The sequence below is a fragment of the Enterobacter sp. 725m/11 genome, from assembly GCF_011683705.1.
GTDB classification, from domain to species: Bacteria; Pseudomonadota; Gammaproteobacteria; order Enterobacterales; family Enterobacteriaceae; genus Enterobacter; species Enterobacter bugandensis.
Genome location: NZ_JAAQOK010000004.1, coordinates 57087 through 114757, shown reverse-complemented (window position 1 = coordinate 114757; position 57671 = coordinate 57087). Strand labels below are relative to the sequence as shown.

At 58.1% G+C, this 57671-nt stretch carries 49 protein-coding genes (2 of these 49 cut by a window edge); 39 read left to right on the top strand and 10 right to left on the bottom strand.

Annotated elements, in window-relative coordinates:
* Nucleotides 1-807, top strand: partial view of a 3-phenylpropionate MFS transporter gene (locus HBA26_RS02935; protein ID WP_048960048.1) — the 3' portion only. 333 nt of this gene lie to the left of the window's left edge; 807 of the gene's 1140 nt are visible here — the last part of the coding sequence; the start codon falls outside the window, past its left edge; it ends in the stop codon at nt 805-807.
* On the opposite strand, the gene csiE is transcribed toward HBA26_RS02935, so the two are convergent.
* Entirely contained in the window at nt 808-2085 is a 1278-nt protein-coding gene (gene csiE, locus HBA26_RS02930; protein ID WP_049001532.1) for a stationary phase inducible protein CsiE, read from the bottom strand.
* Between the two features lie 125 nt (nt 2086-2210).
* Here csiE and HBA26_RS02925 point away from each other — a divergent pair, with 125 nt between their 5' ends.
* A complete protein-coding gene (locus HBA26_RS02925) occupies nt 2211-2849 on the top strand; it encodes a DUF1007 family protein (RefSeq protein ID WP_045260176.1) in 639 nt (212 codons plus the stop codon).
* The gene (locus HBA26_RS02920; RefSeq protein WP_126345890.1) at nt 2840-3832 is read left to right on the top strand and encodes a nickel/cobalt transporter; all 993 of its coding nucleotides are present in this window, start codon (nt 2840-2842) and stop codon (nt 3830-3832) included. The genes HBA26_RS02925 and HBA26_RS02920 overlap by 10 nt, the downstream gene beginning before the upstream one ends.
* 5 nt (nt 3833-3837) lie before the next feature.
* On the opposite strand, the gene suhB is transcribed toward HBA26_RS02920, so the two are convergent.
* Nucleotides 3838-4641 carry an inositol-1-monophosphatase gene (gene suhB, locus HBA26_RS02915; protein WP_028014077.1) on the bottom strand — a complete coding sequence of 268 codons (804 nt, stop codon included), beginning with the start codon at nt 4639-4641 and terminating at the stop codon, nt 3838-3840.
* A gap of 132 nt (nt 4642-4773) precedes the next feature.
* Between suhB and trmJ the strand changes: the two genes are divergently transcribed.
* The 11 genes from trmJ (at nt 4774) to sseB (ending at nt 13503) form a co-directional block, all read left to right on the top strand.
* A complete protein-coding gene (trmJ, locus tag HBA26_RS02910) occupies nt 4774-5499 on the top strand; it encodes a tRNA (cytosine(32)/uridine(32)-2'-O)-methyltransferase TrmJ (RefSeq protein WP_028014076.1) in 726 nt (241 codons plus the stop codon).
* Nucleotides 5500-5715: 216 nt separating this feature from the next.
* Nucleotides 5716-6207 carry a Fe-S cluster assembly transcriptional regulator IscR gene (gene iscR / locus HBA26_RS02905; protein WP_008502158.1) on the top strand — a complete coding sequence of 164 codons (492 nt, stop codon included), beginning with the start codon at nt 5716-5718 and terminating at the stop codon, nt 6205-6207.
* 117 nt (nt 6208-6324) lie between these two features.
* Entirely contained in the window at nt 6325-7539 is a 1215-nt protein-coding gene (gene iscS / locus HBA26_RS02900; RefSeq protein ID WP_003860663.1) for a cysteine desulfurase, read from the top strand.
* 24 nt (nt 7540-7563) lie between these two features.
* Nucleotides 7564-7950, top strand: coding sequence for a Fe-S cluster assembly scaffold IscU (iscU, locus tag HBA26_RS02895; protein ID WP_003860661.1), 387 nt, complete (start codon nt 7564-7566; stop codon nt 7948-7950).
* Between the two features lie 13 nt (nt 7951-7963).
* Nucleotides 7964-8287 (top strand): iron-sulfur cluster assembly protein IscA, encoded by a 324-nt coding sequence (gene iscA / locus HBA26_RS02890; protein WP_003860659.1) that lies wholly within the window; start codon nt 7964-7966, stop codon nt 8285-8287.
* 76 nt (nt 8288-8363) lie between these two features.
* On the top strand, nt 8364-8879 hold the full coding sequence (hscB, locus tag HBA26_RS02885) for a co-chaperone HscB (RefSeq protein ID WP_045260178.1): 516 nt from the start codon (nt 8364-8366) through the stop codon (nt 8877-8879).
* A 14-nt stretch (nt 8880-8893) separates the two neighbouring features.
* Nucleotides 8894-10744, top strand: a complete 1851-nt coding sequence (gene hscA / locus HBA26_RS02880) for a Fe-S protein assembly chaperone HscA (RefSeq protein ID WP_045260179.1) — start codon at nt 8894-8896, stop codon at nt 10742-10744.
* A 1-nt stretch (nt 10745) separates the two neighbouring features.
* On the top strand, nt 10746-11081 hold the full coding sequence (gene fdx / locus HBA26_RS02875) for an ISC system 2Fe-2S type ferredoxin (protein WP_003860652.1): 336 nt from the start codon (nt 10746-10748) through the stop codon (nt 11079-11081).
* A 1-nt stretch (nt 11082) separates the two neighbouring features.
* Nucleotides 11083-11283, top strand: coding sequence for a Fe-S cluster assembly protein IscX (gene iscX / locus HBA26_RS02870; RefSeq protein WP_003860650.1), 201 nt, complete (start codon nt 11083-11085; stop codon nt 11281-11283).
* 60 nt (nt 11284-11343) lie between these two features.
* Nucleotides 11344-12630 carry an aminopeptidase PepB gene (pepB, locus tag HBA26_RS02865; protein WP_088204541.1) on the top strand — a complete coding sequence of 429 codons (1287 nt, stop codon included), beginning with the start codon at nt 11344-11346 and terminating at the stop codon, nt 12628-12630.
* 96 nt (nt 12631-12726) lie between these two features.
* Nucleotides 12727-13503 carry an enhanced serine sensitivity protein SseB gene (gene sseB, locus HBA26_RS02860; RefSeq protein WP_126345891.1) on the top strand — a complete coding sequence of 259 codons (777 nt, stop codon included), beginning with the start codon at nt 12727-12729 and terminating at the stop codon, nt 13501-13503.
* 17 nt (nt 13504-13520) lie between these two features.
* On the opposite strand, the gene HBA26_RS02855 is transcribed toward sseB, so the two are convergent.
* From HBA26_RS02855 to HBA26_RS02840, 4 genes are all read right to left on the bottom strand, one after another.
* Complete coding sequence (locus HBA26_RS02855; protein ID WP_063943559.1) at nt 13521-14291, bottom strand: MurR/RpiR family transcriptional regulator; 771 nt, start codon at nt 14289-14291, stop codon at nt 13521-13523.
* Nucleotides 14291-15136, bottom strand: a complete 846-nt coding sequence (gene sseA, locus HBA26_RS02850; RefSeq protein ID WP_126345893.1) for a 3-mercaptopyruvate sulfurtransferase — start codon at nt 15134-15136, stop codon at nt 14291-14293. Before sseA ends, HBA26_RS02855 begins: the two co-directional genes overlap by 1 nt.
* Before the next feature lie 89 nt (nt 15137-15225).
* Complete coding sequence (locus HBA26_RS02845) at nt 15226-16593, bottom strand: 6-phospho-alpha-glucosidase (RefSeq protein WP_063450519.1); 1368 nt, start codon at nt 16591-16593, stop codon at nt 15226-15228.
* Between the two features lie 12 nt (nt 16594-16605).
* Nucleotides 16606-18150: a PTS transporter subunit EIIC gene (locus HBA26_RS02840; RefSeq protein WP_126345895.1), complete on the bottom strand. Its 1545-nt coding sequence runs from the start codon at nt 18148-18150 to the stop codon at nt 16606-16608.
* Between the two features lie 287 nt (nt 18151-18437).
* On the opposite strand from HBA26_RS02840, the gene HBA26_RS02835 reads away from it, so the two are divergent.
* The 17 genes from HBA26_RS02835 to HBA26_RS02755 all read left to right on the top strand — a co-directional run bounded on the left by HBA26_RS02835 (nt 18438) and on the right by HBA26_RS02755 (nt 42753).
* Entirely contained in the window at nt 18438-23390 is a 4953-nt protein-coding gene (locus HBA26_RS02835; RefSeq protein WP_126345896.1) for an alpha-2-macroglobulin, read from the top strand.
* 1 nt (nt 23391) lies between these two features.
* On the top strand, nt 23392-25719 hold the full coding sequence (gene pbpC, locus HBA26_RS02830) for a peptidoglycan glycosyltransferase PbpC (RefSeq protein ID WP_166720755.1): 2328 nt from the start codon (nt 23392-23394) through the stop codon (nt 25717-25719).
* 88 nt (nt 25720-25807) lie between these two features.
* Complete coding sequence (locus HBA26_RS02825; protein WP_126345898.1) at nt 25808-28186, top strand: DMSO/selenate family reductase complex A subunit; 2379 nt, start codon at nt 25808-25810, stop codon at nt 28184-28186.
* On the top strand, nt 28183-28812 hold the full coding sequence (locus HBA26_RS02820; RefSeq protein WP_003860631.1) for a DMSO/selenate family reductase complex B subunit: 630 nt from the start codon (nt 28183-28185) through the stop codon (nt 28810-28812). The genes HBA26_RS02825 and HBA26_RS02820 overlap by 4 nt, the downstream gene beginning before the upstream one ends.
* Nucleotides 28805-29593, top strand: coding sequence for a DmsC/YnfH family molybdoenzyme membrane anchor subunit (locus HBA26_RS02815; protein WP_126345899.1), 789 nt, complete (start codon nt 28805-28807; stop codon nt 29591-29593). Before HBA26_RS02820 ends, HBA26_RS02815 begins: the two co-directional genes overlap by 8 nt.
* Nucleotides 29593-30468 carry a 4Fe-4S dicluster domain-containing protein gene (locus tag HBA26_RS02810; protein ID WP_126345900.1) on the top strand — a complete coding sequence of 292 codons (876 nt, stop codon included), beginning with the start codon at nt 29593-29595 and terminating at the stop codon, nt 30466-30468. The genes HBA26_RS02815 and HBA26_RS02810 overlap by 1 nt, the downstream gene beginning before the upstream one ends.
* 123 nt (nt 30469-30591) lie before the next feature.
* Complete coding sequence (gene ndk / locus HBA26_RS02805) at nt 30592-31023, top strand: nucleoside-diphosphate kinase (protein ID WP_003860625.1); 432 nt, start codon at nt 30592-30594, stop codon at nt 31021-31023.
* A gap of 147 nt (nt 31024-31170) precedes the next feature.
* The gene (locus HBA26_RS02800) at nt 31171-32337 is read left to right on the top strand and encodes a bifunctional tRNA (adenosine(37)-C2)-methyltransferase TrmG/ribosomal RNA large subunit methyltransferase RlmN (protein ID WP_028014062.1); all 1167 of its coding nucleotides are present in this window, start codon (nt 31171-31173) and stop codon (nt 32335-32337) included.
* A 291-nt stretch (nt 32338-32628) separates the two neighbouring features.
* Complete coding sequence (gene rodZ, locus HBA26_RS02795) at nt 32629-33636, top strand: cytoskeleton protein RodZ (RefSeq protein WP_126345901.1); 1008 nt, start codon at nt 32629-32631, stop codon at nt 33634-33636.
* Nucleotides 33637-33662: 26 nt separating this feature from the next.
* Nucleotides 33663-34781, top strand: coding sequence for a flavodoxin-dependent (E)-4-hydroxy-3-methylbut-2-enyl-diphosphate synthase (gene ispG, locus HBA26_RS02790; protein WP_025757688.1), 1119 nt, complete (start codon nt 33663-33665; stop codon nt 34779-34781).
* An 80-nt stretch (nt 34782-34861) separates the two neighbouring features.
* Nucleotides 34862-36136, top strand: coding sequence for a histidine--tRNA ligase (gene hisS, locus HBA26_RS02785; RefSeq protein ID WP_126345902.1), 1275 nt, complete (start codon nt 34862-34864; stop codon nt 36134-36136).
* 13 nt (nt 36137-36149) lie between these two features.
* The gene (locus tag HBA26_RS02780; RefSeq protein WP_028014059.1) at nt 36150-36770 is read left to right on the top strand and encodes a YfgM family protein; all 621 of its coding nucleotides are present in this window, start codon (nt 36150-36152) and stop codon (nt 36768-36770) included.
* A gap of 10 nt (nt 36771-36780) precedes the next feature.
* Nucleotides 36781-37959: an outer membrane protein assembly factor BamB gene (bamB, locus tag HBA26_RS02775; protein WP_028014058.1), complete on the top strand. Its 1179-nt coding sequence runs from the start codon at nt 36781-36783 to the stop codon at nt 37957-37959.
* 112 nt (nt 37960-38071) lie between these two features.
* A complete protein-coding gene (gene der / locus HBA26_RS02770; RefSeq protein WP_028014057.1) occupies nt 38072-39547 on the top strand; it encodes a ribosome biogenesis GTPase Der in 1476 nt (491 codons plus the stop codon).
* 299 nt (nt 39548-39846) lie between these two features.
* Nucleotides 39847-41391, top strand: a complete 1545-nt coding sequence (locus tag HBA26_RS02765; protein ID WP_126345903.1) for a peptide MFS transporter — start codon at nt 39847-39849, stop codon at nt 41389-41391.
* 58 nt (nt 41392-41449) lie between these two features.
* The gene (locus HBA26_RS02760; protein WP_126345904.1) at nt 41450-42484 is read left to right on the top strand and encodes an oxidoreductase; all 1035 of its coding nucleotides are present in this window, start codon (nt 41450-41452) and stop codon (nt 42482-42484) included.
* A gap of 47 nt (nt 42485-42531) precedes the next feature.
* Nucleotides 42532-42753 (top strand): zinc ribbon domain-containing protein, encoded by a 222-nt coding sequence (locus tag HBA26_RS02755; RefSeq protein WP_028014054.1) that lies wholly within the window; start codon nt 42532-42534, stop codon nt 42751-42753.
* Here HBA26_RS02755 and HBA26_RS02750 read toward each other — a convergent pair.
* From HBA26_RS02750 to xseA, 3 genes are read right to left on the bottom strand one after another with little or no spacing between them, the layout of a single operon-like run.
* On the bottom strand, nt 42750-43100 hold the full coding sequence (locus HBA26_RS02750) for a protealysin inhibitor emfourin (RefSeq protein ID WP_126345905.1): 351 nt from the start codon (nt 43098-43100) through the stop codon (nt 42750-42752). The genes HBA26_RS02755 and HBA26_RS02750 overlap by 4 nt on opposite strands.
* On the bottom strand, nt 43101-44120 hold the full coding sequence (locus tag HBA26_RS02745) for a M4 family metallopeptidase (RefSeq protein WP_028014052.1): 1020 nt from the start codon (nt 44118-44120) through the stop codon (nt 43101-43103). It abuts the gene before it with no gap.
* 58 nt (nt 44121-44178) lie between these two features.
* Complete coding sequence (gene xseA / locus HBA26_RS02740) at nt 44179-45552, bottom strand: exodeoxyribonuclease VII large subunit (protein ID WP_126345906.1); 1374 nt, start codon at nt 45550-45552, stop codon at nt 44179-44181.
* A 158-nt stretch (nt 45553-45710) separates the two neighbouring features.
* Here xseA and guaB point away from each other — a divergent pair, with 158 nt between their 5' ends.
* Nucleotides 45711-47177, top strand: a complete 1467-nt coding sequence (gene guaB / locus HBA26_RS02735) for an IMP dehydrogenase (RefSeq protein ID WP_014884799.1) — start codon at nt 45711-45713, stop codon at nt 47175-47177.
* 66 nt (nt 47178-47243) lie between these two features.
* On the top strand, nt 47244-48821 hold the full coding sequence (gene guaA / locus HBA26_RS02730; protein ID WP_119915360.1) for a glutamine-hydrolyzing GMP synthase: 1578 nt from the start codon (nt 47244-47246) through the stop codon (nt 48819-48821).
* 56 nt (nt 48822-48877) lie between these two features.
* Here guaA and HBA26_RS02725 read toward each other — a convergent pair whose 3' ends face one another.
* Nucleotides 48878-49708 (bottom strand): MurR/RpiR family transcriptional regulator, encoded by an 831-nt coding sequence (locus HBA26_RS02725; RefSeq protein ID WP_008502123.1) that lies wholly within the window; start codon nt 49706-49708, stop codon nt 48878-48880.
* A 292-nt stretch (nt 49709-50000) separates the two neighbouring features.
* On the opposite strand from HBA26_RS02725, the gene HBA26_RS02720 reads away from it, so the two are divergent.
* The 6 genes from HBA26_RS02720 to HBA26_RS02695 all read left to right on the top strand — a co-directional run.
* On the top strand, nt 50001-51506 hold the full coding sequence (locus HBA26_RS02720) for a CoA-acylating methylmalonate-semialdehyde dehydrogenase (RefSeq protein ID WP_045630997.1): 1506 nt from the start codon (nt 50001-50003) through the stop codon (nt 51504-51506).
* Between the two features lie 11 nt (nt 51507-51517).
* Entirely contained in the window at nt 51518-53443 is a 1926-nt protein-coding gene (gene iolD / locus HBA26_RS02715) for a 3D-(3,5/4)-trihydroxycyclohexane-1,2-dione acylhydrolase (decyclizing) (protein WP_126345907.1), read from the top strand.
* Between the two features lie 300 nt (nt 53444-53743).
* Entirely contained in the window at nt 53744-54730 is a 987-nt protein-coding gene (gene iolG / locus HBA26_RS02710; protein WP_041908740.1) for an inositol 2-dehydrogenase, read from the top strand.
* A 31-nt stretch (nt 54731-54761) separates the two neighbouring features.
* A complete protein-coding gene (locus HBA26_RS02705) occupies nt 54762-55691 on the top strand; it encodes a sugar ABC transporter substrate-binding protein (protein ID WP_041908742.1) in 930 nt (309 codons plus the stop codon).
* Nucleotides 55692-55739: 48 nt separating this feature from the next.
* Nucleotides 55740-57287: a sugar ABC transporter ATP-binding protein gene (locus tag HBA26_RS02700; protein WP_028014046.1), complete on the top strand. Its 1548-nt coding sequence runs from the start codon at nt 55740-55742 to the stop codon at nt 57285-57287.
* Between the two features lie 11 nt (nt 57288-57298).
* Nucleotides 57299-57671 carry the beginning of an ABC transporter permease gene (locus tag HBA26_RS02695; RefSeq protein ID WP_010433895.1) on the top strand. The gene runs 656 nt beyond the window's last position, so only the first 373 of its 1029 coding nucleotides appear in the window; its start codon is at nt 57299-57301; its stop codon lies off the right edge, out of view.

Genomic DNA, 57671 nt, shown 5'->3' with positions numbered 1-57671 from the left:
CCCCTGACGGATGCGCTGGCGAACACCTGGCAAAAGCAGATCACCATGGACTATGGTCGCGTGCGCCTCTGGGGATCGATTGCCTTCGTGATCGGCTCTGCGCTGGTGGGGAAACTGGTCAGCCTTTACGACTATCGCGCGATTCTGGCGCTGCTGAGTATCGGTATTGCCTCGATGCTGCTGGGCATGCTGCTGCGCCCGTCGGTGATGCCGCAAGGGGAGAGTCGCCATCAGGAGAGCGCCGGCTGGCCCGCCTGGCGGAGCCTGGTGGCCCAGAGCTGGCGTTTTCTGGCGTGCGTCTGTCTGCTTCAGGGGGCGCATGCGGCGTACTATGGCTTCAGCGCCATCTACTGGCAGGGGGCGGGCTACTCGGCCTCTGCTGTTGGTTACCTGTGGTCGCTGGGGGTGGTGGCAGAAGTCATTATTTTCGCCCTGAGCAAAAAGCTGTTCCGCCGCTTCGGCGCGCGCGATCTGCTGCTGCTTTCCGCGGTCTGCGGCGTGGCGCGCTGGGGGATTATGGGCTGGACGACCGAACTGCCGTGGCTGATTGTGGCGCAGATCCTTCACTGCGGCACCTTCACCGTGTGCCACCTGGCGGCGATGCGCTATATCGCGGCGCGCGAGGGCGGGGACGTGATCCGTCTGCAGGCGGTCTACTCTGCGGTGGCGATGGGCGGCAGCATTGCGGTGATGACGGTCTTTGCGGGCTTTCTGTATCAGCATCTGGGACACGGCGTGTTCTGGGTCATGGCGCTGGTGGCGCTCCCGGCGATGTTTGTTCGACCGAAAGTGGCCGCACGGGCGTAGCTACGATTCCAGCATGGCGCGAATATGTTCCTGCTGCTGCGCGTTAAGTGATTCAACCGCGTGGATCAGCGGCGGCGAGAACAGCGGCAGCACGGTAGGATAGGGGGTGATAACCAGCGCGGCTTCGCGCGGTGCCCCCTCTTTCTGGAACGCCTGCAGCGTCAGATAGCGAATGTTGAGCGGCAGCAGGGTTAATTCGCGCAGCTGCTGTTCAATCACCTCCTCACAGGATTTATCCTCCCCGGTCAGCAGCACTACCTGTTTTTCATGCAGATCGGTCTCCTGCATCAGCCAGGCGCCGAAAATAACCGCTACCAGCGCCATCTCTTCATCGGAGAACCGCAGCCCAAATTCGGCTTCCAGCTCAAAGAGTGCCTCTTTCGTGGTGCGTAACAGCCGGGGATAGAGACGGTGAATTTCCTCGGGCAGGCTATTGTCGATACCGATCTCAAACAGCGAGCGGTCCAGCGCCTGAGCCAGATGGATATACAGCTGATCGGTCAGCCCCTGCTCATCGCTGAAGTTCATCCCGGTCTGAGAGCGGAAACGGGCCACCATGCGCACAATGGCGCGGCGCAGGCGCTGATCCTGCTGGTGTTTATCAAGCACCGGATCGGGCGTGCGGAGCATCATAAACAGCAGCGCCAGAAACAGCTGCTCATCCACGTGCGCGCCCTGCGGCACGCGCCGCTTCCAGTGACGAACAATTTCCTGCGCCGTAAAATACTCTCCCCGCGACTGGGTCCAGCTGCGCTGCGCGTGGGAAAACTGCGGCGTATTCCCTAAGTGGTGCTGGATGAGGCAGTATTGCAAGTAGAGCTGTAAGAACTGGACGTCCCGGCATTCAAACTGACGCTGCAGCTTGCGTGAGCAGAAGCCGATCAGCGCCCGCAGGTTAGCATCGTCGTAAAGCGGCCGCGCGATGCCGTGCTGTTTAAGCGCGGTTTTTAAGGCTGGGGTAAACTGGTGCGAGACAAACTGCGGACAAAGGCGGAGCGCCCTGCGCAGCCAGTGCAGCAGACATAAACGCTGATTCAGGGCAGTGCCTTCAATTCGGTAGCTGCCGTCATGGTGCGTGACGATATCCAGCCGGTGATAGCGCTGGATTTCATCGCGCGTCTCGGCTATATCTTGCCGTGCCATGACCTCGTCCACGCCATTGGCAGCGATTATGCTCTGTGCGGTGACGGCAGCATCGGGCAGGTAAAGCATCAAAAGCACCTGGCAGCGGCGCTGCGAACTGGAAAGCACAGATGGAATTTCAAGCGTCGTCATCATCTGTCGGGTATCCAGTGTGAATGTTTGATAAGAATAGCTAAAGGATGGGCGCTGAAAAGCGCGCCGGCAGGCCTTTCACTCAGGATTGCTGGGGAACATCACAGAATTTTTGACGTGAGGAATTGATGCAGACAGTTAAACAAAATGCGATGGCGTTATTTTTGGCGGTTATCACCTTTACCGCCAGCGCACATCCTCACAGTTTTATCAGCCTGAAAACCGAGCTGGTCACCGACGGCACGCAGCTGAGCGGCCTGAAAATGCGCTGGACGATGGATGAAATCACCTCGGCGGATCTGCTTTATGATGCGGGTAACGCGAAGCCCGGCGACGAAATCTGGAAAAAGCTGGCGGCAGAAGTGATGGCCAACGTGCTCGGGCAGCACTACTTCACCGAGTTCTGGCATAACGGACAAAAGGTGAAGTTCCTCAATCGCCCGACAGAATACGGCATGTCCCGCGACGGACATCAGGCGGTGCTGACGTTCGTGCTCCCACTGGCGCACCCGCAGTCGCTGGCAGGACAAACCTATACGTTTTCCACCTTTGACCCAACGTACTACGTCGATATGAGCTACGCCGAGGACAGCGACGTGCAGCTTCCTGCGTCGTTGCAAAAAACCTGCAACATTACGGTTTACACCCCGAAGCCCAGTGAAGAGACGCTGAATTTTGCTGTCTCTCTTGATAAAGAGGATGCCCCACCGGAGGACATGGAACTGGGTAAACAGTTTGCGCAGAAGGTGACGTTACAATGTCAGTGATCTCCTCTCCGGTACGAAAGCCGCGCCGTTGGCTGCACCTCTGGCCGCTGGCGCTTTTTCTACTGCTCGCCGTTTGCGGTTCGCTCTGGCTGTGGCAGGCCTGGCCGCAGGTGATGATGAAAAGCATCATCTGGCAGCGTGAGGTCAACCAGCAGATGAGCGGGCTGCTGAAGGCGGTGGCGGAGAACCCGACCAAAGCGGGCGGTTCCCTGCTGGCGTTCAGCTTTATCTATGGCGTGCTGCACGCGCTGGGGCCGGGGCACGGCAAAATCGTCATCACCACCTGGCTTGCCACCCATCCGTCGAAGCTGAAATCAAGCATTGGCCTGACGCTGGCCTCTTCGCTGCTTCAGGGGGGCGTGGCGATTGCGCTGGTGGTGATTGTGCTTTCGCTATTACAGCTTCCCGCGCGCCAGCTGCACCTGAGCAGCTTCTGGCTGGAGAAGGGCAGCTATGCGCTGGTCGGCGTGCTGGGGCTGATCCTCTGCTGGCGGGCGCTGAAAAAGCTGCGCGCGCTGCTGCAAAAGCCCAAATTCAAAACCTTTACGCCGCACCACGTTCATGATGAACACTGCGGCTGCGGGCATCAGCATCTGCCGACGCAGGAACAATTACAGAGCGGTGACGACTGGCGCGCGCGGCTGATGATAGTTCTCACTATGGGGATGCGCCCGTGCTCGGGGGCAATCATGGTGCTGCTGTTCAGTAAAGTGATTGGCGTGTTCGGCTGGGGCATGCTCTCGGCGCTGGCGATGGCGGCAGGAACCTCTCTCACCATTTCGTCTTTGGCGTTGCTGGTTCACAGCTTCCGTCAGCTTGCGGTAAAACTCAGCGGCAATAAAACGCCGGTACTGTGGCGGCAGGTAGGATTGACAACGCTCGCGCTGGCGGGGGGAGTGATTCTGCTGGTGGCGGCGGTAACGATGTGGATGAGCGCGGCGCCGTTTAGCACCCTCTCCCCTTTGGGGAGAGGGCTGAGATGAGGAGATTAACGCTTCAGCGCATCGCTCAGCTCGTCACGCATGTTGGCCAGCATGGCTTTAACAACGCGTGGGTTACCCGCAACGATGTTGCCGGTGGTCATGTAGTTGTGGCCGCCGGTGAAGTCGCAAACAATCGCGCCTGCTTCACGTGCGATCAGCTCGCCCGCAGCGAAGTCCCACGGCTTCAGTGACAGTTCGAAGTAACCGTCAACGCGGCCGGTTGCCACGTAGGCCAGATCCAGTGCAGCAGAGCCGGTGCGACGGAAGTCCGCGCATTCGGTGAACAGCTTGCCCAGGATATTCATATAGGTAGTTGCGTGCTGCTTCGCCTTGAACGGGAAGCCGGTCGCCAGGATGGTGCCGTCCAGATCGCGTGCATTGCTGCAGCGCAGACGGTAGCCGTTCAGCTGCGCGCCCTGACCGCGGGTCGCGGTGAACAGTTCGTTACGCATTGGATCGTAAACAACGGCGACTTCAGTACGGCCTTTAATGCGTACTGCGATTGACACAGAGAAGTGTGGCAGGCGTTTAACGAAGTTGGTGGTGCCATCCAGTGGATCGATAACCCATTGAACATCCTGATCGGTACCTTCATGTTCACCGCTTTCTTCGGTGATGATGGTGTGCTGCGGGTAAGATTTGCGGATCGTTTCGATAATAATCGCTTCTGCGGCTTTATCGACGTTAGTCACGAAATCATTGCTGCCTTTCTGGCTGGTTTCTACGGAGTCTGGCGTTTCGTAGTGTTTGGCAATTACATTACCCGCCTTGCGCGCTGCGCGCACGGCGATGGTCAGCATCGGATGCATCGGTCTCTCTCACTGGATGTTAAAGAACAGGAAAATCGGCGCAGAGTATAGCAGCGGGATCGGATTATGTCTCCCGTTTATGATAATATGCCCGAATATTCTTCAGACACTGAACCCAGACATCTAAAAATTATGCTGCAAAACATTCGAATCGTGCTGGTCGAAACATCGCACACCGGCAACATGGGCTCTGTGGCCCGCGCTATGAAAACCATGGGCTTAACGAACCTGTGGCTGGTTAATCCGCTGGTGAAACCCGACTCCCAGGCTATCGCCCTGGCGGCCGGGGCCAGCGACGTGATCGGTAATGCGCAGATCGTTGATACCCTCGACGAAGCGCTGGCCGGCTGCAGCCTCGTTGTCGGCACCAGCGCGCGCTCACGCACGCTGCCGTGGCCGATGCTGGATCCGCGCGAATGCGGCCTGAAAAGCGTCTCGGAAGCAGAGCAGGCGCCGGTTGCGCTGGTGTTTGGCCGCGAGCGCGTTGGCCTGACCAACGACGAACTGCAGAAGTGCCACTACCACGTGGCGATTGCCGCCAACCCGGAATACAGCTCGCTGAACCTGGCAATGGCGGTGCAGGTTATCGCTTACGAGGTGCGTATGGCGTGGCTGGCGACGCAGGAGAAGCAGGCAGAACCGAAAGAAGAGACGGCCTACCCGCTGGTGGACGACCTTGAGCGTTTCTACGGTCACCTGGAGCAGACGCTGCTCGCTACCGGCTTCATCCGTGAAGGCCACCCTGGCCAGGTAATGAACAAGCTGCGCCGCATGTTTACCCGCGCGCGTCCGGAAAGCCAGGAGCTGAACATCCTGCGCGGAATTCTGGCGTCGATTGAACAGAAGAATAAAGAGTAGTGCCGATTTCCCCCTCTCCCCGTGGGAGAGGGTTGGGGTGAGGGCATCAGGCCGCACCTATATTATGAAGGCACAGAAGGTTAAATACCTGACTAAAACAGTCAAGTAAATAGTTGACCATTTTAGTCAGGAATGTCAGACTTGGCCCTGCTATGCAATACCCCCATTTTACAATAAAAAACCCCGGGCAGGGGCGAGTTTGAGGTTAAGTAAGACATGAGACTGACATCTAAAGGGCGTTATGCCGTGACCGCGATGCTGGACGTTGCGCTCAACTCCGAAGCGGGCCCGGTTCCGTTGGCTGATATTTCTGAACGACAAGGGATCTCCCTCTCTTACCTGGAACAGCTGTTCTCCAGACTGCGTAAAAATGGACTGGTGTCCAGCGTTCGTGGCCCGGGTGGCGGTTATCTGCTGGGTAAAGACGCGGGCAGTATTGCGGTTGGTGAAGTGATTAGCGCGGTGGATGAATCCGTTGACGCAACCCGTTGCCAGGGTAAAGGCGGCTGCCAGGGCGGCGATAAGTGCCTGACCCACGCGCTGTGGCGCGATCTGAGCGACCGTCTGACCGGCTTCCTGAACAACATCACCCTCGGTGAACTGGTCAATAACCAGGAAGTTCTGGACGTATCAGGCCGTCAGCACAGTCATGATTCACAACGCAGCACCCGCGCGCAGGACGCTATCGACGTCAAATTACGCGCGTAATAAAACGATAAGTATTTCAGAATCAGGCCGGGGTGGTCACACCCCGCGTACTCGGTCGTACATCCAGCCGGTTGCCTGATTCCTTGCATTGAAGCGATGTACGGAGTTTATAGAGCAATGAAATTACCGATTTATCTCGACTACTCCGCAACCACGCCGGTGGACCCGCGTGTTGCCGAGAAAATGATGCAGTGTCTGACCCTGGACGGAAACTTTGGTAACCCAGCTTCCCGTTCACACCGTTTTGGCTGGCATGCTGAAGAGGCGGTGGATATCGCCCGTAATCAGATTGCTGACCTGGTGGGTGCCGACCCGCGTGAGATTGTTTTCACCTCCGGTGCGACCGAATCCGACAACCTGGCGATCAAAGGTGCAGCCAACTTTTATCAGAAAAAAGGCAAGCACATCATCACCAGCAAAACCGAACACAAAGCCGTGCTGGACACCTGCCGCCAGCTGGAGCGTGAAGGGTTCGAAGTGACCTATCTGGCGCCGCAGAGCAACGGTATTATTGACCTGAAAGAGCTCGAAGCGGCGATGCGTGACGACACCATCCTGGTCTCCATCATGCACGTTAACAACGAAATCGGCGTCGTTCAGGACATCGCCACCATCGGCGAAATGTGCCGCGCGCGCGGTATCATCTACCACGTGGATGCGACCCAGAGCGTGGGCAAACTGCCTATCGACCTGAGCCAGCTGAAAGTAGACCTGATGTCCTTCTCCGGCCACAAAATCTATGGCCCGAAAGGGATTGGCGCGCTGTACGTTCGTCGTAAGCCACGTATCCGCATCGAAGCACAAATGCACGGCGGCGGTCACGAGCGCGGCATGCGTTCCGGTACGCTGCCTGTTCACCAGATCGTGGGCATGGGCGAAGCGTACCGCATTGCGAAAGAAGAGATGGAAACCGAGATGGCGCGCCTGCGCACGCTGCGTAACCGTCTGTGGGACGGCGTGAAAGATATGGAAGAAGTGTATCTGAACGGCGATCTCGAGCAGGGCGCGCCGAACATCCTCAACGTCAGCTTCAACTATGTTGAAGGCGAATCGCTGATCATGGCGCTGAAAGACCTGGCCGTTTCTTCCGGTTCTGCCTGTACGTCTGCAAGCCTGGAGCCATCCTACGTGCTGCGCGCGCTGGGTATGACTGACGAGCTGGCACACAGCTCTATCCGTTTCTCTTTAGGTCGTTTCACTACCGAAGAAGAGATTGACTACACCATCAAGCTGGTTCGTAACTCCATTGGCCGTCTGCGCGACCTTTCTCCACTGTGGGAAATGTTCAAGCAGGGCGTGGATCTGAACAGCATTGAATGGTCACATCACTAATCGGTATATAAGGAGAATTCAATCATGGCATACAGCGAAAAAGTTATCGATCATTACGAGAACCCGCGCAACGTTGGCTCTTTTGACAACAGCGATGAATCTGTCGGTAGCGGCATGGTTGGTGCGCCGGCGTGTGGCGACGTAATGAAGTTGCAGATTAAAGTCAACAATGAAGGTATCATTGAAGACGCGCGCTTCAAGACCTACGGCTGCGGTTCTGCAATTGCGTCCAGCTCCCTGGTCACCGAGTGGGTGAAGGGCAAGTCTCTGGACGAAGCACAGGCAATTAAGAACACGGATATTGCTGAAGAACTCGAACTGCCGCCGGTGAAAATTCACTGTTCAATTCTGGCAGAAGACGCGATCAAAGCCGCCATTGCGGATTACAAAAGCAAACGTGAAGCAAAATAATTGAGGTTTGAGTATGTCGATTACCCTTAGCGACAGCGCTGCCGCGCGAGTAAGCTCTTTTCTGGCGAACCGTGGTAAAGGCTTTGGCCTGCGACTGGGCGTACGTACCTCCGGCTGTTCTGGTATGGCTTACGTACTGGAGTTTGTTGACGAGCCGGCGTCTGATGACACCGTGTTTGAAGACAAGGGCGTGAAGGTGGTGGTCGATGGCAAAAGCCTGCAATTTCTCAACGGCACTCAGCTGGACTTCGTAAAAGAAGGCCTGAACGAAGGGTTCAAATTCACGAACCCGAACGTCAAAGACGAGTGTGGTTGCGGCGAAAGCTTCCACGTTTAACCGCGCGTCATCCGAAACCCCACCGTGGCTTTGCTGCGCGTGGGGTTTGTTCTAACAGGCTACCCCTGAGATTGTTATGGATTACTTCACTCTCTTCGGACTACCCGCTCAATACCCGATCGATCTTCAGGCACTGACGGTCCGTTTTCAGGATCTGCAGCGTCAGTATCATCCGGATAAATTCGCCAGCGGGACGCAGGCAGAGCAGCTGGCTGCGGTATCGCACTCCGCGACCATCAACCAGGCCTGGCAGACGCTGCGCCATCCGCTGGCGCGTGCAGAATATCTGCTCTCGCTCCACGGCTTTGATCTGGCGAGCGAACAGCACACCGTGCGCGACACCGCGTTTCTGATGGAACAGCTGGAGCTGCGCGAAGAGCTGGATGAGATTGAACAGGCCAAAGACGAAGCGCGTCTGGAACGTTTTATCACGCGCGTGAAGGGCATGTTCGATACCCGCCATCAGCAGATGGTGGAGCAACTGAACAACGAGACCTGGGACGTGGCGGCAGACACTGTGCGCAAACTCCGTTTTCTCGATAAACTGCGAAGCAGCGCTGAACAACTCGAAGAAAAGCTGCTCGATTTTTAATTTCGGAAGCAATTATGGCCTTATTACAAATTAGTGAGCCTGGCTTAAGCGCCGCACCGCACCAGCGTCGTCTGGCGGTCGGTATTGACCTGGGCACCACCAATTCCCTCGTGGCGACCGTGCGCAGCGGCCAGGCGGAAACGCTGGCCGACGAGCAGGGCCGCCATCTGCTGCCTTCCGTGGTCCACTACCAGCAGCAGGGTCACGCGGTCGGCTATGACGCACGCGCCAACGCCGCGCGCGATCCGGCCAACACCATCAGCTCCGTAAAGCGCATGATGGGCCGCTCGCTGGCTGATATCCAGACCCGCTACCCGCACCTGCCGTATCAGCTGCAGGCCAGTGAAAACGGTCTGCCGATGATTGCCACGGCGGCCGGTTTGCTGAACCCAATTCGCGTGTCTGCTGACATCCTCAAAGCGCTGGCGGCGCGCGCGACGGCGACGCTCGGCGGCGATCTGGACGGCGTAGTGATCACCGTTCCGGCCTATTTTGACGACGCACAGCGTCAGGGCACCAAAGACGCCGCGCGTCTGGCGGGCCTGCACGTGCTGCGCCTGCTGAACGAACCGACGGCGGCGGCGATTGCCTACGGCCTCGACTCCGGTCAGGAAGGGGTAATTGCGGTCTACGATCTGGGCGGCGGCACCTTTGATATTTCTATCCTGCGCCTGAGCCGCGGGGTGTTTGAAGTGCTGGCGACCGGCGGGGATTCCGCGCTCGGCGGCGATGATTTCGACCATCTGCTGGCGGACTACATCCGCGATCAGGCGGGCATCAGCGATCGCAGCGATGCGCGCGTTCAGCGCGAACTGCTGGATGCGGCCATCGACGCCAAAATTGCGCTGAGCGATGCGCAGTCGGTCAGCGTTAATGTCGCAGGCTGGCAGGGTGAAATCACCCGCGACCAGTTCAGCGAGCTGATTGCGCCTCTGGTTAAACGCACCCTGCTGGCCTGCCGTCGCGCATTGAAGGATGCGGGCGTGGAGGCTGACGAGGTGCTGGAAGTGGTCATGGTGGGCGGCTCAACGCGCGTGCCGCTGGTGCGCGAGCGCGTGGGCGAATTCTTTGGCCGCACGCCGCTGACCTCCATCGACCCGGACAAAGTGGTTGCCGTCGGCGCCGCTATCCAGGCCGATATTCTGGTTGGCAACAAGCCGGACAGCGAAATGCTGCTGCTGGACGTCATCCCGCTGTCTCTCGGTTTAGAAACTATGGGCGGCCTGGTGGAGAAAGTGATCCCGCGTAACACCACCATTCCGGTGGCGCGTGCGCAGGAGTTCACCACCTTCAAAGACGGCCAGACCGCGATGTCCATCCACGTGATGCAGGGCGAGCGCGAACTGGTGCAGGACTGCCGCTCTCTGGCGCGCTTTGCGCTGCGCGGCATCCCGGCGCTGCCAGCTGGCGGGGCGCATATTCGCGTGACCTTCCAGGTAGATGCGGACGGCCTGCTGAGCGTCACGGCGATGGAAAAATCGACCGGCGTGGAGTCGTCCATCCAGGTGAAGCCGTCCTACGGCCTGACCGATGGCGAAATCGCCTCCATGATCCAGGATTCAATGAGCTACGCCGAGCAGGATGTGAAGGCGCGTATGCTGGCTGAACAGAAAGTTGAAGCCGCACGTGTGCTGGAAAGTCTGAACGGGGCGCTCGCTGCCGATGCCGCGCTGTTAAGCGCCGCCGAGCGTCAGGTGATTGACGAGGCTGCCGCGCGCTTACGCGCAGTCGCCGAAGGCAATGACGCTGACGCAATAGAAGAAGCCATTAAAAACGTTGATAAACAAACCCAGGACTTCGCTGCTCGCCGCATGGACAAATCTGTCCGTGTCGCGCTGAAAGGCCAGTCCGTGGACGAGGTTTAATATGCCAAAGATTGTTATTTTGCCTCATGCGGACCTCTGTCCGGATGGCGCTGTTCTGGAAGCGAAGACCGGTGAAACCATTCTCGATGTTGCCCTGCGTGCAGGTATCGAAGTGGAACACGCCTGTGAAAAATCCTGTGCCTGCACCACCTGCCACTGCATCGTGCGTGAAGGTTTTGACTCTCTCGCCGAGAGCACCGAAGACGAAGACGACATGCTGGATAAAGCATGGGGTCTGGAGCCAGACAGCCGCCTGAGCTGCCAGGCCGCGGTGACCGATGAAGATCTGGTCGTGGAATTCCCACGCTACACCATCAACCACGCACGCGAGCATTAATATGGGACTGAAGTGGACAGACAGCCGTGAAATCGGCGAAGCGCTCTACGACGCGAACCCGGATCTCGATCCCAAAACCGTACGATTCACCGACATGCACCAGTGGATCTGCGATTTAGAGGATTTCGACGACGATCCAAACGCATCCAATGAAAAAATTCTGGAGGCGATTCTGTTAGTCTGGTTAGATGAAGCAGAATAAATAACAAAACGGGCTGCCTTCAGGCGGCCCGTTTGCTAGTTGCTAATAAGGAAAAATAAAATGACCGAAGCGATGAAGATTACGCTCTCTACGCAGCCCGCCGACGCGCGCTGGGGCGAGAAAGCCAGCTACAGCATCAACAACGACGGTATCACCCTGCACCTGACGGGCAAAGATGATTTAGGTCTGATCCAGCGCGCCGCGCGTAAAATTGACGGCCTGGGCATTAAGCATGTCTCGCTGGAAGGCGAAGGTTGGGATACTGACCGCAGCTGGGCGTTCTGGGCGGGCTACAAAGGCCCGAAAGGCACCCGCAAAATTGAGTGGGCGAACCTCGACGAAGCCGGTCAAAAAGAGCTGGAAAGCCGCCTGCACATTATCGACTGGGTGCGCGACACCATCAACGCCCCGGCGGAGGAGTTAGGCCCTGAGCAACTGGCGCAGCGTGCGGTTGACCTGCTGTGCGGCGTGGCGGGGGATAACATGTCCTACCGCATCACCAAAGGTGAAGATCTGCGCGAGCAGAACTACATGGGCATTCATACCGTGGGCCGTGGCTCCGAACGTCCTCCGGTCCTGCTGGCGCTGGATTACAACCCAACCGGCGATAAAGAAGCGCCGGTCTTTGCCTGCCTGGTCGGTAAAGGTATCACCTTCGACACCGGCGGCTACAGCCTGAAGCAAAGTGCGTTCATGGATTCCATGAAGTCCGACATGGGCGGCGCGGCAACCATCACCGGCGCGCTGGCATTCGCCATCACCCGCGGTCTGAACAAGCGCGTGAAGCTCTACCTGTGTTGCGCGGACAACATGGTGAGCGGCAACGCCTTCAAGCTGGGCGACATCATTCGCTACCGCAACGGTAAAAATGTCGAAGTGATGAACACCGATGCCGAAGGCCGTCTGGTGCTGGCCGATGGCCTGATCGACGCCTCTGCCCAGAAGCCAGAGCTGATTATCGACATGGCGACCCTGACCGGCGCGGCGAAAACCGCCCTGGGCAACGACTACCACGCGCTGTTCAGCTTTGACGACAAGCTGGCCGCTCGCCTGCTGGCAAGCGCGGCTGCGGAAAACGAACCGTTCTGGCGTCTGCCGCTGGCCGAGTTCCACCGCAGCCAGCTGCCGTCTAACTTTGCCGAGCTGAATAACACCGCGAGCGCGGCGTACCCGGCGGGGGCAAGTACCGCAGCAGGCTTCCTGTCGCACTTCGTTGAGAACTATCACGAGGGCTGGCTGCACATCGACTGCTCCGCAACCTACCGTAAGGCGGCAGTTGAGCAGTGGTCCGCGGGTGCGACCGGTCTGGGCGTGCGTACCGTGGCGAACCTGCTGACGGCTGAGTGATCTTTTTTGCCCGTCGGCGCTGCGCTTGCACGGGCCTGTGGTTTTGTAGGCCGGGTAAGCAAAGCGCCACCCGGCGTTTATTGAAGTAGCCAAACTATGTCAGATACCAAAAACGAATTAGAAACCCTGCTGGAACAGGCGGCGACCGAGCCCGCCCACCGTCCTGCATTTTTCCGCACGCTACTGGAATCCACCGTCTGGGTACCGGGCACCGCGGCGGAAGGTGAGCAGGTTGTCGAAGACAGCGCGCTGGATCTGCTGCACTGGGAGAAAGATGACGGCACGTCGGTTATCCCGTTCTTCACTTCATTGGAAGCGTTGCAGGAAGCGGTAGAAGATGAACAGGCGTTCGTGGTGATGCCGGTGCGCACGCTGTTCGAAATGACGCTGGGCCAGACGCTGTTCCTTAACGCTACGCTGCCAACCGGGAAAGAGTTTACCCCGCGCGAGATCAGCCACCTGATTGGTGAAGAGGGTAACCCGCTTAGCACCCAGGAGGTGCTGGAAGGGGGCGAAACGCTGCTGCTGTCTGAGGTGGCCGAGCCGCCTGCGCAGATGATCGATTCGCTGACCACGCTGTTCAAAACTCTGAAACCGGTAAGACGCGCGTTCCTCTGCTCTATCAAAGAGAGCGCTGACGAAAAGCCTGTTCTGCTGATTGGGATTGAAGCCGACGGCGATATCGACGACATCATTCAGGCGGCGGGAAGCGTGGCCACCGACACGCTGCCGGGCGATGAGCCGATCGATATCTGTCAGGTGAAAAACGGTGAGAAGGGCATCAGCCATTTTATTACCGAGCACATCACGCCGTTCTACGAGCGTCGCTGGGGCGGCTTCCTGCGCGATCTCAAGACCAACCGCATCATCTGATTACGGCGGGGTGAATGTCACCCCGTTGCCTCCAGCAGCAGTAAATCCATCAGCAGCACCAGATTCGACTCAAACGACGTCACGCCCGCGGCTTCGGCAGCGAAGTGCACCGCCTCGTCATACAGCGCAAAGTGCACGTCCGCCATGCCCGCCAGCGTATTGGCCGAGGCGCGGGTAAAGGCGACGACCGTCATGCCGACGTTTTTGGCAATTCGCGCCTTATCCAGCACCTGTTCCGTTTCGCCGCTTCGCGAAACGGCGATAAATACCTGATAACGCGCGGCGTTGCTGAGAAAAATGTTTCGGCTGTCCCCCGGCCCGGAGATGAACGCCGTTTTGCCCAACACCTGCAGCTTCTTGGTCAGGTATTCGGCAAAGAGATAGGAAAACCCGGCGCCGTAGAGAAAGAAGCTCTCTTTCTGGCGCAGCAGGCTGGCAAACTGCTGGCGTTTGGCCTGGGTGACCCACTGAAAGGTGTGCTGATAGTTAGCGATAAACTGATTAAACAGCGCCGGGAGCTCAGGAAGGGATTGCGCCTGAGCGGCAATATGCGGCGTGTCGGAGAGCAGCTGCTTGCAGTGCCAGATAAACTCGCTAAAGCCGCTAAACCCCAGCTTCTGACACAGCCGCATAATGGTGGCGGTAGAAACAAACGTCGCCTGCGCCAGCTCGCGCACCGTGATGTTGCCCACCAGCAGCGGATGCTCCGTCAGGTGGGCGAGGACGCGATACTCCGCGCGGGTCAGGGACGCCCCGCGCGTTAACAGCGTGGCCAGGCGGTTATCCATTATTTCGCCGGTTCAACTGGCAGATCGTCACGCGCCCCCCATTCGCTCCAGGCGCCATCGTAGAGCGTAACGTCGTTGACGCCGAGGGTGGCAAGCGCCAGGATCACCACGCAGGCCGTCACGCCGGAGCCGCAGCTGGCAATAATCGGGCGATGTAAATCCACGCCCGCGCGGTCAAAAATGGCACGCAGCTCGTCGGTAGTTTTCAGCTCGCCCTCAAACACCAGGTCGCCCCACGGCACGTTCAGCGCACCTGGAATATGGCCTCGTCTCAGCCCCGGACGTGGTTCATCCGCTTCAGCGTTAAAGCGGGGTGCAGGACGCGCATCGACGATTTGCGCCGTCTTTTCGTGGCTGACGACCAGCACGTCGGTCAGACGCTTCACCACGTGTGCGTCAAACGACGCGTCGAAATCACCTTCCGGCAGCGTGACGTCACCCTGCTGGAGCGGCAGATCATCGCGTTTCCAGCCCGCAAGCCCACCCGCCAGAATCGATACTTTTTCCACGCCGAAGTTTTTCAGCATCCACCACGCGCGCGGCGCGGAGAACAGATTGCCTTCATCGTAAACAACCAGATGTTTGTCTTTGCTGATGCCCAGCTCGCGCATTGCCACGGAAAACGCTTCCGGACGCGGCAGCATGTGCGGCAGGGGAGAGGTGTGATCGGAAAGTGCTTCGATATCAAAAAATACCGCGCCTGGCAGATGCCCTGCGCGGTATTCACTGGGAACGTCACGATGTTCCTGGCCCGGAGGGGCCATGCGCGCATCAATAATCTGAACTTCCGGGTCGTCACCGTGCTCAATCAGCCAGTCGGCAGCGACAAAATATGAGGTGGACATGGTTGCCTCCATTCTTTTCCGTAAAAAAGGATTGTCGGTGTTTTTTCTGACACCGACAAGCTAACCACGTTCAACTCGCGAGCAAGCCCCTATTTTTTCACCGCTTCGCCGTCCTGCCAGGCTTTTTGCAGTGCAGGCCAGTAGTCGCGGTTGGCTTCGATCATCTCATCCAGGATCGCTTTCGCGTGTTCCATGGTCGGCACGGTGCGGTTCAGGGTGAATGCCTGCAACGCTTTCTCATAGCTGCCTTCAATGGTTGCCTCAACCAGCAGTTGTTCAGAGGCCAGTTGCTGCTGTAAAAGCGTCTGGTGGAACAGCGGCACCTTACCCACGCGGACGGGCTCTGGTCCTTCGGAGGTAATATAGGCAGGTACTTCCACCACCGCATCATAAGGCAGGTTGGTAATCGCCCCGCGGTTTTCGACCATCACCAGATGACGCTGGCGCAGGTTGAACGCCAGCGAGCAGGCGACATCGACGATAAACTCACCGTGGACACCTACATGGAAAGCATCCGGTAAAATTCCGGTGCGCTGGTACTCTTCGGCGGCGGCGAACAGCTTTTTCTCACGCCCGTTCATCACTTCATTGGCCCGGGTATAGTCGGGGTTCTGATACTCCACAATCTGGTTCGGCATCAGGTAATACTGTAGATACGGGTTCGGCAGGTACTCCGGGAAGTTATCCATTATCGGCTTGATGTTGCGCCAGGTTTTCACCCACGACGGATCCGAGTGCTGCGGGTCGGTTTTTGCGGCATCTTCCGTCAGCAGGCCAAACTTCGCGATATGTTTACGCAGCTCCGGTAATTTGTCCTCGCCGTCCACCAGCACGCGGGTAAACCAGCCGAAGTGGTTGAGACCAAAATAGTCCACCTCCAGCCTGCGACGATCCACGCCCAGAATGGCTCCCATATTACGCATCGCCGCGACCGGCATATCGCAGATATTCAGCACCCGTGCGTTGGGGCGCAGGCGACGCACGCCCTCCGCAACAATCGCCGCCGGGTTGGAGTAGTTCACGATCCACGCTTTCTCATGTGCGTAGCGTTCTACCCGATCGATCAGCTCGACCATCGGCAGGATAGTGCGCAGGCCATACGCCAGCCCTCCTGGGCCGCAGGTTTCCTGGCCGACCACGCCGTGGCGCAGCGGAATTTTTTCATCCTGCTCGCGCATTTTGTACTGTCCGACGCGCATCTGGGCAAAAACAAAGTGCGCGCCGCTGAAGGCCACTTCCGGGTCGCTGGTGACGGTGAATTTGATGCTCTGGCTGTGGTCGCGAATGACCTTCTCCACCACGGGCGCAATGGTCTTCTGACGCGCCTCGTCGATGTCGTACAGGCGGATCTCTGCCAGAGGGAAATCGTCCAGGCGTACCATCAGGCTTTTCACAATACCTGGCGTGTAGGTGCTGCCGCCGCCGGCAATCGACAGAATAAAGGGGGGTGTAAACATTTTTAGCTCCTTTCAGAGAAACGTCTCAACGGCTTCTCGCATTTTTTTGACATGCAGCCCGTAGACCACCTGAACGTTGTTACCTTGTTTGATAATCCCTTTCGCGCCGGTCGCTTTCAGGCGCGGTTCGTCGATGATATCGACGTCCTTCACCGTGACGCGTAACCGGGTGTAGCAGTTATCAACGACTTCAATATTTTCCCGGCCGCCCAGACCCACCACGATGGATTCGCCCAGCCCGTCGTTATTCCCTTTCGCCTGGTATTCCTGCTTGCTGTAGAGGCGCGTCTCCCGATCCTCATCTTCACGGCCCGGCGTTTTCATGTTGAAACGCAGGATCAGGAAGCGGAACACCACGAAGTAGAGGGCAAACATGATCAGCCCCACCACGATGTACATGGGCCAGTTGGACTTCTCCGTACCGAGCGGCAGGTTGTAGAGGATGAAATCGATAATTCCGTTGGCGCCGATAGCGTGGACGCCAAACAGCGAGAACAGCATCATGCCGATGCCGGTCAGCACCGCATGCACCACGAACAGCAGCGGGGCGACAAACAGGAAGGAGAATTCAATCGGCTCGGTTACGCCGACCAGCAGCGAGGTCAGCGCCGCCGGGATCAGAATGGCCTTGGCAATCGCCTTACGCTCTGGCTTCGCGGTCATGTACATCGCCAGTGCGGCGGCGGGCAGGCCAAACATCTTGCTGATGCCGCGCGCATCCCACACCACGGTGCCGCTGAGCTGTTTGACGTCCGGGCAGGCCATCTCGGCGAAGTAGATATTGCGCGCGCCCTGGTAAGCCGTGCCGCACACCTCCTGCGTGCCGCCCAGTTCGGTATACAGGAACGGCGTATAGACCAGATGATGCAGACCCGTCGGTACCAGAATGCGCTCAAGGAAACCGTAGATCGCCACCCCGAACGGACCAGAGCCTTTAATAGCCAGCGCCAGGGCGCTAATCCCATGCTGCGCGTACGGCCAGAGTTCGCTCATGACCACGCCGAGCAGCATAGAGACGGGCAGCATGACAATCGCCACAAAGCAGTGGCCGGAGTAAATCGCCATCGCGCCGTTAAACTGTACGCCGGAATATTTGTTGTACAGATAACCGGAGAGCGCCCCGGTCAGGATCCCGGCGAAAACGCCCATCTCCAGCACCTGGACGCCCAGCACCATGCTTTGTCCGGCGGCTTTCATCTGCTCAGCCGGAGCCAGTTCATCCTGAAGCTGTAGCGTCACGTTCATCGCGTTAATGAATACGATAAAGGTCACCAGCCCAATCAGCGCCGCGTAGCCTTTGTCTCGCGTTGCCAGTCCTATAGGGATCCCGACAGCAAACACCAGCGCCAGGTTGACCAGCACCGATACGGCAGATTTGGCGATCAGCAGCCCGACATTCTGGATCAGCGGATGGCCGAGAAGCGGCAGGTACTCGGCCAGATTGCCGTTACCCAGTACATTCCCAAAGGCGATAAACAGGCCGACGATGGGTAAGATAAGTACAGGTCCATAAAGTGATTTTCCGAAATTTTGTAGGGCGTTCACGGCTCGTTTCATGGCTTTCTCTCTTATTGAACCGCGCACTCGGGGTGCGTCATGGGTATAAAACTAGCAGGCTCAGCGCGAGTTTATCCAGCTATCTTCTTGTTTTAAAAACAAATGACGTGAAAGGTAACATGTTACGTTACGCCGTGTGATCGCGCTTCCAACCCGTTAGATCAGCGAGATGCAATTCTGCGAGGCGCTTTCCAGATTATAAAATTGGACTTTTTGTATTAACGAAACTTGCGGATAATACTTATCCGGACGACGACCAACAGGCCCCCTCAGGCCAGGGACACAGGATGAAACCGTTTCGCTTAGCCGCGCTCTCTCTCGCGCTGCTCACCACCTTTACGCTTGTCGGCTGTGATAACAGCGACGATAAACCTCAGGCTGCTGCGCCCGCAGCGTCTACTGCTTCACAACAGAAAGCCCCGGAAAAAACTGATCCTGAAAAGCTGGCTAAGCTGGCCGCGCAGAGTCAGGGCAAGGCGTTGACGCTGCTGGATGTTTCTGAAGTGCAACTCGACGGCGCCGCGACGCTGGTTCTGACCTTCTCTGTACCGCTGGATCCCAGCCAGGATTTCGCCAAAACGGTGCATGTGGTGGATAAGAAAAGCGGGAAGGTGGACGGTGCCTGGGAGCTGGCGCCCAATCTTAAGGAGCTGCGCCTGCGCCACCTGGAGCCGAATCGTAATCTGGTCGTCACCGTTGAACGTGATTTGCTGGCGCTGAACAAAGCGACCTTTGGCATTGATTATGAAAAAGCCCTGACCACGCGAGATATAGAGCCGTCGGTCGGTTTCGCCAGCCGCGGCTCGCTGCTGCCGGGCAAAGTGGTGGAAGGGTTGCCGGTGATGGCGCTTAACGTCAGCAACGTGGACGTCAACTTCTACCGCGTGAAGCCGGAGTCGCTGGCCTCGTTTGTCAGCCAGTGGGAGTACCGTAACTCGCTGACCAACTGGGAATCCGACAACCTGCTGAAGATGGCGGAACTGGTCTATACCGGCCGTTTCGACCTCAACCCGGCGCGCAACACGCGTGAAAAACTGCTTTTGCCGCTCAAAGAGATTAAGCCGCTCCAGCAGTCTGGCGTCTATATCGCCGTGATGAATCAGGCCGGTCACTATAACTACAGTAACGCCGCGACGCTCTTTACCTTAAGTGATATTGGGCTGTCCGCTCACCGTTATCATAACCGCCTGGACATCTTCACCCAGAGTCTTGAAAACGGTGCGGCGCAGTCAGGCGTGACCATTACCCTGCTGAACGATAAAGGGCAGACCCTTGCCGAGGCGAACAGCGACGCCGACGGTCATGCGAAACTGGAAACCGATAAAGAAGCCGCGCTGATCCTGGCCAGCAAAGACGGCCAGACCACGCTTCTTGACCTCAAGCTTCCTGCGCTGGATCTGGCGGAGTTTGATATCGCCGGCAAGCCCGGGTACAGCAAGCAGTTCTTTATGTTTGGCCCGCGCGATCTCTATCGTCCGGGTGAAACGGTGATCCTTAACGGCCTGCTGCGCGACAGCGACGGAAAACCGCTTCCCGATCAGCCGGTAAAACTTGACGTGCTGCGTCCGGACGGACAGGTAGCACGTACGGTCGTTGTGCAACCCGAGAACGGTCTCTATCGCTTCAACTATCCGCTTGATAGCGGCGCCCAGACCGGCATGTGGCATATTCGTGCGAATACGGGCGATAACCAGCAGCGCATGTGGGATTTCCACGTCGAAGATTTTATGCCTGAGCGTATGGCGCTGAATCTGACCGGGCAAAAAACACCGGTTTCCCCGCAGGATGATGTGGACTTTAACGTTGTAGGCTATTACCTGTATGGCGCACCGGCTAACGGCAATGCTCTGCAAGGCCAGCTTTTCCTGCGCCCGCTACGCGACGCCGTTCCTGCACTGCCTGGCTTCCAGTTTGGTGATATTGCCGAAGAAAACCTGAGCCGCAGCCTGGATGAAGTGCAGCTTACGCTGGACGAAAAGGGCCGCGGGCAGGTAACCACCGAAAGCCAGTGGAAAGATACGCACTCGCCGCTGCAACTGATTTTGCAGGCCAGCCTGCTGGAATCAGGCGGGCGTCCGGTGACACGACGCGCTGAGCAGGCTATCTGGCCTGCGGCTGAACTCCCGGGGATCCGCCCACAGTTCGCCAGCAAGGCCGTTTATGACTACCGTACCGATACCACCGTCAACCAGCCGATCGTCGATGAGAACGGCAACGCCAGTTTTGACATTGTCTATGCCGATGCCAGCGGGGCGAAAAAAGCGGTATCCGGCTTGCAGGTGCGTCTTATCCGTGAGCGCCGTGACTACTTCTGGAACTGGTCCGAGAGTGAGGGCTGGCAGTCTCAGTTCGATCAAAAAGATCTGGTTGAGGGCGAGCAGGAGCTTAACCTCAAGGCCGATGAAACCGGAAAAGTCACCTTCCCGGTGGAGTGGGGCTCATACCGTCTGGAAGTGAAAGCGCCTGATGACATGGTCAGCAGCGTACGCTTCTGGGCCGGTTACAGCTGGCAGGATAACAGCGATGGCACGGGGGCTGCACGTCCGGACCGCGTAACGCTGAAGCTGGATAAACCCGCTTATCAGCCGGGCGATACCATTAACCTGCACATTGCGGCCCCGGCAGCAGGCAAGGGCTATGCGATGATCGAATCCAGCGAAGGACCGCTGTGGTGGAAAGAGATCGACGTGCCGGCAAACGGTCTGGATCTCTCTATTCCGGTGGATAAAGCCTGGAAGCGTCACGATCTCTATCTCAGCACGCTGGTGGTTCGTCCCGGCGATAAATCCAAATCCGCCACGCCGAAGCGCGCGGTTGGATTGCTGCACCTGCCGATGGGCGACGAAAATCGTCGTCTCAACATTGCGCTGGATAACCCGCAGAAAATGCGTCCAAACCAGACGCTCTCTGTGAAAGTGAAAGCCAGCGTAAAAGAGGGGGCGGTTCCGCAGAAAGTGAACGTGCTGGTCTCGGCGGTGGACAGCGGCGTGCTGAACATTACCGATTACGTTACGCCAGATCCATGGCAGGCCTTCTTCGGCCAGAAGCGTTACGGCGCGGATATCTATGATATCTACGGCCAGGTCATTGAAGGGCAGGGCCGCATGGCCGCGCTGCGTTTCGGTGGTGACGGCGATGAACTCAAGCGCGGCGGTAAACCGCCGGTGAACCACGTCACCATTATTGCCCAGCAGGCTCAGCCGGTTACGCTGGATGCCAACGGAGAAGGCACCGTTACGCTGCCTATTGGTGATTTCAACGGCGAACTGCGTCTGATGGCGCAGGCGTGGACAGAAGATGATTTCGGCAGCAGCGAAAGCAAGGTTGTGGTGGCCGCGCCGGTTATTACCGAGCTTAATACTCCGCGCTTCCTGGCAAGTGGAGATACCTCACGGCTGACGCTGGATCTCACTAACCTGACCGACAAACCGCAATCGCTGAACGTCGCCCTGAGCGCGACAGGAAAAGTGTCGCTGGAAGGTGCACAGCCGCAGCCGGTTCAGTTGCCGCCGGGCGCGCGCAGTACCCTGTTTATTCCGGTGCGTGCGCTGGAGGGTTATGGCGACGGTGAGGTGACGGCGCAGGTTACCGGCCTGGAGCTTCCGGGCGAAACCTTTGCCCCGCAGCAGAAGAGCTGGAAAATTGGCGTACGTCCGGCATTCCCGGCGCAGACGGTCAATACCGGTGCCATGCTGAACCCCGGCGAGTCCTGGACCGCACCGGCGCAGCACAGCAACGGTTTCTCTCCTGCCACCCTGCAGGGGCAACTGCTGCTGAGCGGCAAACCACCGCTCAACCTGGCGCGCTATATTCGTGAACTGCAGGCGTATCCGTATGGCTGCCTTGAGCAGACCACCAGCGGCCTGTTCCCGTCACTCTATACCAACGCCGCGCAGCTTACCGCGCTTGGTATAAAAGGAGATACCGATGACCAGCGCCGTGCTGCCATTGATATTGGGATCTCGCGTCTGCTGAAGATGCAGCGTGATGATGGCGGTTTTGCCTTGTGGGATAAAAATGGCCCTGAAGAGTACTGGCTGACCGCCTATGTGACTGACTTCCTGGTGCGCGCGGGCGAGCAAGGTTATAGCGTACCTGCCGATGCGGTGAACAACGCCAACAACCGTCTGCTGCGCTACCTGCAGGATCCGGGCATGATGTCTATCCGCTACAGCGACGACGCCAAGGCCAGCAAATTTGCCGTGCAGGCGTATGCCTCGCTGGTGCTGGCGCGTCAGCAAAAAGCCCCGCTGGGCGCGCTGCGTGAAATCTGGGAGCGCCACGGGCAGGCGGCTTCCGGGCTGCCGCTGATGCAGCTGGGCATGGCGCTCAAACTGATGGGCGATGCGCCGCGCAGCCAGCAGGCGCTGGATCTGGCGCTCAAAACGCCGCGTAACGACAGAAAAACATGGATGGCCGATTACGGCAGCCCGCTTCGCGATAACGCGCTGATGCTCTCCCTTCTGGAGGAGTATAAATTGCTGCCGGATGCGCAAAATACGCTGCTGAATGCTCTTTCTGAACAGGCATTCAGCCAGCGCTGGCTATCCACCCAGGAGAGCAATGCGCTGTTCCTGGCCGGACGTTCGCTGCAAACCCTGTCAGGCGCATGGCAGGCGAAAACCACGTTGTCTGATACCGCATCAGGCGGCGATAAGGCGCAGGTACAAAACGTAAGCGGCGACCAGCTTGGTGCGCTTCAGGTAACCAATACCGGCACGGCACCGCTGTGGGTACGTCTGGACAGCACCGGCTATCCGGAATATGCGCCTCAGCCGAGTTCCAACGTGCTGCAGGTTGAACGTCATATCCTGGCAACCGATGGCAGCAGCAAATCGCTCTCTTCGCTGAAAAGCGGTGAGCTGGTGCTGGTCTGGCTTGAAGTGAAAGCCAGCCAGAACGTTCCGGATGCGCTGGTTGTGGATCTCCTCCCTGCTGGTCTGGAGCTGGAAAACCAGAACCTGGCGAGCAGCAGCGCAAGCCTGCAGGACAGCGGCAGCGAAGTGCAGAACCTGCTCAGCCAGATGCAGCAGGCGGACATTCAGCACATGGAGTTCCGCGACGACCGCTTTGTGGCCGCCGTGCCGGTAAACGAAGGTCAGCCGGTTACGCTGGTTTATCTGGCCCGTGCCGTAACGCCGGGCACCTACCAGGTGCCGGTTCCGATGGTGGAGTCTATGTACGTTCCGCAGTGGCGGGCAACGGGTGCGGCCAGCGGCCCGCTGATTGTTGTTCCGTAATATGTTGATAGCGCGTCTGACACGCTCCCGCTGGCTTTGGCTGGCGGGAGCGCTTCTCGTTTTAGGGGGGCTGATTGTCGCCGCCGACCGCCTGTGGCCGCTGCCTCTGAAAGAGGTTAACCCCGCACGAGTTGTGGTGGACGAGAAGGGCGCGCCGCTCTGGCGTTTTGCCGACAGCGAAGGCATCTGGCGCTACCCGGTGACCATTGAAGAGGTTTCTCCCCGTTATCTTGAGGCTCTGATCCAGTACGAAGATCGCTGGTTCTGGGAGCATCCGGGCGTAAACCCGCTCTCTGTCCTGCGCGCCGCCTGGCAGGATCTCAGTTCCGGAAGAGTGGTTTCGGGAGGAAGCACGCTTACCATGCAGGTGGCACGCCTGCTGGATCCGCATTCGCGCACCTTTGGCGGCAAAATTCGCCAGCTCTGGCGGGCGATGCAGCTGGAATGGCACCTCTCTAAGCGTGACATTCTTACGCTCTATCTCAATCGTGCTCCGTTTGGCGGCACGCTGCAGGGCGTGGGAGCAGCAAGCTGGACCTACCTTGGGAAACCCCCGTCGCAGCTGAGCTACTCCGACGCGGCGTTGCTGGCGGTACTGCCGCAGGCACCCAGCCGTCTGCGCCCGGATCGCTGGCCCGAGCGGGCCGAAGCGGCACGTAACAAAGTGCTCGATCGCATGAAGATTCAGGGCGTCTGGTCAGCAAAGCAGGTGAAAGAGTCCCGTGAAGAGCCGGTATGGCTGGCTCCCAGGCAGATGCCGCAGCTGGCGCCGCTCTTTGCACGCATGATGCTCGGCAAAAGCCGCGACACAAAGATTGTCACTACGCTGGATGCCGGACTGCAACGGCAGCTGGAAGAGCTGGCGATGAACTGGAAATCCCGCCTGCCGGCACGCAGTTCGCTGGCGATGATCGTGGTCGATCATACCGACATGAAGGTGCGCGGCTGGGTCGGCTCGGTGGATATCAACGATGACACGCGTTTCAGCCATGTGGATATGGTTAACGCGATCCGATCCCCGGGATCGGTATTGAAACCGTTTATCTACGGTATGGCGCTGGATGATGGCCTGATCCATCCCGCCTCGCTGCTTCAGGACGTGCCCAGAAAAACCGGTGATTATCGCCCGGGAAATTTTGACAGCGGGTTCCACGGGCCGGTCAGCATGAGTGAAGCGCTGGTGCGCTCGCTCAACCTGCCAGCCGTCCAGGTGCTGGAAGCCTACGGTCCCAAACGGTTTGCCGGGATGCTGAGTAACGCAGGCCTGCCGCTGATCCTGCCTGCCGGAGCGCAGCCGAATCTGTCGCTGATCCTGGGTGGCGCAGGCGCGAGGCTGGCAGATATCGCCGCCGCGTACAGCGCCTTTGCAAGGCATGGCAAGGCGGGCCGGCTGCGCTTACAGCCGGGCGACCCGCTAACTGAACGCCCGCTGTTATCGCCAGGTTCGGCGTGGATTATTCGCCGTATTCTGGCGAATGAAGCGCAGCCGCTGCCGGATAATGCGCTACCGCAAATCGCCCCGCTGGCATGGAAAACCGGTACCAGCTACGGCTACCGTGATGCCTGGGCCATCGGTCTGAATGCCCGCTACGTGATAGGCATCTGGACCGGACGACCGGACGGCACGCCAGTGGCGGGGCAGTTTGGTTTCGCCAGCGCAGTGCCGCTATTAAACCAGGTCAATAACCTGCTTCAGTCGCGCTCGACAATAGACGAAGCCCGTCTGCCGCGCGATCCGCGTCCGGAGAGCGTTGGGCGGGGCGTGATCTGCTGGCCGGGCGGCCAGTCGCTGCCGGAAGGCAGTGAAAACTGTCGGCGTCGTCTTTCGACCTGGCTGCTGGAAGGGAGTGAACCACCCACGCTGCTGCTGCCGGAGCAGGAAGGTATTCGCGGCATTCGTTTCCCGGTCTGGGTGGATAAAAAGGGCAAACGTGTGGCCGCAGATTGCCCCGATGCTACAGAGAAAGTCCTGGACGTCTGGCCGCTGCCGCTGGAGCCCTGGTTGCCCGCTGCTGAAAAAAGGGCTGCGCGTCTCCCTGCCCGATCAACTGACTGTCCGCCTCTGGACAATAACAATGTAGCGCCGCTTATGATTTCGGGTATCAGAGAGGGGGCTGTTATTAAGCGACTTCCCGGTGAAGGTAATGTCACGCTTTCTGTTATTTCAACAGGAGGGGAAGGGGAGCGCTGGTGGTTTTTAAATGGAGAGCCTTTAGCGGGGCGGAATTATAATTATTCATTAAAATTATATTTACCGGGTGAATATCAATTACTGGTAATGGATAAATCAGGCCAAACGGCGACGGTCAATTTTGAATTAGACCGTTAAGTATTACCTCTGAAGAGTTAGCTTGATAATTATCAATATGCGTTCCTGAAAAAAAACGAGAATGCGTTTTTATTTGTAGGAACGAGCAATGAAAGAGAATAAAAATCAGGAAGAGGGTCTTATTCCTGCCCTGTCCCGGCGGCATTTTATTCAGGCAGGATCGGCTCTGGCCGCACTCCCGTTTGTGGTGACAACCAGCAAAGCACGGGCACAGGGCACGGTGGCAGCAGACGTGACGCCTGAAGAAAAAGTCGTGCAGACCTGTAGCACGTTTGACTGTGGCGGGAAGTGTGATATTCGTGCTCACGTTAGTGAGGGCGTTGTAACCCGAATTTCTACCCGCCCGGACAATGCGTTAGATCCGGAGATGCCGATAATGCGCGCCTGCGTTCGTGGCCGCGCTTATCGGAAATTTGTTTATCATCCCGATCGGCTTAAATATCCAATGAAACGCGTGGGTAAACGTGGCGAAGGAAAATTCGAGCGTATTACCTGGGATGAAGCCACCACGCTTATTGCGAATCAATTAAAAAAGATTACACAAAAATACGGCGCTGCCTCACGCTATGTGCACGTGGGTACTGCGGTATCCGGCGGAACGTTTTCCGGCGATAAAATGGTTCGTCGTCTGCTCAACTTAACCGGCGGCTATCTTGAAAGCTATCACTCGGTCAGTATGGGCAACACGGCGGCAGCCACGCCGTATACCTACGGCACCGCCGCCAGCGGCAGCTCTCTGGACACGCTGCTGGATACCAAACTGGTCATTCTCTGGGGACATAACCCGACGGAGACGATCTTTGGTCACAGCAACTACTTCTATCAGAAGATGAAGCAAAACGGCACGCGCTTTATCGTTGTCGATCCGCGCTATTCCGATACGGTTTCCTCTCTTGCTGACCAGTGGATCCCGCTGCTTCCCACAACAGACAACGCCCTGATGGACGCTATGATGTACACGATCGTCACGGAGAATCTGCACGATCGCGACTTCATTCAGCGCTATACCCTGGGCTTTGACGAAGCATCCATGCCGGAAGGCGTTCCGGCCAATGAATCCCTGATGGCTTATCTGAGCGGCGCAAAAGATGGCGTGGCGAAAACGCCCGAGTGGGCAGAGAAAATCACCCACGTGCCTGCGCAGACCATTCGTCAGCTGGCGCGCGACTACGCAACCACCAAACCCGCCGCGCTGATCCAGGGCTGGGGACCGCAGCGCCATAACTGCGGCGAGCGCACCGCGCGCGGCTCGACGTTACTGGCAACGCTGACGGGTAACGTTGGGGTGAAGGGCGGCTGGGCGGCAGGCTATGGCGGCTGCGCTAATCGTAAATTTGCTGCCGGGCCGGAGATGCCGGATAACCCGGTAAAAGCCAAAATATCGGTGATGAACTGGGTGCAGGCCGCCGATGATGCTTCTAAGGTAACGGCGGAAGACGGCCTGAAGGATGCAGAGAAGCTGGACAGTAATATCCGCATCCTCTTCTCGCTGGCGGGAAATTATCTGGCTAACCAGAACCCGGATCTGCATCAGGCGACGCGCGTGCTGGAAGACGAGTCGAAAATCGAGTTTATCGTCGCAAGCGATCTGTTTATGACGCCGAGCGCCCGATACGCCGATCTTCTCCTGCCGGAAACCAGCTTTATGGAACGCTGGAATATCGGCGAAACCTGGGGCACGGCAAGCTATCTGATCCTGTCGGAAAAGCTGATTGAACCTGAATTCGAACGCCGTTCAGACTACGACTGGCTGCGGGAAGTTGCTGCTAAGCTTGGCGTCGAACCTGCATTCAGCGAGGGTCGTGACGAAAAAGCGTGGATTGAGCACATCTGGGAGCAGACGCGGCTCTCCATGCCAGATGAAAACCTGCCGGACTTCGCGACGCTACAAAAGACGCGCCAGCATCTTTTCAAAAGCGCGCCGTTCGTCGCTTTTGAAGACAATATTCGCGATCCGCAAAATCATCCGTTCCCGACGCCGTCCGGGAAAATTGAGATCTTCTCGAAGCGTCTGTACGACATGCACCATCCGGAGATTCCGGCGCTGTCGCACTACGTGCCCGCCCACGAAGGGCCGGAAGACGAACTGGCGAAAACCTTCCCGCTGCAGCTGATCACCTGGAAAGGGAAAAACCGTGCTAACTCAACCCAGTACGCCAACCCGTGGCTGATTGAGGCGCAGCAGCAAAAGCTGTGGATCAACCCGCAGGACGCGCAAAAGCGCGGCATTTCCCAGGGGGATACCGTGCGCATTCATAACGCGCGCGGCATTTGTGAAATTCCGGCTGAAGTCACGCCGCGCATCATTCCGGGCGTTGTTGCCATGCAGGCAGGCGCCTGGTGGCAGCCGGACGAACAGGGCGTCGATAAAGGCGGCTGCGCGAACGTGCTCAGCTCTGCCCGTATTACCGCGCTTGCGAAAGGGAATTCCCATCAAACCATGCTGGTGGAGGTAGCTAAAGCATGAGTCAGTTTAAACACTACGCGCCGGTGAGCGATAAACAGCTGGGTTTCTATATTGACTCTTCCCGCTGCTCGGGCTGCAAGGCATGCCAGGTGGCGTGCAAAGACAAAAACAACCTTGAGGTCGGACGTCGTTTCCGTCGCGTATACGAAGTCAACGGCGGGAATTTCATCCCAACCGGGCAGGGCGGCGTTAGCAACAACGTTTTTGCCTACACGCTCTCTATCTCCTGTAACCACTGTGCGGACCCGATCTGCACCAAAAACTGCCCGACCACCGCAATGCACAAGCGTCCGGGCGACGGCATCGTGCGCGTTGATACGGATAAGTGCGTGGGCTGCGGGTACTGCGCGTGGTCTTGCCCTTACGGCGCGCCACAGCTCAACGAGCAGACCGGGCAGATGTCCAAATGCGATTTTTGCGTGGATCTGCAGGCAAAGGGCGAGCAGCCCGTCTGCGTGGCAACCTGTCCGCTTGAGGCGATCAAATTTGGGCCTATTGATGAACTTCGGGCGAAATACGGTGCGGTATGCGATGTGAAGGGCTTGCCTGATTCCTCGATTACAAAACCAAACCTGGTGATCAAAGCGCATCAGGGCGCAGAGAAAGAGGGGAAACGTCATGCATGAGTTACCGCTGCTGATTTTTACGCTGTTCCTGCAGGGATCGGTTGGCGTGACGCTCTGGCTGGCGTTCGGGGGGGCGCATACTACACCGCGTAGCGCGCTGCTGCCTGCCGCTGGGGCGTTTGTGCTGGCGAGCCTGGGGCTGCTCGCCTCAGCGCTGCATATGGGCTATCCGCTCAACGCCCTGAACGCGCTACGCCACGTCTCCAGCTCGTGGCTGAGCCGCGAGATTATCTTCGCCAGCCTTTACCTGGCGGCGCTTGGCCTCGCCGTGCTGCTGATGTTTTCCAATAAGCCAGGCTGGAAGCTGCTTTTGGCCGTGGCGGGTCTTGTCGGGCTGGTGGACGTGTTCTGCATGGCACAGATCTACATGCACGCGTCCGTGGTGACCTGGCAGCACATTAACACGCTGGTACTGTTTATCGGCTCGGTGGGTATCATCGGTTCAGCCTGCATGGCAGTTGGGATGCGTTCCCAGACTACCTTGCGTGCGGCGGTTGTCATTATCACGCTGGTGGTGCTTGTGCGTCTGGTGATGCAGCCCGTCTGGCTGGCAGACATCACTGTCATGGACAATACCGTGGTGACGTTCCCTCACGCACCGCTACGGATGCTCGAACAGCTGCGCGCGGTACATCTGCTGAGCTGGTGCGTGTCCGTTGCAGGTATGCTCTGCTCTGCTGCGGGCGGCCTGAAAGCGGCGCGCGGCACGCTGCTGCTGGGCAGCGCCTTGCTGATTGTGGGTGAGCTGATGCTGCGCTTCGTTTTCTTCAGTATTGGCTGATGGGCAGATTGACGTTTGTCCCGGCGATGGACGTGACGCATGCGTGCGTCCGTCGCCGTTTTCGCCACGCTTCCTGCTGCGCCTGCGCGGACGTTTGTCCAGCGCAGGCTTTTTCTTTTACGGAAACCGGCGTCTCGGTTGATGAAAATCGCTGTATTGAATGCGGTGACTGCCTGTTCGTCTGCCCCTCCGGGGCCATTACCGGCATCGCGCCGCGAAAGCGATTTCTGCGTGGAGATACCCTTGTTGGGCCTTTTACTGAACGCGCACCTGGGGTGAATGAGCTGCTGCTGTGGCACGCGCAACGCCAGGTTCGTTTTATCAGTATCGACGCAGAGCAATACCCTGACTGGCTGCTGGCACTTGCCCGGCTTAATCTTGCGCTTCGTCGCCGTGGTGAAGCGGAGTGGGGGTTTAAGCTCATACCGAGCGGCGAGGTGAATATCGCTCGTCGTGCGCTGATGCACGTTCCCCGCGAGGATGTAAAAGCCTGTCGCGTTTCCCCGGGGCCGCGGGAGCTGCGCAGGGCATTCTCGACGTTTAGCGAGTCAGATATCGCACTCGATATTAATAAGTGCGTGCTGTGCGGTGCATGCTGGCGAAGCTGCCCGGAAAACGCGATTCGGTTTGAGAACGCCGCGCTGGTGGTGGAGACCGGGCGCTGTACCGGCTGCGGTGGCTGTGAAGCAGTATGTCAGCACGAGGCGATAAACGCCGCAGAAACAGATGGACCGGCAAAAAACGTGGCCACTCCCGCATATAAAGCAGTTTGCCTGACGTGCCAGCGCCAGTTCTGGTCATTTACGCCTGATGAAAAGCAGTGCCCGCTCTGTTTACGCCATCGACACGGTATGCGAAATCCGGCCTGTTGCTAATCTTCGTCTCATTTTAAAAAAATGTTATGCAGAACCATAGGCAATGGCGCTATTGCTCTTTATAATCCGCGCCACACCATACTCAGGTATGCAAAACAACAGAACATTTTACAGAGGTTATCAATGGCTATTGAACGTACTTTTTCCATCATCAAACCAAACGCGGTGGCAAAAAACGTTATTGGCAGCATCTTCGCTCGCTTTGAATCAGCAGGGTTTAAGATCGTTGGCACCAAAATGCTGCACCTGACCGTTGAGCAGGCTCGCGGTTTCTACGCTGAGCACGAAGGTCGTCCATTCTTTGACGGCCTGGTGGAGTTCATGACCTCCGGTCCAATCGTGGTCTCCGTGCTGGAAGGCGAAAACGCAGTACAGCGTCACCGCGATCTGCTGGGTGCAACCAACCCGGACAACGCGCTGGCAGGTACCCTGCGCGCTGACTACGCGGACAGCTTCACCGAGAACGGCACCCACGGTTCCGACTCCGTTGAGTCTGCCGCGCGCGAAATCGCGTTCTTCTTCGCTGAAGGCGAAGTGTGCCCGCGCACTCGCTAATAATTTCGTAAATGCCGCGTGCAAACGTGGCATCCCTGCGCCAGACTTTGTACAATGCAACGCCCCGGACGAGCAGACCGCTTTCCGGGGCGTTTCTTTTCAACCCACCAAGGGCCACAACGTGTAACAACGAGGCCGGAAAAAATTATGTCTGAACTAGTGAATACCTCCGAAGTCGCCATTCCTGCGGTTCCCAATAAAAATGGAAAAATTAACCTGCTGGACCTGAACCGTCAGCAGATGCGCGAGTTCTTTAAAGATATGGGTGAGAAGCCGTTTCGTGCCGATCAGGTAATGAAATGGATGTACCACTACTGCAGCGACAACTTTGATGAGATGACCGACATCAACAAAGTGCTGCGCAACAAGCTCAAAGAAGTGGCTGAAATCCGCGCGCCGGAAGTGGTGGAAGAGCAGCGCTCGGCAGACGGCACCATCAAATGGGCGATTGCCGTAGGCGATCAGCGCGTTGAAACCGTCTACATCCCGGAAGACGATCGTGCCACGCTGTGCGTCTCTTCTCAGGTGGGCTGTGCGCTGGAGTGCAAATTCTGCTCTACGGCTCAGCAAGGTTTTAACCGTAACCTTCGCGTGTCTGAAATCATCGGTCAGGTCTGGCGCGCCGCGAAAATCGTGGGTGCAGCAAAAGTGACCGGCACGCGTCCGATCACCAACGTGGTAATGATGGGGATGGGCGAACCGCTGCTGAACCTGACCAACGTGGTGCCGGCGATGGAAATCATGCTGGATGACTTCGGTTTTGGCCTGTCCAAGCGCCGCGTGACGCTGTCTACCTCAGGCGTTGTGCCTGCGCTGGATAAGCTCGGCGACATGATTGACGTTGCGCTGGCTATCTCCCTGCACGCGCCAAACGATGAAATTCGTGACGAAATTGTACCGATTAACAAAAAGTACAATATCGAAACCTTCCTCGCTGCCGTGCGTCGCTACCTGGAGAAATCCAACGCAAACCAGGGCCGCGTCACCATCGAGTACGTGATGCTGGACCACGTCAACGACGGTACTGAGCACGCGCATCAGCTGGCTGAACTGCTGAAGGATACGCCATGCAAAATCAACCTGATCCCATGGAACCCGTTCCCGGGCGCGCCGTATGGCCGTAGCTCGAACAGCCGTATCGACCGTTTCTCCAAGGTGCTGATGGAGTATGGTTTCACCACCATCGTGCGTAAAACCCGCGGTGATGATATTGATGCTGCATGCGGACAGTTGGCCGGTGACGTCATTGACCGTACCAAACGTACCCTGCGTAAACGCATGCAGGGCGAGACCATTGCGGTTAAAGCTGTTTGATTATTATGCATCACGGCGCATTATCTACGCTGTGATGCATAATCTGACTGAATAATCAGTCAGATTCGTGACGTTTGATTAATAATTACGGTGCGTTTCATATGAGTTTCGGGCAGTATGTAACGACGTAACAACAGTTTAGCCACGCGGGCAGAGCTGCACTGTCATCTATCGGCTGACAGTCTTATACTGTCTGTTCAAGGTTAACTGACCTGAAGTTTCGCGGTGCGGGCGGCATTGTGACTCACCGGCACCTGAACCCTTTTTTTCACGTACCAGTAGTTGTAGCGAATGAATACTGAAGCCACTCACGACCAACATGAAGCACTCTCCACTGGCGTTCGTCTTCGCAACGCCCGTGAACAACTCGGACTCAGCCAGCAAGCTGTTGCAGAACGCTTGTGCCTGAAAGTTTCCACGGTTCGCGATATTGAAGAAGATAAGGCGCCTGCCGATCTGGCTTCAACATTTCTGCGCGGCTATATCCGCTCTTACGCAAAACTGGTGCACATCCCCGAAAACGAATTACTGCCAATGATGGAGAAGCAGGCACCGGTTCGTGCAGCAAAAGTTGCCCCGATGCAAACTTTCTCCCTGGGGAAACGTCGTAAAAAACGTGATGGCTGGCTGATGAGCTTTACCTGGCTGGTGCTGTTTGTTGTTGTCGGCCTGACTGGCGCATGGTGGTGGCAAAACCACAAGGCGCAGCAGGAAGAGATCACCACTATGGCCGATCAATCCTCCGCTGAACTCAATCAGGCGAGCAATGGTGGTGCCCAGAGCGTTCCGCTGAACACCGACGGTGCGGCGGCCTCAAGCGAGCCGCAAACAACGGCTCCGGCAACCGATGCAGCACAGGCTCCGGCCGCAACGGCGAACACCGCTGCGCCTCAGGCTCAGGATCAAAACGCGGTCGTCGCCCCTTCTCAGGCAAATGTCGATACTGCGGCGAACGCCCCTGCAGCGACTCAGCCGGCGAACAACGCCGCGGCGTCTCTGCCGACCGACCCGGCGGCAACCGCCGCGCCAGCCGCCGATCCAAACGCGCTGGTGATGAACTTCACGGCTGACTGTTGGCTGGAAGTGACTGACGCGACAGGTAAAAAACTGTTCAGCGGCCTGCAGCGGAAAGATGGCACGTTAAACCTAACGGGTCAGGCACCTTACAAACTTAAAATCGGCGCTCCGGCAGCGGTACAGATCCAGTATCAAGGAAAACCTGTCGACCTGAGCCGCTTTATCAGAACTAACCAGGTTGCACGTCTTACCGTTAATGCCGAACAATCAGCAGCACAGTAACAGACGGGCAACGCGGGAGATTTTTCATGCATAACCAGGCTCCGATTCAACGTAGAAAATCGAAACGGATTTACGTTGGGAATGTGCCAGTCGGCGATGGGGCACCTATCGCCGTCCAGTCGATGACCAATACGCGCACCACGGATGTGGAAGCAACGGTCAACCAAATCAAAGCATTAGAGCGTGTAGGCGCGGACATTGTCCGCGTCTCAGTGCCCACGATGGATGCCGCTGAGGCGTTCAAGCTGATCAAACAGCAGGTCAGCGTGCCGCTGGTTGCAGATATCCACTTCGACTACCGTATCGCGCTGAAAGTTGCTGAATACGGCGTTGATTGCCTGCGTATTAACCCGGGCAACATCGGCAATGAAGAACGCATTCGCATGGTGGTTGACTGCGCCCGCGACAAAAACATTCCAATCCGTATCGGCGTGAACGCCGGCTCTCTGGAAAAAGATCTGCAGGAAAAATATGGCGAGCCAACGCCGCAGGCTCTGCTCGAATCCGCCATGCGTCACGTCGATCATCTGGATCGTCTTAACTTCGATCAGTTCAAGGTCAGCGTAAAAGCCTCTGACGTTTTCCTGGCCGTTGAATCGTATCGCCTGCTGGCAAAACAGATCGACCAGCCTCTGCATCTCGGGATCACCGAAGCGGGCGGCCTGCGTAGCGGTTCGGTGAAGTCTGCGATCGGCCTGGGCCTGCTGCTCTCCGAAGGGATCGGCGACACCCTGCGCGTCTCGCTGGCGGCGGATCCGGTAGAAGAGATCAAGGTCGGTTTCGATATTCTGAAATCGCTGCGTATCCGCTCGCGTGGGATCAACTTCATTGCCTGCCCAACCTGTTCGCGTCAGGAATTTGACGTGATCGGCACGGTGAATGCCCTGGAGCAGCGTCTGGAAGACATCATCACCCCGATGGACGTCTCCATCATCGGCTGTGTCGTGAACGGTCCGGGTGAAGCGCTGGTCTCAACCCTGGGCGTAACCGGCGGTAACAAGAAAAGTGGTCTCTATGAAGATGGCGTTCGTAAAGATCGTCTGGATAATAGCGACATGATTGACCAGCTTGAAGCCCGCATCCGCGCCAAAGCCGCGATGATGGACGAGACACAGCGCATCAGCGTTCAGCAGGTTGAAAAATAACGTGATGGGAAGCGTGCCGCTTCCCATGTATGATTGAACCCATTCTTTGGGTTTTTTTTGTATATAGAAAGAGAATAAACGTGGCAAAAAACATTCAAGCCATCCGCGGCATGAACGATTACCTGCCTGGCGAAACCGCCATCTGGCAGCGCATTGAAGGCACGCTGAAGCAGGTGCTCGGCAGCTACGGTTACAGCGAAATCCGTTTGCCGATTGTAGAGCAGACCCCGTTATTCAAACGCGCGATCGGTGAAGTAACCGACGTGGTTGAAAAAGAGATGTACACCTTTGAGGACCGCAACGGCGACAGCCTGACCCTGCGTCCGGAAGGTACGGCGGGCTGCGTACGCGCCGGCATCGAACATGGTCTTCTGTACAATCAGGAGCAGCGCCTTTGGTATATCGGCCCGATGTTCCGCCACGAACGTCCGCAGAAAGGTCGTTATCGCCAGTTTAACCAGCTGGGTGTGGAAGTCTTTGGCCTGCAGGGCCCGGACATCGATGCCGAACTGATTATGCTGACCGCCCGCTGGTGGCGCGCCCTCGGTATCTCTGAGCACGTTTCGCTGGAACTGAACTCAATCGGTTCTCTGGAAGCGCGCGCTAACTACCGCGATGCGCTGGTGGCGTTCCTGGAGCAGCATAAAGAGAAGCTGGACGAAGACTGCAAACGTCGCATGTACAGCAACCCGCTGCGCGTGCTTGATTCCAAAAACCCTGATGTTCAGGCACTGCTGAACGATGCCCCTGCGCTGGGTGACTACCTGGACGACGAGTCTCGCGAACACTTTACCGGCCTGTGCAAGCTGCTCGAAGCGGCGGGCATTGCCTACACAGTGAACCAGCGTCTGGTGCGCGGTCTGGACTACTACAACCGCACCGTGTTTGAGTGGGTAACCACCAGCCTCGGTTCTCAGGGCACCGTGTGTGCCGGCGGCCGTTATGACGGTCTGGTTGAGCAACTGGGTGGCCGTGCGGCGCCTGCGGTTGGCTTCGCGATGGGGCTTGAGCGACTTGTTTTGCTGGTTCAGGCAGTTAATCCGGAATTTAAAGCAGATTCCGTTGTCGATATATACCTGGTGGCTTCAGGCGCGAAAACGCAGTCTGCGGCGATGCAGCTTGCCGAACGCGTGCGCGATGCGCTGCCGGGCGTTAAGCTGATGACCAACCATGGCGGCGGCAACTTCAAAAAACAGTTTGCTCGTGCCGATAAGTGGGGCGCAAGTATTGCACTGGTGCTGGGCGAGTCCGAAGTGGCTAACGGCGAAGTGGTAGTAAAAGACCTGCGCTCTGGTGAGCAGACAACGGTAACGCAGGACGGCGTTGCGGCGCACTTGCGCACTCTATTGGGCTAAGGAGAAAGACGGCGTGGAAATGTACGAGAACGAACACGATCAGGTCGACGCGATTAAACGCTTCTTTGCTGAAAACGGCAAAGCGCTGGTTGTTGGGGTTATTTTAGGTGTGGGTGCGCTGGTGGGCTGGCGTTACTGGAACAACCATCAGGCAGATTCCGCGCGCGGCGCGTCCCTGTCCTATGAAAATACCGTTAGCGCGATTCGTGCCGACCAGCCGCAAACGCTGGCTGCGGCAGAGAAATTTGCCGCTGACAACAAAAACACCTACGGTGCACTGGCAGCGCTGGAAGTGGCTCAGCAGTACGTTGATAAAAACGAACTGGATAAAGCCGCTGCTCAGCTGTCTCAGGGCCTTGCTGCTGCCAGCGATGAAAACCTGAAAGCGGTGATCAATCTGCGCCTGGCACGTATTCAGGTTCAGCAGAAAAAAGCTGACGACGCGCTGAAAACGCTCGATACCATCAAAGGCGAAGGTTTTGCTGCCATCGTTGCCGATCTGCGCGGTGAAGCACTGCTGAGCAAAGGTGACAAAGCGGGCGCGCGTAAAGCGTGGCAAGCTGGTGTAGAGAGCAAAGCGTCACCTGCGCTGAGCGAAATGATGCAGATGAAAATAAATAATTTGTCCGTCTGAGAGGGACCCGATGCAATTGCGTAAATTACTTCTGCCAGGACTGCTTTCTGTTACGTTATTAAGTGGTTGTTCACTGTTCAGTGGCGAAGAAGACGTTGTGAAAATGTCCCCACTGCCGACGGTTGAAAACCAGTTTACCCCATCCACCGCGTGGGATGTCTCCGTGGGCAGTGGGATTGGTGATTTCTATTCCAACCTTCATCCTGCGTATGCAGACAGCGTTGTCTATGCCGCTGACCGCAAAGGTACCGTGAAAGCGGTGAACGCCGATGACGGGAAAGAAGTGTGGTCCGTTAACCTGGCGGAAAAAGACGGCTGGTTCTCCCGTAAACCTGCACTGCTGTCTGGCGGCCTGACCGTTTCCGGTGGGCATGTCTACGTGGGCAGCGAAAAAGCGCAGGTTTACGCGCTGAATGCCAGCGATGGTTCTGTTGCATGGCAGACCGCCGTAGCCGGTGAATCCTTGTCACGTCCGGTTGTGAGCGACGGGCTGGTGCTGATCCATACCAGCAACGGCCAGCTGCAGGCACTGAACGAAGCGGACGGCCTGGTAAAATGGACCGTTAACCTGGATATGCCTGCGCTCTCTCTGCGCGGTGAATCCGCACCTGCAACCGCATTTGGCGCTGCCATTGTGGGCGGTGACAACGGTCGCGTGAGTGCCGTGCTGATGCAGCAGGGCCAGATGATCTGGCAGCAGCGTATCTCGCAGGCCACTGGCTCAACTGAAATCGACCGCCTGAGCGACGTAGACACTACCCCGGTTATCGTTGACGGTGTGGTTTACGCCCTGGCCTATAACGGCAACCTGACCGCGCTGGACCTGCGCAGCGGCCAGATCATGTGGAAACGTGAGCTGGGCTCTGTGAATGATTTCATCGTGGACGGTAACCGCATCTATATGGTTGACCAGAACGATCGCCTGCTGGCGCTGAGCACCGAAGGCGGCGTGACGCTGTGGACGCAAAGCGATCTGCTGCACCGTCTGCTGACCGCGCCAGTGCTGTACAACGGTAGCCTGGTGGTTGGCGACAGCGAAGGCTATATGCACTGGGTTGATCCAGAGAATGGCCGCTTCGTGGCGCAGCAGAAAGTGGACGGTTCAGGCTTCCTGACCGACCCGGTTGTGGCTGACGGCAAACTGCTGATTCAGGCAAAAGACGGCACGCTGTACGCGATCACGCGTTAATTACCCGGCGGTTGTAGTATACTAAACGGCTCCTGTTCACTCAGGAGCCGTTTTGACATTTTTAAAAACGCCGCGAATGCGACGTTTATTTGAATTTTATGAGGCTTCAAACATGGTACCTGTGGTCGCGCTTGTCGGGCGCCCTAACGTTGGAAAATCCACTCTTTTTAACCGTTTAACACGCACCCGTGATGCGCTGGTTGCGGATTTCCCGGGGCTGACGCGTGACCGTAAGTACGGTCGTGCAGAGGTGGAAGGACGCGAGTTCATCTGTATTGATACCGGCGGTATTGATGGCACAGAAGACGGCGTTGAAACCCGCATGGCGGAACAGTCCTTGCTGGCGATTGAAGAAGCGGATGTCGTACTGTTCATGGTGGATGCGCGCGCTGGCCTGATGCCGGCGGACTCCGCAATCGCTAAGCACCTGCGTTCTCGCGAAAAGCCAACTTTCCTGGTGGCGAACAAAACTGACGGCATCGATGCCGATCAGGCTATCGCGGACTTCTGGTCTCTGGGCATGGGGGATATCCACCCGATTGCGGCATCGCATGGTCGCGGTGTGACCAGCCTGCTGGAAACCGTTCTGCTGCCGTGGGTGGACGAAGTGAACCCGCCGGAAGAGGTGGACGAAGACGCCGCATACTGGGCGCAGTTCGAAGACGGTGAAGAGGGCGAAGAAGAAGAGCCTGAGGATGACTTCAACCCGCAGGATCTGCCGATCAAGCTGGCTATCGTCGGTCGTCCAAACGTAGGTAAATCTACGCTTACTAACCGTATTCTGGGTGAAGAGCGCGTGGTGGTTTACGACATGCCGGGCACTACGCGTGACAGCATCTACATCCCGATGCAGCGCGATGAACGTGAGTATGTCCTCATCGACACCGCCGGTGTACGTAAGCGCGGAAAAATCACCGACGTGGTGGAAAAATTCTCCGTTATCAAAACCCTGCAGGCGATTGAAGATGCCAACGTGGTGCTGCTGGTCATCGACGCGCGCGAAGGCATCTCCGATCAGGATCTCTCTCTGCTCGGCTTTATCCTCAATAGTGGCCGCTCACTGGTCATCGTCGTCAACAAGTGGGACGGCCTGAGCAATGAAGTGCGCGAGCAGGTTAAAGAGACCCTGGACTTCCGTCTGGGCTTTATCGACTTTGCCCGCGTGCACTTTATCTCTGCGCTGCACGGCAGCGGCGTCGGTAACCTGTTCGAATCCGTGCGTGAAGCCTACGACAGCTCCACCCGTCGTCAGAGCACCGCCATGCTGACCCGTATCATGAATATGGCTGCAGAAGATCACCAGCCGCCGCTGGTGCGCGGTCGTCGCGTGAAGCTGAAATATGCCCACGCCGGTGGCTATAACCCGCCAATCGTGGTGATTCACGGCAACCAGGTGAAAGACCTGCCGGATTCCTACAAGCGCTACCTGATGAACTACTTCCGTAAATCGCTGGACGTGATGGGCACGCCTATTCGTATCCAGTTCAAGGAAGGGGAAAACCCGTTCGCCAACAAGCGCAACACCCTGACGCCGAACCAGATGCGTAAGCGTAAGCGTTTGATTAAGCACATTAAGAAAAGCAAATAATCATTGCCGATCTCACAAAGGCCCGCGTTTATCGCGGGCTTTTTTTGGCCCAATCATACCGTCGGTTCTATCTGTGTGAAGTCAATCACTATTCACTCCCAACCATCTTTAAATCCAGAAAAGTAGACAATCGTCGAATTTTCATCTTAAAGTCCCTGGTCCGGTACTAGACAAAACTAGCGACTGGTTATCAAATGGTTAACTAACTTTTCGCCGCATGTAAAAAATCGGTCAGATACGTAACTGGCCGGCGTACCTGCTGGTGTTTACAAGCACGACACATACCTTTCGGGAGAATTATGCAATCCTCTGTTAATCACAAAGAGAGCCGAACCTTCTTCGGCCATCCTTATCCGCTCGGTTCGCTGTTCTTTACCGAGATGTGGGAGCGTTTCTCGTTCTACGGCATTCGCCCGCTGCTGATCCTGTTTATGGCCGCCACCGTCTATGACGGCGGGATGGGCCTGGCGCGCGAAAACGCCTCGGCGATTGTCGGTATTTTTGCCGGTACCATGTACCTGGCCGCGCTGCCGGGCGGCTGGCTGGCGGATAACTGGCTCGGCCAGCAGAGAGCCGTCTGGTACGGTTCGATTCTGATCGCGCTCGGCCACCTGTCGATTGCGCTGTCGGCTATCATGGGCAACAACCTGTTCTTTATCGGCCTGATGTTCATCGTGCTCGGCTCTGGCCTGTTCAAAACCTGTATCTCGGTGATGGTCGGCACCCTGTATAAAAAAGGCGATGCGCGTCGTGACGGCGGTTTCTCGCTGTTCTACATGGGCATTAATATGGGCTCGTTCATCGCCCCGCTGATTTCCGGCTGGCTGATAAAAACCCACGGCTGGCACTGGGGCTTTGGTATTGGCGGCATCGGGATGCTGGTGGCGCTGATTATCTTCCGCGTGTTTGCGGTTCCGGCGATGAAGCGCTACGACAGCGAAGTCGGTCTGGACTCGACATGGAACAGCCCGGTGGTGAAGCGCAACGGCGTGGGCGTCTGGCTGCTGGTGCTGGCGGCAGGCGTGGCAACGCTCGTGACGCTGATCGCGCAGGGCGTGATTGTTATTAACCCGGTCGCGGTAGCCAGCGTGCTGGTCTACGTAATTGCGGCGTCCGTTGCCCTCTATTTTATCTACCTGTTCATCTTCGCGGGCCTGAACCGTAAAGAGCGCGCCAGGCTGCTGGTCTGCTTTATTCTGCTGGTCTCCGCCGCGTTCTTCTGGTCCGCGTTTGAGCAGAAGCCAACCTCGTTCAACCTGTTTGCCAACGACTACACTAACCGCATGATCGGTGATTTTGAAATTCCGGCGGTGTGGTTCCAGTCGATCAACGCCCTGTTCATCATCCTGCTGGCCCCGGTGTTCAGCTGGGCATGGCCAAAGCTCGCGAGCATGAACATTCGCCCGAGCAGCATCACCAAGTTTGTTATCGGTATTCTGTGTGCGGCAGCGGGCTTTGGCCTGATGATGCTGGCGGCACAGAACGTGCTGAGCAATGGCGGGGCGGGCGTGTCGCCGTTCTGGCTGGTGGGCAGTATCTTGATGCTGACGCTGGGTGAGCTGTGTCTGAGCCCGATCGGTCTGGCGACCATGACCCTGCTGGCGCCGGAGAGAATGCGCGGCCAGATGATGGGGCTGTGGTTCTGCGCCAGCGCGCTGGGTAACCTGGCGGCGGGCCTGATTGGCGGTCACGTGAAGGCCGACCAGCTGGATATGCTGCCGGATCTCTTCGCGCGCTGCTCCATTGCGCTGCTGATTTGTGCCGCAGTGCTGATCGTCCTCATTGTTCCGGTGCGCCGCATGCTGGAAAATGCGCAAACTAAACCGGCAGCTAGCGCCTCATAAACCTCAGTGTGCCGGGGCAGGCGTTATGCCCCGGCACTGTACTTCCTGAGGTGAAACCATGCAGTTAGGATTTGTTGGTCTTGGTGCGGTAGTGGAAACAGCGTATCTGCCCGCACTACGTAATCTGTTCGATGGCGCTGTTCGTTGTTTCGGCTTTGATGTTCTCCCCGCAAAGCACCCTGAAGGCGTTACGCGCTGCGTCTCGCTTGCGGCGCTTTTAGCCACCCCGCTGGATACCCTTTTTATTACCACCGCATCGCTGCACCACCTTGAGGCCCTTGAGCTGGCGATTGCCTCGCCAGTTCCGCGGATTGTGATTGAAAAACCGATTGTCGCCACGCTTCCTCAAATCGAAAAACTCAACGCGCTGCTGGCAACGCCCGGCGTGGCGTCCCGCGTGCTGGCGCTCGACCACTGGATGGCGCGCATCGAAACGGTGAAGCTGTCGCTGGTCGGCCATATATCTGACATTGCCAGAATCGAAGGTTTTTTGCAGGAGCCGAGCGGATATAACGCCGCAGGGGAACCCATCGCGCTCAATTTCGCGACCGGAGAACCGGATACCAGAACGCTTCGCCACCCGGACGGCGTGATTCTGGATATCGGAACGCACGTGCTGGCGATGCTGCGTGAAACGCTGCGCTATCTGGGCGGTCAGGATGATATGACGCTGCAGATGGTAACGGCTAAAGACCGCCTGGGCCACGATATCGCAAAGGGTGACCTGACCACCGCGGAAGGCGAGGCGCACTTGCAGGGAACCATCAGCGGCGTGCCGGTGGATATCTGGCTTAATAAATACGCGGGACCCGCGGGCGGGCAAAAGGGCCTGCGTCTTTATTTACGCGACGGGCGCATTATCAACTACGACCGACGCGGCGCGGAAGATGTGCTGGAGCTAGTTAAAGGTAAGACTATTCAGCGCTGGCATATCCCCGGCACGATCTACGAACGCTGTCTTGCCGGTCATATTCTTGGCACAAACAGTCTGTTTGAGGGCGATCCACAGGAGGTGAGCCGCACAACGCGCCGCAGGATCGATGAGGTGGCGCTGCTGCTGACCTTGCAGCAACAGTTGCGTGGCCCGCACTGAAGACGTGGTAAAATTATCGCAGACCTGAACGCCCTGAAGGAGACACCATGACCATTACCTGCCCGGATTGCCAGGCACAGCTTGAACCCCTGAACGGGGCGGCGCACTGCGACAGCTGTAATAAAGATATTGCGCTCGAAGCCCGCTGCCCGGAGTGCCATCAGCCACTCCAGGTCTTAAAGGCCTGCGGGGCGGTGGACTATTTCTGCCAGAACGGCCACGGCTTAATTTCTAAAAAGCGCGTGGAGTTTGTTCCGGCCGAAGATTAATCGCACACGCAGTCTTCGCCTTTTTTCCACAGCTCGACCAGCGACTCGGGCGCTTCCTGCTCGGGTACCAGCACGATGATATCGGTGTAGTGCGCCTGATTTTGGCCGGTCCAGATAATCTGGATGCGGAAATAGCGCTGGTCACCGCTGCCGGGTGACGACGTCTGACCCGGCGGCTGACCGCGTGGAAAGGCCTGCTCCAGGATGCTCACCAGGCGCTGGCGCTGGGCCTCATTAAGCGAGGAGAGCGCGATGGTACGCTGGCCGCTTAGCTTAGGAATAAAAGCGACGCCGCCTTCCCGGGCCAGCTCAACCACGGCGTCATCCGTCAGTTCCGGAACCTGCATTTACAGCACTCCCACCTGTTCCCAGGCCTGTTTTATCGCCGCCCCAACGTCGCTACCGGAGCGTTTCTCTCCGTGCGCTATCGTCAGTTTTGCGAAGGCATCAAAATCCGCATCCTGCGCCAGATTGCGATCGCAAACCGTGTCGTACCAGGCATAACCGGCTTTTTCCCAGGCGTAACCGCCGATCGCCGTCGCGGCCAGGTAAAACGCCCGGTTGGGGATGCCGGAGTTAAGATGGACGCCGCCGTTATCCTCGCGCGTTTTGATGAAATCTTTCATGTGCGCGGGCTGCGGGTCTTTGCCGAGCAGGGGATCGTCGTAGGCGGTGCCGGGTTCAGACATGGAGCGCAGCCCTTTGCCGTTAATGCCCGCGGCCAGCAGCCCTTCACCAATCAACCAGTCTGCTTTATCGGCGGTTTGCTTGAGATGGTACTGTTTCACCAGCGAACCAAACACGTCTGACAGGGACTCATTCAGCGCGCCTGACTGTTCGAAATAGATTAGCCCGGCTTCGGTCTCGGTGACGCCGTGGCTCAGCTCATGCGCCACCACGTCGATGGCAATCGTAAAGCGGTTAAAGATCTCCCCGTCGCCGTCGCCAAACACCATCTGCTGACCGTTCCAGAAGGCGTTCTGATATTCCCGACCGTAATGCACGGTGCCGGTCAAAATCAGCCCCTTATTATCGAGCGAATCGCGCTGATATTCTTTCCAGAAGAAATCATGGGTGATACCCAAATAATCGTACGCCTCGTCCACGGCCACATCGCCATTCGACGGCTGGCCTTCGTAACGCACCTGGGTACCCGGCAGCTCCTGGGTCTGTTTCGCATCGTAGATATCGCGCTCAAGCTGACCGGCTTTATTCACGTGCGGCGCGGCGGGTTTGCCCGGCATATGCGCCATCAGCGTCTGGACGTGGGTTAAGGTCTGACGGGCATAGCGCTGCTGCGGTTCGGAACCGCTTTCGATAATACGACGAAGAATATAAGGGGGAATAACGCTACGAAGATGGGACATGCTGCTCTCCTTATTAAAAAAGGGAATAGCAGCAGTATAGTAAGTAACCGGCGAAGAATTATCCGGTTTTGCGCTGACGCGTCTTTTTCACCGGTTTAATTGATTTCACTTCGCTTTCCACCCAGCCGTCAGACAGGCGGGTGGTAAGAACGTCACCGGTGTTCACCTGTTTGGTTTGCTTCAGCACTTTGCCGTCCGCTGCTGTCGTTACGCTATAGCCGCGCGCCAGCGTGGAGAGGGGGCTGACGGCTTCCAGATGGGTCACCGCGTTGCCAAAACGCTCACGTGTGGTGCTCAGGCGCGCACGGAGAGACTCCGCCAGACGATATTCCAGCTGCTGAATGCGCGTTTGCGCACGATAGATTTTCGGCTGCGGATTCTGCTGGTTCAGGCGCTGGGTCACACGCTGCTGGCGCGTCACCGCGCGCTTAAGCTGATTATCAAGCGCAAAGTTCATGCGCTGACGCAGGCGTTCCAGCACGGTCTGCTGGCGCGCCAGACGAAGCTGCGGGTGCTGCTGCTGAAGACTGTGATGAAGCTGGGTAAAGCGGCGGGTACGGTTGGCAAGGAAGTAGTCCATCGCCATCTCAAGACGCTGCTGGCCGTTCTGAAGCTGACGCAGCAGCTCCAGCTGGTTACGGCTCACCACTTCCGCCGCCGCGGACGGCGTAGGCGCACGCAGATCCGCAACAAAATCCGCGATTGTCACGTCCGTTTCATGCCCGACGGCGCTCACCACGGGGATCTCGCTTGCAAAGATTGCCCGCGCCACGTGCTCGTCGTTAAAGCTCCACAGGTCTTCCAGCGAGCCGCCGCCGCGCCCGACGATCAACACGTCACACTCCTTACGCGCATTTGCCAGTTCAATGGCGCGTACAATCTGGCCTGGCGCATCGTCACCCTGAACGGCGGTCGGGTAGATAATGACGGGCAGGGAAGGATCGCGACGCTTCAGTACGTGCAAAATGTCGTGCAGGGCGGCACCGGTTTTCGAGGTGATGACACCCACGCAGTGGGCAGGTGAGGGCAGCGGCTTTTTGAACTGTTGGTCGAAAAGTCCCTCTTCGGAGAGCTTCGCCTTTAACTGTTCATACTTTTGCTGCAGCAGGCCTTCGCCCGCGGGCTGCATGCTCTCGACGATAATCTGATAATCACCGCGCGGTTCATACAGGGTGATATTGGCGCGAACCAGAACCTGCTGGCCGTGCTGCGGACGGAACGTCACGCGACGGTTGCTGTTGCGGAACATCGCGCAGCGCACCTGGGCGGTATCGTCTTTTAAGGTAAAGTACCAGTGTCCGGAAGACGGTTGCGTGAAGTTTGAGATTTCACCGCTGATCCAGACCTGCCCCATTTCCTGCTCAAGCAGCAAACGCACCGTCTGATTAAGGCGGCTGACAGTATAAATTGAGGGGGATTGAGAGGATAACATGTGAGCGGGATCAAATTCTAAATCAGCAAGTTATTCAGTCGATAGTAACCTGCTGAGAGGCATTCGCAAGCATTTTTTCAAAAAAGTGTAGATGCAATCGGTTACGCTCTGTATAATGCCACGGCAATATTTAACCACCCAGGTCAGAGATATTGCCCATGCTACGTATCGCTAAAGAAGCACTGACGTTTGACGACGTCCTCCTCGTTCCCGCTCATTCCACCGTTCTGCCGAATACTGCCGACCTCAGCACGCAGTTGACGAAAACCATTCGTCTGAACATTCCTATGCTCTCCGCGGCAATGGACACCGTGACTGAAGCGCGCCTGGCTATCGCCCTGGCACAGGAAGGCGGCATTGGCTTTATCCACAAAAACATGTCTATCGAGCGTCAGGCGGAAGAAGTTCGCCGCGTGAAGAAGCATGAGTCCGGCATCGTGTCCGATCCTCAGACCGTTCTGCCAACCACTACCCTGCACGAAGTGAAAGCCCTGACCGAACGTAACGGCTTTGCCGGCTACCCGGTAGTGACCGAAGACAATGAACTGGTGGGCATCATCACCGGTCGTGACGTACGCTTCGTGACTGACCTGAACCAGCCTGTCAGCGTCTACATGACGCCAAAAGAGCGTCTGGTGACCGTCCGCGAAGGCGAAACTCGCGACGTGGTGCTGGCGAAAATGCACGAAAAACGCGTTGAGAAAGCGCTGGTTGTGGATGCGAACTTCCACCTGCGCGGCATGATCACCGTTAAAGATTTCCAGAAAGCAGAACGTAAACCGAACGCCTGTAAAGACGAGCATGGCCGTCTGCGCGTCGGCGCTGCCGTAGGCGCGGGTGCAGGTAACGAAGAGCGCGTTGACGCGCTGGTGGCGGCGGGCGTTGACGTCCTGCTGATTGACTCCTCTCACGGCCACTCCGAAGGCGTGCTGCAGCGTATTCGCGACACCCGTGCAAAATACCCTGACCTGCAGATCATTGGCGGCAACGTGGCGACGGGCGCAGGCGCTCGCGCGCTGGCTGACGCCGGCTGCAGCGCGGTGAAAGTGGGTATCGGCCCTGGCTCCATCTGTACCACCCGTATCGTGACCGGCGTGGGCGTTCCGCAGATCACCGCGGTTTCTGACGCGGTTGAAGCGCTGGAAGGCACCGGTATTCCGGTTATCGCTGACGGCGGTATCCGCTTCTCTGGCGACATTGCTAAAGCCATCGCCGCGGGCGCTGCAGCCGTAATGGTAGGCTCCATGCTTGCTGGTACCGAAGAATCCCCGGGCGAAATCGAACTCTACCAGGGCCGTTCTTACAAATCTTACCGTGGGATGGGCTCCCTGGGCGCGATGTCCAAAGGTTCCTCTGACCGTTACTTCCAGACCGATAACGCTGCTGACAAACTGGTACCGGAAGGTATCGAAGGCCGCGTGGCCTATAAAGGCCGTCTGAAAGAGATCATTCACCAGCAGATGGGCGGCCTGCGTTCCTGTATGGGGCTGACCGGCTGTGGTACCATTGACCTGCTGCGTACCAAAGCGGAATTCGTACGTATCAGCGGTGCGGGTATCCAGGAGAGCCACGTTCACGACGTGACGATCACCAAAGAGTCCCCGAACTACCGTCTGGGCTCCTGATAAGTTTCCGCGCCCGGCTTCTGCCGGGCGCTTTGTTTTGTTTCACTTGCCTCGGAATTAGCGTCAATGACGGAAAACATTCATAAACATCGCATTCTCATCCTGGACTTCGGTTCTCAGTACACTCAGCTGGTGGCGCGTCGCGTACGTGAACTGGGCGTTTACTGTGAACTGTGGGCCTGGGATGTCACGGAAGCACAGATTCGCGAATTCAATCCAAGCGGCATCATCCTGTCCGGCGGCCCGGAAAGCACCACCGAAGCGAACAGCCCGCGCGCGCCGCAGTACGTGTTCGAAGCGGGCGTGCCGGTATTCGGCGTCTGCTACGGCATGCAGACCATGGCGATGCAGCTGGGCGGCCACGTAGAAGGCTCTAACGAGCGTGAGTTTGGCTACGCGCAGGTTGAAGTTGTCACCGACAGCGCGCTGGTGCGCGGTATCGAAGACTCCCTGACCGCAGACGGCAAGCCGCTGCTGGACGTGTGGATGAGCCACGGCGACAAAGTCACCGCCATCCCGTCCGACTTCGTGACCGTTGCCAGCACCGAAAGCTGCCCGTTCGCCATCATGGCGAACGAAGAAAAACGCTTCTACGGCGTGCAGTTCCACCCGGAAGTGACCCACACCCGTCAGGGTATGCGCATGCTGGAGCGCTTCGTGCGTGACATCTGCCAGTGTGAAGCCCTGTGGACCCCGGCAAAAATCATCGACGACGCCGTTGAGCGTATCCGCCAGCAGGTTGGCGATGACAAAGTGATCCTCGGCCTCTCCGGCGGCGTGGACTCCTCCGTCACCGCGATGCTGCTGCACCGTGCCATCGGCAAAAACCTGACCTGTGTCTTCGTGGACAACGGTCTGCTGCGTCTGAACGAAGCGAAGCAGGTCATGGACATGTTCGGCGACCACTTCGGTCTGAACATCGTTCACGTGGAAGGCGAGCAGCGCTTCCTGGACGCGCTGAAAGGCGAGAACGATCCGGAAGCGAAACGTAAGATCATCGGCCGCGTGTTCGTGGAAGTGTTCGACGAAGAAGCGCTGAAGCTGGACGACGTGAAGTGGCTGGCGCAGGGTACCATCTACCCGGACGTGATCGAGTCTGCGGCTTCCGCAACCGGTAAAGCGCACGTCATCAAATCTCACCACAACGTGGGCGGCCTGCCGAAAGAGATGAAGATGGGTCTGGTTGAACCGCTGCGCGAGCTGTTCAAAGACGAAGTGCGTAAGATCGGTCTGGAACTGGGTCTGCCGTACGATATGCTCTACCGTCACCCGTTCCCGGGTCCGGGTCTCGGCGTGCGCGTGCTGGGCGAAGTGAAGAAAGAGTACTGCGACCTGCTGCGTCGCGCGGACGCGATCTTCATCGAAGAGCTGCACAAAGCTGACCTGTACAACAAGGTAAGCCAGGCGTTCACCGTGTTCCTGCCGGTTCGCTCCGTCGGGGTAATGGGCGATGGCCGTAAGTACGACTGGGTTGTTTCCCTGCGTGCGGTGGAAACCATCGACTTCATGACCGCGCACTGGGCGCACCTGCCGTATGACTTCTTAGGCCGCGTGTCTAACAGAATAATCAACGAAGTCAATGGGATATCGCGAGTCGTATATGACATCAGCGGTAAGCCACCGGCTACGATTGAGTGGGAATGATTTCCCTCTGAATTAACACCCAAACCCTCTGCCTGCGCAGGGGGTTTTTTATTGCCTTATTTCCCTTCACCCAACCGATACGCCAGCGCCACCACCAGCGACTGCACCAGGCACAGCGTTGCCGACTGGGAGCGGAACGCATCCACCTGCGCCTCCTTCACCACAAAGCAGAGATCGCTAAACGTCGCCAGCGGGCTTATCTGGCTGTCCGTAATCACGATCTGCCGGGCGCCGACGCTGGCGGCGGTTTCGCTGACCATCACCGTCTCTTCCGCGTACGGCGAGAAGCTGATCGACACCACGATGTCGCGCGCCTTAATGCGGCTGATTTGCTCGCGCAGCATCCCGCCCATGCCGTCGAGCAGAATAGGGCGGCACTCCAGGTGGCTCAGGGCATAGGTGAGGTAGGCAGCGACGCTAAACGAGCGGCGCAGTCCGGCGATATAGATAGTGTCGGCGTCGGCCAGCAGCTGTACCGCGCGCTCCAGCATTTCCGGCTCGGCGCGGGCGGCCAGCTGCTGCAGCGCCTGCGCGTTCGAGCGGGCGAACTCCTGCAGAATATCGAGAGGCGTTTCCGGCACGGCCTCGCTCTCCATTTCGCGGAACAGCCGCGCGCGGTCGCTGTAGCTGGCAGTCTCCTCCACCAGGTTCATGCGAAACAGCTGTTTCATTTCGTTGAAACCGGTGAAGTCAAAGGCGTTGGCAAAGCGGATCAGCGTCGAAGGCGGCACGTCGGCGCGCTCGGCAATGACGGCAACCGTATCAAAGGCCACGCTGTTGGTGTTATCCAGCACGTAGCGGGAGACCTGCTGCAGCCTCTTGCTCAGGCTATCGTAGCGATCGCGGATTTGCTGCTGCAGTTCGTTCAGGCTGGTTGCTGTCGTCATGTTATCCCCCAAATACAGTCTGATGATTCTAAACGCAAAACCGCGTCTTTTAAATGTCGGCCATCCATCTGGCAGCAAAAATGAAACAGAAGCTTCAGTCATTTCCTCGCCCGAAATCCCTTAATAGCGCACGCAGCGTCAGTGTTGCTGGCTGTTAACATAAAAATCCATCCTTGATCACAATAATCATCATTTATTTTATTTCAACTTAAAATGGAATATTTGTTTCATATATAGTGTCCTGTACACAGCGTTCAGGTAACAGTCACGTATCAACAGCGAGAGGTTAAGGATGGAGACGGTAGCGAATTTTATTCACGGCGAATGTGTCACCGGTTCAGGCCAGCGCGTTCAGGCGATCTTCAACCCGGCCACCGGCGAGCAGATCCGCCAGGTGGTGATGAGTACGGCACAGGAAACGGAGCAGGCGATTGCCGCCGCGCAGCAGGCGTTTCCCGCGTGGGCGCGCCAGGCTCCGCTTAAGCGCGCGCGCGTGATGTTCCGCTTCAAGGCGCTGCTGGAAGAGAACATGACGCGCCTGGCCCGCATCATCAGCGAAGAGCACGGCAAGGTCTTCTCCGACGCGGTGGGCGAACTGACCCGCGGTCTGGAAGTGGTGGAATTTGCCTGCGGTATCCCGCATCTGCAAAAGGGTGAACACTCTGCGAACGTCGGTACCGGCGTCGACAGCCACTCGCTGATGCAGCCGCTCGGCGTCTGCGCCGGGATCACGCCGTTTAACTTCCCGGCGATGGTGCCGATGTGGATGTTCCCCATTGCGCTGGCGACCGGGAATACCTTCGTGCTGAAGCCGTCGGAAAAAGACCCTTCTCTCGCGCTCGCGCTGGCGCAGCTGTTAAAAGAGGCAGGCCTGCCGGACGGCGTCTTCAACGTGGTGCAGGGGGATAAAGAGTCCGTTGACGTGCTCCTGACCGACCCGCGCGTGCAGGCGGTGAGCTTTGTCGGCTCCACGCCGATTGCCGAATACATTTACCAGACCGCCTCCGCCCACGGTAAGCGCTGTCAGGCGCTGGGCGGTGCGAAAAACCACTGCATTTTAATGCCGGATGCCGACATGGAGATGGCGACCAACGCCATCATGGGCGCGGCCTACGGCGCGGCGGGGGAACGCTGCATGGCGCTCTCGGTGGTGCTGGCGGTGGGGGATAAAACCGCCGATGACCTCTGCACCCGGCTGGAAAAACAGATTGAAGCGCTACGCGTCGGGCCGGGGCTGGACCAGACACCGGAAAACGAAATGGGGCCGCTTATCTCCTCCGCGCACCGCAGCAAGGTGCTGGGCTATATCGACAGTGGGGAAGCGCAGGGGGCGAAACTGCGCGTGGACGGGCGCGGCTTCAGCGTGAAGGGCCACGAGCAGGGCTACTTCGTCGGGCCGACGCTGTTCGATAACGTCACACCGGAGATGACCATCTATAAAGAAGAGATTTTTGGCCCGGTGCTTTCTGTGGTGCGGGTAGCAGATTACGCCAGCGCGGTGGATCTGATTAACCGCCATGAATATGGTAATGGCTCGGCGATCTTCACCCGTGACGGCGGCTGCGCGCGCCGCTTCTGCGAAGAGGTGCAGGCGGGCATGGTGGGGGTCAACGTGCCGATCCCGGTGCCGATGGCATTCCACAGTTTCGGTGGCTGGAAGCGTTCCATCTTTGGCGCGCTCAACGTGCACGGCAACGACGGCGTGCGTTTCTACACCCGAATGAAAACCATCACCGCGCGCTGGCCGGAAATGCAGCAGGAGACAGGCGCTGCGTTCTCCATGCCGACGCTGGGCTGACAGGAGGCATTATGCAAACCGAACGTATGACCATGGCCCAGGCGCTGGTCCGGTTCCTGAATCAACAGTACGTCAGCGTTGACGGCAACGAAACGCCCTTCGTGGAGGGCGTGGCGACGATCTTTGGGCACGGCAACGTGCTGGGTATTGGCCAGGCGCTGGAGCAGGATCCCGGTCATCTGAAAATCATGCAGGGGTGCAACGAGCAGGGCATTGCCCACATGGCGACGGGCTTCGCCAAACAGCACCGCCGCCAGCGCATTTTTGCCGTCACCTCCTCGGTCGGGCCGGGCGCCGCCAATATGGTCACGGCGGCGGCCACCGCCACGGCGAACCGCATCCCGCTTTTACTGCTGCCGGGCGATATCTACGCCAGCCGCCAGCCGGACCCGGTGCTGCAGCAGATTGAGCAGTATCACGATCTCAGCATCAGCACCAACGACTGCTTCCGTCCGATTTCCCGCTACTGGGACCGCATCAACCGCCCCGAGCAGCTCATGAGCGCCATGCTAAGCGCGATGCGAACGCTTACTGACCCCGCAGATACCGGAGCGGTGACCCTCTGTCTGCCGCAGGACGTGCAAGGGGAAGCGTGGGACTACCCGCTAAGCTTCTTCGCGCGTCGGGTGCACCACATCGAACGCCGTCCGCCCGATCCGCAGCGACTGGCGCAGGCGCGGACGCTGATCGCCCGCAAGCGCCGTCCGCTGGTGGTCTGCGGCGGCGGCGTGCGTTACTCCGGCGCGCATGAGGCGTTTCGCGAATTTGTCGAGACGCTGCAGCTGCCGTTTGCCGAAACGCAGGCCGGGAAGGGGGCGCTGGTAAGTGACCACCCACTTAACCTCGGCGGCGTAGGGGTGACGGGCGGAATGGCCGCCAACCAGCTCGCGCCACAGGCTGACTTAGTGATTGGCGTCGGCACGCGCCTGACCGACTTTACCACCGGCTCCAAGGCGCTCTTTTCCCACCCGGACGTCGAATTCCTGCTGCTGAACGTGGCCGAGTTTGACGCCCTGAAGCTGGACGCCACCGCGCTGATTGCCGATGCCCAAACCGGGCTCCAGGCTTTGACCCACGCGCTCGGCGATTACCGCAGCGGCTGGGGAGAGGCGATCGCCCAGGCGAAATCCGCGTGGCGCGATGAGTGCCGCCGCCTGTGGGATCGCCAGTGGCATCCGGACGACGCGCCCGAAGTGGCGGGGCATCTGGACGCGCAGCTGGCGGAATACGGCGAGACGCTCAACACCCGCCTGACCCAGACGCGAGTGCTGGGGCTGATCAATCAGCATGTGGAAGATAACGCCATCGTGGTGGGCGCGGCCGGTTCGCTGCCGGGAGATTTACAGCGCCTCTGGCAGGTCAAAACGCCGGACAGCTATCACCTGGAGTACGGCTACTCCTGCATGGGCTACGAGATTGCGGCGGCCATCGGCGCGAAGCTCGCCCGACCCGGGCAGCCGGTTTACGCCATGGTGGGGGATGGCTCCTACATGATGCTGCACTCCGAGCTGCAAACCGCGGTGCAGGAAGGCATTAAGGTCACCGTTCTGCTGTTTGACAACGCCAGCTTCGGCTGCATCAACAACCTGCAGATGGGGCACGGAATGGGCAGCTTCGGCACGGAAAACCGTCATCGCAGCCCGGAAACCGGGCGGCTTGACGGGCCGCTGGTGAAAGTCGATTTTGCGCAAAACGCGGAAAGCTACGGCTGTCGCGCGTGGCGGGTGAACGACGAGCAGAGCCTGCTGGCGGCGCTTGAGGCGTCACGCGCCCATCCGGGCCCGACGCTGCTGGACATCAAGGTATTGCCGAAGACCATGACCCATGACTACGCCTCGTGGTGGCGAACCGGTGACGCGCAGGTGGCAGAGTCGTCTGCCGTGCGTGAGGCCGCGGAGCAAACGCAGGCGCAGGTGAAAAAAGCCCGTCAGTATTGAGTTTTCCTGTCTTAACGAAATTTTCATTTCATTTCCCCCTCACCCTAACCCTCTCCCAAAAGTGGAGAGGGGATGGGGTGGTGCACTCTTTTCTCCCTCGCTCCTTTGGGGAGAGGGCCGGAGTGAGGGGTGAGCAGTACCTTCTTTCATGTTGTGAGATTGATAACAAAAATTATCTCATACATCTCAAAAGTGTTAACCCGCACTCAAAAACATAATTTTCACTATTTATAAAAATGAAATAAATGTTTTATTTATAGGGTCGTTAGTTCACAGCATTCACCAACACCGGGAGCCGTTATGTTTAACATTGCTTTACTGGGCGCTGGCCGAATTGGTCAGGTACATGCAGCTAACATCGCCAGCCACGGCGCGACCACGCTCTGGTCCGTGGTTGACCCGAATCAGGAATTTGCCACCCGTCTCGCCGCACAGTATCAGGCCCGCCAGCAGAGCGTGGATGAGGCGATGACCGACCCTAACGTTCACGCCGTGCTGATCGCCTCCGCCACCGACACCCACGCGGATCTGATTGAAATGGCCGCCCGCCACGGCAAGGCTATCTTCTGCGAAAAGCCGGTACACCTCGACCTCGCCCGAGTGCGCGACTGCCTGAAAGTGGTTAAAGAGTACGACGTGCCGCTGTTCATCGGCTTTAACCGCCGCTTTGACCCGCAGTTCCGCCGCGTGAAAACCGATGCCCAGGCCGGGCGCATCGGCAAGCCGGAATCGTTGCTGATCATCTCCCGCGACCCGTCTCCGCCGCCTGCGGAGTACGTGCGCGTCTCCGGCGGCATGTTCCGCGATATGACCATTCACGACTTCGACATGGCCCGTTTCATCATGGGCGAAGAGCCGGTGTCGGTGTATGCCCAGGGCAGTAACCTGGTGGATCCGGCGATTGGCGAGGCGGGGGATATCGATACCGCGTTTATCGTTCTGAAATATGCCTCCGGCGCGATGGCGACCATCGTCAACAGCCGCCGCTCCTCTTACGGCTACGACCAGCGCCTGGAGCTGCATGGCTCCGAAGGGCTGCTGTGCGCCGGCAATATTCTTGAAAACCAGGTGCAGCACTACGGCAAAGAGGGCTGCACCAGCGCGCTGCCGGAACACTTCTTCCTGCAGCGCTACAAATCCGCTTACGCCGCGGAATGGGAACACTTTGTTGCGGTCCTGCGCGGCGAAGCGGTGCCAGACTGCAGCGGCGATGATGGTGAACGTGCGCTGTACCTCGCGGATAAAGCGCTGGAGTCGCTGCGTAGCCAGCGCGAGATCGTCCTCTAAACACAACAACCCTACACAGAGAGACATAATAATGAAAAAACTGATCTTAGCCGCCCTCATCGCCATGACGTCCGGGGCCGCCCTCGCCGAAAACGAGCAGATTGTTTTCAGTACGCCAAACCTGGCCATGCCGTTTGAGGTTCACATGCAGCGCACGGCGGTGAAAGCCGCGAAAGAGATGGGCGTGAAGCTTCAGGTACTGGACGGGCAGGGCAGTTCACCGAAGCAGGTGGCTGACCTGGAAAACGCCATCACCCGCGGGGCGCAGGGCTTTATCGTCTCCCCGAACGACGTGAACGCGGTCTCCAGCGCGGTGGATGAAATTCAGGATGCAAAGCTGCCGGTGGTCACCCTTGACCGCTCCGTCGACAGCCAGAAGAAAGTGCCCCACTTTGGCGCCAACAACTACAAAGGCGGCCAGGCGATTGGCGACTTCGTCAAAACCAAATTCCCCGACGGGGCAGAGATCATCCTGCTCACCGGCCAGCCGGGTTCCTCTTCCAATATTGAACGCACCAAAGGGATCCGCGACAGCCTGAAGGCGGGCGGGGATAAGTACAAGATCGTCGCCGATCAGACCGGCAACTGGATGCGTTCTGAAGGGATGCGCATCGTCGAAAGCGTTCTGCCTTCGCTACCGAAACGCCCGCAGGTGATCCTCTCCGCCAACGACGATATGGCGCTGGGCGCGATTGAAGCCCTGCAGAGCCAGGGCGTGAAGCCGGGTGAAATCCTCGTGACCGGCTTTGATGCGGTACCGGAAGCGCTGGCCCGCGTGCGCGATGGCTGGCTGGCGGTAACGGCGGATCAGCGTCCGGGCTTTGCGGTGCAGACGGCGATGAGCCAGCTGGTGGCCAACGTGCGCGAGAAGAAAGCCATCACCGGGGCCGACTACCCGCCAACGCTTATCACCAAAGAGAACCTGCAGCAGGCTGAGCGTATCGGTGAGGCCGGTAACTGATATGTCCCGAGCCGCCTCTGGCGGCTCAACATGAGGAGGAGCAGACCGATGTCGCAACCCTTACTGAAAGTGACCGACCTGGCAAAAAGCTTTTCCGGCGTCTGGGCGCTAAGCAGCGCCCAGCTGACCGTCGGCGCGGGGGAGATCCACGCCCTGCTGGGGGAAAACGGAGCGGGAAAATCTACGCTGCTAAAGGCGCTTGCGGGCGCGCAGCCGCAAACCCGCGGGGATATCTGGTTCAACGGCGAAATGCTGCCGGTGGACGACTCCCCGGTGGAACGGCAGAACAAGGGCATTATCACCATCTATCAGGAATTCAACCTGCTGCCCAACATGACCGTCGCGGAAAACATGTTTCTCGGGCGCGAGCCGCGTAAACGGAACCTGATCGTCGACGAAAGGGCGGTAAACCAGGAGGCGCAGGTCATTCTCGATTACCTGCAGCTAAACGTTGCGCCGACCACGCCGGTCGCCCGTCTGAGCGTGGCCCAGCAGCAGATGGTGGAGATCGCCCGGGCGCTGACCCTCAACGCTCGCCTGATCATCATGGACGAACCTTCCGCCGCGCTGAGCGACAGCGAGGTGGAAAGCCTGCACCGCGTGGTGCGGGAGCTTAAAAACCGCGGCGTGAGCATTATTTACGTTACCCACCGCCTGCACGAAGTTTTCCAGCTCTGCGATCGCTTCACCGTATTTCAGGACGGCCGCTTCACCGGCACCGGCGCGGTGGCGGAGACCAACGTCGAACAGCTGATCCGCCTGATGGTCGGGCGCGACGTGGCCTTTAACCGTCGCCCCGCCAGCGAAACCCATCATCAAGACAAACCCGTCCGCCTGGCGGTGAAGGGGCTGAGCCGCGAAAAGCCGCCGCTGGATCCGCACGGCATCGCCCTGCACGACATCAGCTTCCACGTCCATGCCGGGGAGGTCTTAGGGATTGCCGGGCTGGTGGGCGCGGGACGCACCGAGGTGGCCCGCTGCCTGTTTGGCGCAGACGCCTTTACCTCCGGGAGCTTTGAGCTGGACGGCGTGCCGTACCAGCCGCGCGACCCGCTGTATGCCCTCGACCAGGGCGTGGCGCTGGTGCCCGAAGACCGTAAAAAAGAGGGGGCGGTGCTCGGGCTGTCGATTCGCGACAACCTGTCGCTCTCGTGCCTCTCCTCGCTGCTGCAGTGGCGCTGGTTCGTGAACACCCGCAAAGAGGACGATCTGATTGAGTCCTACCGGCAGGCCCTGCAGATCAAAATGGTCAACAGCGCGCAGGAGGTGCGCAAGCTCTCTGGCGGTAACCAGCAGAAGGTGATCCTCGCGCGCTGCATGGCGCTCAACCCGCGGGTGCTGATCGTCGATGAGCCGACGCGCGGCATCGACGTGGGGACCAAATCGGAAGTGCACCAGGTGCTGTTTGACATGGCGAAAAAAGGCGTGGCGGTGATCGTGATCTCCTCCGATCTGCCTGAAGTGATGGCGGTGTCTGACCGGATCATCACCCTCAGCGAAGGCCGGGTGACCGGCGAGATCCACGGTGACGACGCTAACGAAGAACGGCTGATGACGATGATGGCCATCAACCACAACGCCCTGAACGCGGCATAACGGAGTTTCTCATGACGCAGATGATTTCTAAAACGCAGGCCCCGGTCAAACGCGCCGGACGCATCGATCCCATCGCCTTCTTCGAGCGCTTCGGGGTGTTGATTTTCATGATTCTGCTGCTGATCTTCTTCCAGTCGCAGAACAGCAACTTTTTCTCTGAACGCAATATTTTCAACATCCTGACCGAAGTCTCAATCTACGGGATCATGGCCGTGGGGATGACCTTCGTCATTCTGACCGCCGGGATCGACCTCTCCGTGGGCTCCATTCTGGCGGTGTGCGCCATGACCGCGGCGTACGTTATTAAGGGCGATAACTTCACCACCGTCGACCCGAACGCCTGGGGCGGCATGAGCTGGCTGATCGGGCTGGGGATTTGTCTGG

Bases quoted from the DNA above. Each gene is read 5' to 3' on its own strand.
- HBA26_RS02825 (WP_126345898.1), top strand. From the start codon at position 25,808: ATGAAAGAGAATAAAAATCAGGAAGAGGGTCTTATTCCTGCCCTGTCC.
- HBA26_RS02755 (WP_028014054.1), top strand. From the start codon at position 42,532: ATGACCATTACCTGCCCGGATTGCCAGGCACAGCTTGAACCCCTGAAC.
- HBA26_RS02845 (WP_063450519.1), bottom strand. From the start codon at position 16,593: ATGTTTACACCCCCCTTTATTCTGTCGATTGCCGGCGGCGGCAGCACC.
- guaB (WP_014884799.1), top strand. From the start codon at position 45,711: ATGCTACGTATCGCTAAAGAAGCACTGACGTTTGACGACGTCCTCCTC.
- ispG (WP_025757688.1), top strand. From the start codon at position 33,663: ATGCATAACCAGGCTCCGATTCAACGTAGAAAATCGAAACGGATTTAC.
- HBA26_RS02705 (WP_041908742.1), top strand. From the start codon at position 54,762: ATGAAAAAACTGATCTTAGCCGCCCTCATCGCCATGACGTCCGGGGCC.
- csiE (WP_049001532.1), bottom strand. From the start codon at position 2,085: ATGATGACGACGCTTGAAATTCCATCTGTGCTTTCCAGTTCGCAGCGC.
- HBA26_RS02725 (WP_008502123.1), bottom strand. From the start codon at position 49,708: ATGACGACAGCAACCAGCCTGAACGAACTGCAGCAGCAAATCCGCGAT.
- iolD (WP_126345907.1), top strand. From the start codon at position 51,518: ATGCAAACCGAACGTATGACCATGGCCCAGGCGCTGGTCCGGTTCCTG.
- iscU (WP_003860661.1), top strand. From the start codon at position 7,564: ATGGCATACAGCGAAAAAGTTATCGATCATTACGAGAACCCGCGCAAC.
- der (WP_028014057.1), top strand. From the start codon at position 38,072: ATGGTACCTGTGGTCGCGCTTGTCGGGCGCCCTAACGTTGGAAAATCC.
- HBA26_RS02745 (WP_028014052.1), bottom strand. From the start codon at position 44,120: ATGTCCCATCTTCGTAGCGTTATTCCCCCTTATATTCTTCGTCGTATT.
- HBA26_RS02840 (WP_126345895.1), bottom strand. From the start codon at position 18,150: ATGAAACGAGCCGTGAACGCCCTACAAAATTTCGGAAAATCACTTTAT.
- pbpC (WP_166720755.1), top strand. From the start codon at position 23,392: ATGTTGATAGCGCGTCTGACACGCTCCCGCTGGCTTTGGCTGGCGGGA.
- HBA26_RS02855 (WP_063943559.1), bottom strand. From the start codon at position 14,291: ATGGATAACCGCCTGGCCACGCTGTTAACGCGCGGGGCGTCCCTGACC.
- iscX (WP_003860650.1), top strand. From the start codon at position 11,083: ATGGGACTGAAGTGGACAGACAGCCGTGAAATCGGCGAAGCGCTCTAC.
- HBA26_RS02925 (WP_045260176.1), top strand. From the start codon at position 2,211: ATGCAGACAGTTAAACAAAATGCGATGGCGTTATTTTTGGCGGTTATC.
- HBA26_RS02815 (WP_126345899.1), top strand. From the start codon at position 28,805: ATGCATGAGTTACCGCTGCTGATTTTTACGCTGTTCCTGCAGGGATCG.
- HBA26_RS02800 (WP_028014062.1), top strand. From the start codon at position 31,171: ATGTCTGAACTAGTGAATACCTCCGAAGTCGCCATTCCTGCGGTTCCC.
- hscA (WP_045260179.1), top strand. From the start codon at position 8,894: ATGGCCTTATTACAAATTAGTGAGCCTGGCTTAAGCGCCGCACCGCAC.
- HBA26_RS02720 (WP_045630997.1), top strand. From the start codon at position 50,001: ATGGAGACGGTAGCGAATTTTATTCACGGCGAATGTGTCACCGGTTCA.
- suhB (WP_028014077.1), bottom strand. From the start codon at position 4,641: ATGCATCCGATGCTGACCATCGCCGTGCGCGCAGCGCGCAAGGCGGGT.
- HBA26_RS02835 (WP_126345896.1), top strand. From the start codon at position 18,438: ATGAAACCGTTTCGCTTAGCCGCGCTCTCTCTCGCGCTGCTCACCACC.
- iolG (WP_041908740.1), top strand. From the start codon at position 53,744: ATGTTTAACATTGCTTTACTGGGCGCTGGCCGAATTGGTCAGGTACAT.
- fdx (WP_003860652.1), top strand. From the start codon at position 10,746: ATGCCAAAGATTGTTATTTTGCCTCATGCGGACCTCTGTCCGGATGGC.
- HBA26_RS02765 (WP_126345903.1), top strand. From the start codon at position 39,847: ATGCAATCCTCTGTTAATCACAAAGAGAGCCGAACCTTCTTCGGCCAT.
- iscS (WP_003860663.1), top strand. From the start codon at position 6,325: ATGAAATTACCGATTTATCTCGACTACTCCGCAACCACGCCGGTGGAC.
- HBA26_RS02820 (WP_003860631.1), top strand. From the start codon at position 28,183: ATGAGTCAGTTTAAACACTACGCGCCGGTGAGCGATAAACAGCTGGGT.
- sseA (WP_126345893.1), bottom strand. From the start codon at position 15,136: ATGTCCACCTCATATTTTGTCGCTGCCGACTGGCTGATTGAGCACGGT.
- HBA26_RS02760 (WP_126345904.1), top strand. From the start codon at position 41,450: ATGCAGTTAGGATTTGTTGGTCTTGGTGCGGTAGTGGAAACAGCGTAT.
- bamB (WP_028014058.1), top strand. From the start codon at position 36,781: ATGCAATTGCGTAAATTACTTCTGCCAGGACTGCTTTCTGTTACGTTA.
- rodZ (WP_126345901.1), top strand. From the start codon at position 32,629: ATGAATACTGAAGCCACTCACGACCAACATGAAGCACTCTCCACTGGC.
- pepB (WP_088204541.1), top strand. From the start codon at position 11,344: ATGACCGAAGCGATGAAGATTACGCTCTCTACGCAGCCCGCCGACGCG.
- iscA (WP_003860659.1), top strand. From the start codon at position 7,964: ATGTCGATTACCCTTAGCGACAGCGCTGCCGCGCGAGTAAGCTCTTTT.
- HBA26_RS02920 (WP_126345890.1), top strand. From the start codon at position 2,840: ATGTCAGTGATCTCCTCTCCGGTACGAAAGCCGCGCCGTTGGCTGCAC.
- xseA (WP_126345906.1), bottom strand. From the start codon at position 45,552: ATGTTATCCTCTCAATCCCCCTCAATTTATACTGTCAGCCGCCTTAAT.
- guaA (WP_119915360.1), top strand. From the start codon at position 47,244: ATGACGGAAAACATTCATAAACATCGCATTCTCATCCTGGACTTCGGT.
- sseB (WP_126345891.1), top strand. From the start codon at position 12,727: ATGTCAGATACCAAAAACGAATTAGAAACCCTGCTGGAACAGGCGGCG.
- HBA26_RS02810 (WP_126345900.1), top strand. From the start codon at position 29,593: ATGGGCAGATTGACGTTTGTCCCGGCGATGGACGTGACGCATGCGTGC.
- ndk (WP_003860625.1), top strand. From the start codon at position 30,592: ATGGCTATTGAACGTACTTTTTCCATCATCAAACCAAACGCGGTGGCA.
- hscB (WP_045260178.1), top strand. From the start codon at position 8,364: ATGGATTACTTCACTCTCTTCGGACTACCCGCTCAATACCCGATCGAT.
- trmJ (WP_028014076.1), top strand. From the start codon at position 4,774: ATGCTGCAAAACATTCGAATCGTGCTGGTCGAAACATCGCACACCGGC.
- iscR (WP_008502158.1), top strand. From the start codon at position 5,716: ATGAGACTGACATCTAAAGGGCGTTATGCCGTGACCGCGATGCTGGAC.
- HBA26_RS02750 (WP_126345905.1), bottom strand. From the start codon at position 43,100: ATGCAGGTTCCGGAACTGACGGATGACGCCGTGGTTGAGCTGGCCCGG.
- HBA26_RS02700 (WP_028014046.1), top strand. From the start codon at position 55,740: ATGTCGCAACCCTTACTGAAAGTGACCGACCTGGCAAAAAGCTTTTCC.